The sequence below is a fragment of the Acidobacteriota bacterium genome (genome assembly GCA_003696075.1).
Lineage (GTDB): Bacteria > Acidobacteriota > Polarisedimenticolia > J045 > J045 > J045.
This window is the reverse complement of record RFHH01000058.1, coordinates 1-45382: the sequence shown is the minus strand read 5'-3', so window position 1 is coordinate 45382 and position 45382 is coordinate 1. Positions and strand designations below refer to the sequence as shown.

The 45382-nt window shown below is 72.0% G+C and carries 43 protein-coding genes and 1 other RNA gene; 10 read left to right on the top strand and 34 right to left on the bottom strand.

Translation table 11 applies throughout. From position 1 onward, the window contains the following. The first annotated feature begins 34 nt into the window (after nt 1-34). A complete protein-coding gene (locus D6718_03830; GenBank protein ID RMG47415.1) occupies nt 35-1435 on the top strand; it encodes a hypothetical protein in 1401 nt (466 codons plus the stop codon). A 10-nt stretch (nt 1436-1445) separates the two neighbouring features. Continuing rightward, entirely contained in the window at nt 1446-2294 is an 849-nt protein-coding gene (locus D6718_03825) for an HDOD domain-containing protein (protein RMG47414.1), read from the top strand. On the opposite strand, the gene D6718_03820 is transcribed toward D6718_03825, so the two are convergent. The 4 genes from D6718_03820 to D6718_03805 all read right to left on the bottom strand — a co-directional run bounded on the left by D6718_03820 (nt 2291) and on the right by D6718_03805 (nt 6724). After that, nucleotides 2291-3400: a hypothetical protein gene (locus tag D6718_03820; protein RMG47413.1), complete on the bottom strand. Its 1110-nt coding sequence runs from the start codon at nt 3398-3400 to the stop codon at nt 2291-2293. The two genes, D6718_03825 and D6718_03820, sit on opposite strands and share 4 nt — an antisense overlap. Further along, nucleotides 3397-4833 carry a cytochrome C gene (locus D6718_03815; GenBank protein RMG47412.1) on the bottom strand — a complete coding sequence of 479 codons (1437 nt, stop codon included), beginning with the start codon at nt 4831-4833 and terminating at the stop codon, nt 3397-3399. The genes D6718_03820 and D6718_03815 overlap by 4 nt, the downstream gene beginning before the upstream one ends. Continuing rightward, nucleotides 4830-6020, bottom strand: coding sequence for a patatin-like phospholipase family protein (locus D6718_03810; protein RMG47411.1), 1191 nt, complete (start codon nt 6018-6020; stop codon nt 4830-4832). Before D6718_03810 ends, D6718_03815 begins: the two co-directional genes overlap by 4 nt. A gap of 464 nt (nt 6021-6484) precedes the next feature. After that, nucleotides 6485-6724 carry a hypothetical protein gene (locus D6718_03805; GenBank protein RMG47410.1) on the bottom strand — a complete coding sequence of 80 codons (240 nt, stop codon included), beginning with the start codon at nt 6722-6724 and terminating at the stop codon, nt 6485-6487. Nucleotides 6725-7007: 283 nt separating this feature from the next. Here D6718_03805 and D6718_03800 point away from each other — a divergent pair, with 283 nt between their 5' ends. The 4 genes from D6718_03800 (at nt 7008) to D6718_03785 (ending at nt 13212) form a co-directional block, all read left to right on the top strand. Then, nucleotides 7008-7919 carry an HNH endonuclease gene (locus D6718_03800; protein ID RMG47409.1) on the top strand — a complete coding sequence of 304 codons (912 nt, stop codon included), beginning with the start codon at nt 7008-7010 and terminating at the stop codon, nt 7917-7919. A 198-nt stretch (nt 7920-8117) separates the two neighbouring features. Further along, nucleotides 8118-9341, top strand: a complete 1224-nt coding sequence (locus D6718_03795; GenBank protein ID RMG47408.1) for a DNA polymerase IV — start codon at nt 8118-8120, stop codon at nt 9339-9341. Nucleotides 9342-9983: 642 nt separating this feature from the next. Beyond that, nucleotides 9984-12527, top strand: a complete 2544-nt coding sequence (locus tag D6718_03790; protein ID RMG47418.1) for a hypothetical protein — start codon at nt 9984-9986, stop codon at nt 12525-12527. Between the two features lie 76 nt (nt 12528-12603). Further along, complete coding sequence (locus D6718_03785; GenBank protein RMG47407.1) at nt 12604-13212, top strand: hypothetical protein; 609 nt, start codon at nt 12604-12606, stop codon at nt 13210-13212. A 225-nt stretch (nt 13213-13437) separates the two neighbouring features. Here D6718_03785 and D6718_03780 read toward each other — a convergent pair whose 3' ends face one another. The 5 genes from D6718_03780 to D6718_03760 form a co-directional block, all read right to left on the bottom strand. After that, nucleotides 13438-13692 carry a hypothetical protein gene (locus tag D6718_03780; protein RMG47406.1) on the bottom strand — a complete coding sequence of 85 codons (255 nt, stop codon included), beginning with the start codon at nt 13690-13692 and terminating at the stop codon, nt 13438-13440. A gap of 349 nt (nt 13693-14041) precedes the next feature. Next, a complete protein-coding gene (arsB, locus tag D6718_03775) occupies nt 14042-15130 on the bottom strand; it encodes an arsenical-resistance protein (protein RMG47417.1) in 1089 nt (362 codons plus the stop codon). 6 nt (nt 15131-15136) lie between these two features. After that, nucleotides 15137-15562, bottom strand: a complete 426-nt coding sequence (locus tag D6718_03770; GenBank protein RMG47405.1) for an ArsR family transcriptional regulator — start codon at nt 15560-15562, stop codon at nt 15137-15139. A gap of 214 nt (nt 15563-15776) precedes the next feature. Continuing rightward, entirely contained in the window at nt 15777-16799 is a 1023-nt protein-coding gene (locus D6718_03765; GenBank protein ID RMG47404.1) for a hypothetical protein, read from the bottom strand. Then, nucleotides 16790-19180, bottom strand: a complete 2391-nt coding sequence (locus tag D6718_03760; protein ID RMG47403.1) for a M1 family peptidase — start codon at nt 19178-19180, stop codon at nt 16790-16792. The genes D6718_03765 and D6718_03760 overlap by 10 nt, the downstream gene beginning before the upstream one ends. A 356-nt stretch (nt 19181-19536) precedes the next feature. Here D6718_03760 and D6718_03755 point away from each other — a divergent pair, with 356 nt between their 5' ends. Continuing rightward, complete coding sequence (locus D6718_03755; GenBank protein RMG47402.1) at nt 19537-23202, top strand: hypothetical protein; 3666 nt, start codon at nt 19537-19539, stop codon at nt 23200-23202. A 166-nt stretch (nt 23203-23368) separates the two neighbouring features. Here the strand turns inward: D6718_03755 and D6718_03750 are convergent, their stop codons facing one another. From D6718_03750 to D6718_03740, 3 genes are all read right to left on the bottom strand, one after another. Next, nucleotides 23369-24895, bottom strand: coding sequence for a radical SAM protein (locus D6718_03750; protein RMG47416.1), 1527 nt, complete (start codon nt 24893-24895; stop codon nt 23369-23371). A 146-nt stretch (nt 24896-25041) separates the two neighbouring features. Continuing rightward, nucleotides 25042-25396, bottom strand: a transfer-messenger RNA (tmRNA) gene (gene ssrA / locus D6718_03745). A 104-nt stretch (nt 25397-25500) separates the two neighbouring features. Continuing rightward, nucleotides 25501-25776 (bottom strand): hypothetical protein, encoded by a 276-nt coding sequence (locus D6718_03740; protein ID RMG47401.1) that lies wholly within the window; start codon nt 25774-25776, stop codon nt 25501-25503. Nucleotides 25777-25937: 161 nt separating this feature from the next. Here D6718_03740 and D6718_03735 point away from each other — a divergent pair, with 161 nt between their 5' ends. From D6718_03735 to D6718_03725, 3 genes are read left to right on the top strand one after another with little or no spacing between them, the layout of a single operon-like run. Further along, a complete protein-coding gene (locus tag D6718_03735; protein RMG47400.1) occupies nt 25938-26705 on the top strand; it encodes a motility protein A in 768 nt (255 codons plus the stop codon). A 7-nt stretch (nt 26706-26712) separates the two neighbouring features. Further along, the gene (locus D6718_03730) at nt 26713-27426 is read left to right on the top strand and encodes a flagellar motor protein MotB (GenBank protein RMG47399.1); all 714 of its coding nucleotides are present in this window, start codon (nt 26713-26715) and stop codon (nt 27424-27426) included. Between the two features lie 24 nt (nt 27427-27450). Beyond that, nucleotides 27451-27966, top strand: coding sequence for a hypothetical protein (locus D6718_03725; GenBank protein ID RMG47398.1), 516 nt, complete (start codon nt 27451-27453; stop codon nt 27964-27966). Nucleotides 27967-27997: 31 nt separating this feature from the next. Here the strand turns inward: D6718_03725 and D6718_03720 are convergent, their stop codons facing one another. From D6718_03720 to D6718_03615, 22 genes are all read right to left on the bottom strand, one after another. After that, complete coding sequence (locus D6718_03720) at nt 27998-28834, bottom strand: HDOD domain-containing protein (protein ID RMG47397.1); 837 nt, start codon at nt 28832-28834, stop codon at nt 27998-28000. Next, nucleotides 28831-29085, bottom strand: a complete 255-nt coding sequence (gene csrA / locus D6718_03715) for a carbon storage regulator (GenBank protein RMG47396.1) — start codon at nt 29083-29085, stop codon at nt 28831-28833. Before csrA ends, D6718_03720 begins: the two co-directional genes overlap by 4 nt. Then, nucleotides 28995-29546, bottom strand: coding sequence for a flagellar assembly protein FliW (locus D6718_03710; protein RMG47395.1), 552 nt, complete (start codon nt 29544-29546; stop codon nt 28995-28997). Before D6718_03710 ends, csrA begins: the two co-directional genes overlap by 91 nt. Before the next feature lie 3 nt (nt 29547-29549). Beyond that, a complete protein-coding gene (locus D6718_03705) occupies nt 29550-30431 on the bottom strand; it encodes a hypothetical protein (protein RMG47394.1) in 882 nt (293 codons plus the stop codon). Between the two features lie 4 nt (nt 30432-30435). Beyond that, on the bottom strand, nt 30436-31836 hold the full coding sequence (gene flgK, locus D6718_03700; protein RMG47393.1) for a flagellar hook-associated protein FlgK: 1401 nt from the start codon (nt 31834-31836) through the stop codon (nt 30436-30438). Between the two features lie 3 nt (nt 31837-31839). After that, entirely contained in the window at nt 31840-32301 is a 462-nt protein-coding gene (locus D6718_03695) for a hypothetical protein (protein ID RMG47392.1), read from the bottom strand. Next, nucleotides 32282-32623, bottom strand: coding sequence for a flagellar biosynthesis anti-sigma factor FlgM (gene flgM / locus D6718_03690; protein ID RMG47391.1), 342 nt, complete (start codon nt 32621-32623; stop codon nt 32282-32284). The genes D6718_03695 and flgM overlap by 20 nt, the downstream gene beginning before the upstream one ends. After that, entirely contained in the window at nt 32620-33030 is a 411-nt protein-coding gene (locus D6718_03685) for a hypothetical protein (protein ID RMG47390.1), read from the bottom strand. The genes flgM and D6718_03685 overlap by 4 nt, the downstream gene beginning before the upstream one ends. Then, nucleotides 33030-34160: a flagellar basal body P-ring protein FlgI gene (locus D6718_03680; protein RMG47389.1), complete on the bottom strand. Its 1131-nt coding sequence runs from the start codon at nt 34158-34160 to the stop codon at nt 33030-33032. Before D6718_03680 ends, D6718_03685 begins: the two co-directional genes overlap by 1 nt. Before the next feature lie 18 nt (nt 34161-34178). Further along, entirely contained in the window at nt 34179-34886 is a 708-nt protein-coding gene (locus tag D6718_03675) for a flagellar basal body L-ring protein FlgH (GenBank protein RMG47388.1), read from the bottom strand. Between the two features lie 7 nt (nt 34887-34893). Then, nucleotides 34894-35859 carry a flagella basal body P-ring formation protein FlgA gene (gene flgA, locus D6718_03670; protein ID RMG47387.1) on the bottom strand — a complete coding sequence of 322 codons (966 nt, stop codon included), beginning with the start codon at nt 35857-35859 and terminating at the stop codon, nt 34894-34896. A gap of 13 nt (nt 35860-35872) precedes the next feature. After that, a complete protein-coding gene (gene flgG, locus D6718_03665; protein RMG47386.1) occupies nt 35873-36658 on the bottom strand; it encodes a flagellar basal-body rod protein FlgG in 786 nt (261 codons plus the stop codon). Nucleotides 36659-36703: 45 nt separating this feature from the next. After that, nucleotides 36704-37441, bottom strand: a complete 738-nt coding sequence (locus D6718_03660; protein ID RMG47385.1) for a flagellar hook basal-body protein — start codon at nt 37439-37441, stop codon at nt 36704-36706. Between the two features lie 94 nt (nt 37442-37535). Continuing rightward, nucleotides 37536-37763, bottom strand: coding sequence for a hypothetical protein (locus D6718_03655; protein ID RMG47384.1), 228 nt, complete (start codon nt 37761-37763; stop codon nt 37536-37538). Between the two features lie 6 nt (nt 37764-37769). Further along, nucleotides 37770-38039 carry a hypothetical protein gene (locus D6718_03650; protein RMG47383.1) on the bottom strand — a complete coding sequence of 90 codons (270 nt, stop codon included), beginning with the start codon at nt 38037-38039 and terminating at the stop codon, nt 37770-37772. Further along, nucleotides 38039-38449, bottom strand: a complete 411-nt coding sequence (locus tag D6718_03645; protein ID RMG47382.1) for a FliM/FliN family flagellar motor switch protein — start codon at nt 38447-38449, stop codon at nt 38039-38041. Before D6718_03645 ends, D6718_03650 begins: the two co-directional genes overlap by 1 nt. Before the next feature lie 22 nt (nt 38450-38471). Beyond that, entirely contained in the window at nt 38472-39425 is a 954-nt protein-coding gene (locus D6718_03640) for a hypothetical protein (GenBank protein RMG47381.1), read from the bottom strand. A gap of 37 nt (nt 39426-39462) precedes the next feature. Next, a complete protein-coding gene (locus tag D6718_03635) occupies nt 39463-40224 on the bottom strand; it encodes a FliA/WhiG family RNA polymerase sigma factor (protein RMG47380.1) in 762 nt (253 codons plus the stop codon). Nucleotides 40225-40241: 17 nt separating this feature from the next. Continuing rightward, the gene (locus D6718_03630; protein ID RMG47379.1) at nt 40242-41123 is read right to left on the bottom strand and encodes a MinD/ParA family protein; all 882 of its coding nucleotides are present in this window, start codon (nt 41121-41123) and stop codon (nt 40242-40244) included. Further along, nucleotides 41087-42061, bottom strand: a complete 975-nt coding sequence (locus D6718_03625) for a hypothetical protein (protein ID RMG47378.1) — start codon at nt 42059-42061, stop codon at nt 41087-41089. The genes D6718_03630 and D6718_03625 overlap by 37 nt, the downstream gene beginning before the upstream one ends. 1 nt (nt 42062) lies before the next feature. After that, nucleotides 42063-44120 (bottom strand): flagellar biosynthesis protein FlhA, encoded by a 2058-nt coding sequence (gene flhA / locus D6718_03620; protein RMG47377.1) that lies wholly within the window; start codon nt 44118-44120, stop codon nt 42063-42065. Beyond that, nucleotides 44117-45232: an EscU/YscU/HrcU family type III secretion system export apparatus switch protein gene (locus D6718_03615; GenBank protein ID RMG47376.1), complete on the bottom strand. Its 1116-nt coding sequence runs from the start codon at nt 45230-45232 to the stop codon at nt 44117-44119. The genes flhA and D6718_03615 overlap by 4 nt, the downstream gene beginning before the upstream one ends. Nucleotides 45233-45382: the final 150 nt, after the last annotated feature.

Here is a 45382-nt window from a genome sequence, read left to right as displayed (position 1 = left end):
CTGCGCCGCCCGGACCTTCGGCGGCACGTTCCGAGTGAGGTGCATCCGCAACGGTGCGTCGTCGCGCCGAAGTCTTTGGACCATCGGAGGTTCCGCACTCGGATGCATCGATGCCCGAGGATTGGGGCCGAAGTGTCGGTTTTTCATCGCGTTGCGCGGCGTTTCGCACCATCGAGGGAGCACTTCCCGAACTGTGCGCCCACCCCTCCCTTCGGGCCGGATCCGGATACCGTCCGGCGCCGGTCCGTGGCGGACCATCCCGGGAAACGGCGAACGATCGTCGGGCGCCGGCTCAAGGCAGCGCGCCGGCGGGCCGATACGTGCCACGTCGAGCCCCGCCTCCGGGGCGTGGGGAGGATCCGTGACCGCGGCGGTGGACGAGGCCCAGCTCGGCATCCGGTGGGAAACCGAGGGGGAGGACGGGAGCACCCCCAGGCAGCGCCTGCTGGCCTCCTTCGAGGAGGCGCGGCGGAAGGGGGGAGGCCGGCCCCCGGGTCTTCCGTCCGATCTGAGGGCCGTGAGGCTGGCCGGTGTGGACCTTTCGGGCCTGGACCTGAGCGGGGTGGACCTCACCGGCGCCGACCTGAGCCACGCCGACCTGTCCCGGGCGCGCCTCGTGGGCGCGAAATTGCGCGACGCGGCGCTGGTCGGCGCGAGGCTCGACGAGGCACAACTGCTCAAGGCGGACCTCGAGGGCGCCGACCTGACCGACGCCTCGGCCGAGAGAGCGGGATTCGGCGGGGCGAACCTGAAGGGCGCCACGCTGTTCAACGCCTCCCTCCCCGGAGCCGTCCTCAGCCTCGCCGATCTCCGGCGCGCCGATCTCGGCGCGGCGCGCCTGCGGAACGCCCGGATGCTCGAGTGCGACCTCCGCGAAGCCGACCTGTCGCGGGCCGACCTGCGCGGGGTCGATCTCGAGCGGAGCCGCGTGGACCGCGCGCGCTTCGCGGACGCCGACCTCCGGGGGGCGCGCGTGCGGGGCGTCTCGGGCTACACCAGCGCCGACTGGATCGGCGCGGACATCGTCGACGTCGATTTCTGCGGGGCCTACCTGCTGCGGCGCGCGGTGATCGACCAGAACTACCTCCACGAGTTCCGGCACCAGAGCCGGATGTCGGCCGTGCTGTACTGGGGATGGAAGATCACCTCGGACTGCGGGCGCAGCTTCCTGCGCTGGGCGCTGTGGACCGTCGGGGTGGCGGTCGGCTTCGCCTGGCTCTACCAGTACGTCGCGGTCGACTACGGCGAGCACCCGACGCCGCTCTCGGCGCTGTACTACAGCGTGGTCACGCTGACCACCCTCGGCTACGGGGACGTCGTCCCCGCGTCTCCCGCCGCCCAGGTGCTCGCGATGATCGAGGTGGTGATCGGTTACGTGATGCTCGGCGGACTTCTCAGCATCTTCGCCAACAAGATGGCGCGCCGCGCCGACTGAGGGAGAGACGATGCTCAAGCTGTTCGCGCGGAAGAAGAACGATCCCGATCGGTTGCTCGCCTCGGTGCTCGAGGGCTACGAGCTGCCGAGCTTCCCCGGGATCATCACCAGCCTGCTCGAACAGCTCGCCAAAGAGGACGTCTCGCTCTCGGCCGTCGCCGACCAGCTCGCCGTCGATCCGGGGCTGTCGGTCCGGCTGCTCACCACCGTGAACTCGGCCGCGTTCTCGATCCGGAACGAGATCCGGAGCGTCCATCACGCGGTCCACCTGCTGGGACGAGCGCAGATCGAATCGATGCTGATCTCGATCGCGGTTCACAGCACGCTCCCCTGCGAACCGGCGCCGGGCTTCGTGCCGGCGCGGTTCTGGAGCGCCGCCGCCCGCAGAGCGGCGATCGCGGCGGTCTTCGCCGAGCGGGTCGATCCGGGAGCGGCCTCGGAGAGCTTCACCGCCGCGCTGCTGCAGGATCTCGCCGTCCCGATCCTGGCGCACCACCGCGGGGAGGAGTACGGGGCGCTGCTCGACGAGTGGCACGCGGGAAAGGGAGACCTTTGCGAGCTCGAGCGGCGTGCCTACGGATGGGATCACGCGGAGGTCGGCGCGTCGGTCTGCCGCCGGTGGGGGATGCCCGAGACCTTCACCGACGCGATCGGGGTGCACCATGCCGACGATCCGACCGGCCCGCTGCCCGCGGCGCGGCTCGTCTCCTGCCTTCCGGAAACCGGACCGGAACGGGCAGCGGCCGTCCTCTCCGCGCGCGCGCAGCGATGGTTCGGCCTTCCGCCGGAGAGCTCGAAGGCGATGATCGAAGAAGGGCTCGCACGGGCTCCCGAGGTCGCCCGGATGCTCGCCGTCTAGCCCGCCGCGTTCCTTCGCTCCATCGCCACCGCGCGGAGCATCCACCCGAGCAGCCCGAGGCCTCCGGCGAGCAGGACGGCGAACAGGAAGAAGTTGCCCCACTGGGGCGCCTCCGCCAGCGTGAACCTCGAGGTGGCCGGTTGCAGGTAGGCGAGGCGGACCTGATGTCTCGTCACCGCCATCACGGCCACGGTCAGTGTCATCGCACCCAGGGCGCCGCCGAGCAGGCCCCGCTGGCCCACCGGCTCGGTGACCCGCGCGAGCATCGCGATCGTCCCGAAGGCGAGCATCACCGACGCGGCCAGCGGAACCATGGCCGCCGCGCCGGAGCGCATGAGCCGCGTCAGGGTCCCGGGCGGAAGCAGGACCAGCAGCAAGAACCCGTCGGCGACCTGAGCCGCCGTGCTCCAGAGCGCCCACCGCATCCCGTACCGGGCGATCGCCGCGTTGAGGGGAGGGGCCTCCCCCCGCTCGGCCGCGCGGGCGGCCCACCACGCGGCGAGCAGAGCGGTGAACGCCACCGCCGCGAGCACGAAGTGCAGCACCCGCACGACGAACACGGGGCTCGTCACGACCGACCACGGCCGATCCGCGATACGGGGCCACTCGTCGGGCTGCGAGTGGACGAGGTTGACCGTCACCTGGAGCATCGCGATCCCGAGGAACGACGCCGCGGCGACGACCGCGAACACCCCGCCCCCTTCCCCTCTCGCCGGGAGCCCGCGGTACTTGTAGAGGTAGGTCGCGTAGTAGCCGACGAGGAGCAGCAGCACCAGCGACAGCCAACCGCGCGCGATCAGGATCGTCGCGGGATAGAAGTACTGCTGGAACAACACCTGTACGAACAGGAGGGGGGCCACTCCCGTGGTGATCGCCAGCGAGATGGCGTAGGTGTTCGCCCGGGTGAGGCGCCGGGCGAACTCGTCACGGACACCGTCCGAGCCGCGCCGCGTGAGGTGGGCCACCGCCGCCAGCAAGGAGCCGCCGAGCGCCACGTTCATGAAGATCAGATGGAAGACGAACGTGACGACGAGCAGCAGATGGAACAACCACGCCGGGCCCGGCAGGGGCGTCGGATCCGGTTGCGGGATCAGCTCGAGGTTCATCGTGAAGCTCCCTGAGAGGGCTGCCCGCGCGCGGCGAGCTTCGCGAGGTAATCGACGAGGGCTTCCAGCTCGTCTTCGGTCCCGACGAAGGGAGGCATGAACGGATAGTCGAGCGATGCGGTGTCGGCGCCCTCCGCGTAGGCCTCTCCTTTTTCGTAGAGGCTATAGACGACCCCGTAGATCATGTCCCGGTCGTCGGGAAGCCGGGCGCGGATGCCGAGGTAGCCGTCGATGGTGTGGCACGCGCGGCACTCGGCCATGAAGATGCGCCGGCCGCGGTCCACCGGATCCGGCGCCGCTCCGCGGGCCGCCCAAGGCGCCCGCGCCAGCACGCCCGACTCGTTGACGGCCGCGATGTCGGCGACGCGAAGGCCGTTGGAGAACTGGTAGTCCCTGATCAGGAACGGCTTGCGCGTCCCTTCGCGCAGGCGCTCGTAGCCGCCGAAGAAGCAGACCGCCGCCGCGAACAGGAGAACCGCCGCCGGCAGTCGCGCCCCCTTCGGCCAGGCGAGGTAGAACGCAGCGCTCAGAACGGCCACCGCCGCCAGGGCGGCCAGGAGGAAGGTTCGCGTCGCGGCCAGCGAGGCGAGAAGAGGATCCGCCCCGGCGAAGAGCGACCTCACCGGCTCGGGGAGGGCCCGCTCCCACCAGAGATATCCGGCCAGGGCCAGCGCGCAACCGGCCACGAGCCAGATCCCGAGATAGCGGGCGAGGCGCCACCGGTCCTCCGGCAGCGAGCGCAGAAGCGTGAACGAGACGAACGCCCCCGCCATGATCAGCGTGATCCCGGTCCGCAGGAGCAGTCCCGGCCAGTAGGTCGGGTTGAAGAAACCGTCCCAGAAGGCGCCCGTCTCGAGCCAGCGCCCCGGCGTGAGCATGAACGTGATGATCCCGTTGATGATCACGAGCGACATGTAGGCGGCGACGAAGTAGATCCATCCGATCGCCCGGTGGAGACCGGGCCGGATCGTGTCCCAGGTCGCGTAGTACACGAGCGCCGCGACGATCTCGACGATGAAGAAGACCCACTCGATGGCCCAGCCCCACACGTAGTTGTGGATCAGCGTGGAGATCGCGGCCGGAGCGACCAGGCCGGCGACGACCCAGATCCCGACGCCGGTGATCGCCCCGAAGACGGTCGAGACGAGGATGAGCATGAACGAAGACCGCCGGGCGAGTTCCCGCAGCGCATCGTCGCCCCGCCGCGCCGCCAGCGTTTCGCTGACCGCGATCAGCAGGCCGCCGCCGATGGCGAAGTGCGAGACGGTGACGTGGGCGATCGCCACGAGCCCCATCAGGACGCCCGGGCCGATCGACGGTATCCAGAGGGGGTAGTCCACCGAACACCTCCCCGGAACCGGCTCCGAGCCGGCCCGCCGGACGAAGGGCGCATTGTAGACGACGCGACGGCGCGCGGCCGCGCGCGGGGTCATACGCCTCCGGCGCAGGGGAAGCGCCGCGGGGCGGGCAGGTCGGGCAGAACGAAGCGGCGCACCGCGGCGTCGGCCATCGCATAACCCCAATTGACCAGCCGCGACCGGATCGCCGGGTCGAGCCGTTTCAGGCGCGTCGGCAGGCGCGCGAGCGCGATCGTCCGCGGGAGGGGACAGGGCAGGTGGGGAGACGGCGCATAGTCCCGGGCATCCCCCCGGATGCTCCAATACGCGCCCCGCCGCGTGCCGCGCTCGAAATGGGCCAGCAGCAGCCGCTTCCTCATCGTGCGCACCTGGTGGTCGATCACCTCGACGACGCGGAGCATGTGGCGGGGCCAGTCGCGGGGCGGCGAGGGATCGGGCTCCAGCCGGCTCCCCCCGTCGCTCGCGATCACCGTCCGGAAGCGCTTCCAGGCCGCCTCGAGTCCGAGGTTGTCGTAGACGCCGCCGTCGGTGAGAACCGGATGCGAAACGTAGGGTTCACGGTGCAGGGGCTCTCGACCCCGCCGCGCGAGCCCACCGGTTCCCAGCGCCGGCACCGCCGGAGACAGGAAGGGAGGGAAGGCCGCCGAGGCCGCCACGGCCCCGGACACCGGCAGCCGGGCGCCGGAGGCGGCACCCACCCGGTAGTCGCCCGTCCGCCCCTTCCGAAAAAGGAAGAGGTCCCCCGTGCACAGATTCGTCGCGTTGAACACGAACTCCGGCTCGTCGGGCAGGTCGGACAGCGTGCGGCGGCGGAAGAGATGCCGGTCCAGGGCTCCCGCGAGCCACGCGTTGGCGGGGCCGGGACCGAAAAGTCCGAGGAGGGCGGCCGGCACGTCGAGCGTCCGGGCGGCGAGGGCGAGCAGCGGAGCGACGACGTGCCGCACGAAGCGCTCTCCGGCGCCACGGGGCTCGTTCAGCCGGCACCGGTCCCAGGCGAGGGCGAGCACCGCCGCGGTGATCGATCCCGCGGAGACGCTGGAGACGCGGGACACGCGCGCCAGCAGCCCGGCCTCGGCGAGCCGGAGGAGCCCCCCGGCGTGGAAGAGCATCGCGCGGTAACCGCCTCCGGACAGGCACACGGCGATCCCCTCCCGAGGCGCGCGTGCGGCGTCCTCGATCGAGACGTACTCGACGGGGTGATCGTGCCGGCCGCCGGAGAGCGCCCTCGGCTCCCCTGCCGCCGAACCGCCGGATCGCTGCATGCGGCCCGCCTTCCCCGGCCCGCGGGCGCGGCCGCGGTGCGGGGCTCCAGTCTCGCCGCGGCGGGCTCTGGCCCGCTGCCCGTCACCGAGGCCCCGCGATGGCCGGTTGCGCGGCTGGGAGAGCGTCGCGAACGACCGGCGACGCGCCGCCACGCCCGGCCACCGGGTCGGAAGCGGACCACGGCGATCGCGCACGGCGACGCCAGCCGGGTCGGCGGGCCCTTCGTTCCTGGGGACGGCTCCGGCCGGCGGCGGAGAGCCCGGAGACGGGGCTCGCCGGCCAGTCGGGTGGGAGTGCTCCCCGCCGGTCGGCTCGCAGCGAAAGTGCGCGGCGCGAGAGCGCGGGGCGAGTCGGCGTTACCGCGGGATCCGCCCGGCGGACCCGCTCCGGCGGGGCCGTCCCCGCGAGGGTGCGGCGCAGGGCTGGCCGGAGGCCGCCGGCCCCCGGCCGCCCGGCGCGGAGATCACCACGGTCTGGGTCCGGCCGGCTTGCACCCGGTGGCGCCCCAGCAATGGGCCACGCAGAGATTCGAGTACACGTGCCCGTTCGAGCAGACGACCGGGTCCCACACCATCGGGCAGTAGCAGTTGCTCGGCTTGCTCGGCTTGGCGTAGGTCTGGTTCACGGTGGCCGCCGCCCCCACCACGATCGCGGCCAAGGCGACGACGGCGAACAGCGCACGAATCCAGTTGGAACGCTTCATCGGACCAACCTCCTCTCGTTTCGTTCGTCCCCGTTCCCCCGGAAGCGCTGTTTCTTATACAGACGTCCGCGCCGCCGCATCAAGCCCTCCGCGGTGCACCTCGCCCGGCGCCCGCCGGCTCCGTCCCCGCCGAATCCCGGGGCTTCGCTTCCCGAGACGCGCCGGGCCCGCTCGAGCGGCGGCCAGGGCGGAGGATCTTCTCCGGCCCGGCGGGGTCGAGCGTGCCGCTTCGCCACGCCGGACCGGGGCTCGAGTGAACTGGCGGCGGCGCCGGAACCAAGGAATGACGTCCCGCCTGCAGGACGAACGGATCCGCGCCGCCGCCTTCGAGTGGCTCGCGGCCCAAAGGGAGCGCTACGGGGACGTTCTCCCTTGGGCCGTGCTGCACCAGGGCTTCGAGTTCGGCGGCCGCCGCGTTCCGCTCGTCAGCCGGCAGGGGATCTTCAGGCCGGCCGTCCTCGACCGCATCCCTCTTTCGATCCGCACCTCCCCGGGAGGACCGTACGACGACGCGTTCTTCGACGACGATCGTCTCGCCTACCGCTATCGGGGGACCGACCCGAAGCATCCCGACAACGTGGGCCTGAAGCTCGCGATGCTGGCGCGCGTACCGCTCGCCTACTTCTACGGGATCGAGTGCGGCCGCTATCTCGCCATCTGGCCGGTGTTCGTGGTCGGCGCCGATGACGCCGGCCTCACCTTCACCGTTCAGGCCGACGATCCTGCGGAGCTGGCGCGGCCATCGTTCACCGGCGTCGCCGATGCGGAAGTGGCGGGCCGGCGGGCCTACGTCACGAGGACGGTGCGCCACCGGATCCACCAGCGGAGTTTCCGCGAACGTGTCCTGCGCGCCTATCGCCGGCGCTGCGCCCTGTGCCGGTTGCCCGAGGGGGCCCTGCTCGACGCGGCGCACATCATCCCGGACAGCAGCGAGCGGGGAGAGCCGGTGGTCACCAACGGCATCGCTCTGTGCAAGCTGCACCATGCCGCTTTCGACCGCGATCTCGTCGCCGTGACACCGCGCTACCTCGTCGAGGTCCATCCCAAGGTCCTCGAAGCGCGCGACGGGCCGATGCTCGAGCACGGGCTGAAGCGGCTTCACCGCCAGCCGATCCTCCTCCCACGGCGGCGCGAGGCCTGGCCCGATCCGGATCGGCTCGCCCAGCGCTACGAGCGCTTCCGGCACGCCCGCTGAGGTGACGGGGCACTCCCCGCTCGCGAGGGGGCGGTGCCGAAAGCGGCGGCGCGCGCCGGCCCGCGCGAACCGGCAACGGGAGCGCGCTCGAACGCGCGGGCGGACGGCGGATCGGGACGCCGGCCAAGAGGCGAATCGGAATGGGCGCCGCCGGGCGGACCGACCGGGCCGCGGCCTTGCGAGCGCCGCGGGTCTACCATGGACGGCGGCCGTGGCCGAACGGGGGCGGGCGGCGACGTGCGGATCATCCTCCATCTCGACATGGACGCTTTCTTCGCCGCCATCGAGCAGCGGGAGCGGCCGGAGTTGCGCGGCAAGCCGGTGATCGTCGGCCGGCGGGGCCCGCGGGGCGTCGTCACCACCTGCTCGTACGAGGCGAGACCGTACGGCGTCCGCTCGGCGATGCCGTCGGTCACCGCGGAGCGCCTGTGCCCGGACGCCGTCTGGATCGCTCCGCGCGGCGCGCTCTACCGGGAGGTGTCCCGGCGGGTGTTCGCGATCGTGGAGGAGCGGGTGCCGGTGGTGGAAAGGGTCTCGATCGACGAGGCCTACGGCGATCTGACCGGCGCGGTGGCAGGCTTCGAGGAGGCGGCCGAGCTGGCTCGAGAGCTGAAGGAGCGGATCCGCAGGAGCGAGCGCCTGACCGCGAGCGTCGGGATCGCCCCGTGCCGCTTCCTGGCGAAGATCGCCTCCGACCTCGACAAGCCGGACGGCCTGGTCGTGATCCGGAGCGAGGACGTCCCGCGGGTCCTCCATCCCCTCCCCGTGCGCGCCATCCCGGGCGTGGGGCCGCGGATGGCGGAGCGGCTCGCCCGGCTCGGCCTGCGCACCGTGGGCGACGTCGCGCGCTGCCCCGATCGGAGGCTGCGCCGCGCTCTCGGCGCCCGGACCGCGGAGTTCCTCCGGCGCCGCGCCCGCGGCGAGGACGACACCCCCGTCGAGCCGGTCCACGAGCGCAAGCAGGTGAGCGAGGAGAGGACCTACGTGCACGACCTGCACGACCGGGAGGCGATCGAGCGCGAACTGCTGGCGCGGGCGCTGGGCGTCGCGGGCGAGCTGAGGCGCCGCGGACTCGTCGCTCGGACCGTGACGCTGAAGGTCCGGGACGACCGCTACCGCACGGTGACGCGCTCGCGAACGCTCGCCGAGCCGACCGACCTCGCCTCCACCCTGTTCCGGGTGGCCCTCGAGCTGTTCCGCGAGCGCGTGGAGCTCGGGGGGCGGGGGATCCGTCTCCTCGGCCTCGGCGCGAGCCAGCTCGCGGCCCGCCACGATCTCCCTCCCGCGCTCTTCCCGGACGAGCGCGAGGAAAAGGAGCGCGTGCTCGGCCGCATCGCCGACTCGCTCCGCGAGAGGTTCGGAAAGGAAGCGCTCCGCCCCGCCCGTCTCCTGCCCGGCGCTCGGCCCGAAGACGGGCGCTGATCCCGGCCGGGCGCCCGGCGATCGGGGTGGCCCCTTCGTCCCGGCCGCCGTAGGCTTCCCCCAGCCCGGGCGTCACGGCCCGGATCCGCGGAGCCGAGCGGAGAGCCCGGGGGAAGGGGGTTCCCGATGCGCGCCGCCGCGTCCTTCTTCGTTCTCCTGCTCGCGATCTCCCCGGCTTTCGCCGCCGAACGATCGGACTGTCCCGCCGGCCCCGACCCGGCGTCGCTCGCGCGCCTGTGGGAGGGTCTGTCCGAAGACACCCCGGTCCGGCTCCGCCTGCTCGATCTGGTCCGGCGGCTCGACGACGAGGGTTACAACGACCCGCGCTCGCCGGTCCATCTCGACCGGCCGTTGCCGGCCGAGCCGGAGATGGCCGTGCTCGACGCGGCGATCCGGCTCGCCGCCGGCGGGATCCGCACCGAGATCGAGCCCGGCGCCGGTGCGCGCCTCGCGCGGCGGTTCGACGACCTGCTCGCGGCGAGCTTCGCGCCGGCGATCGGGCCGTCCCCCGCCCTGACGGTGACGCTCGAAGACGGGACGGCCGACGCCGGGGACACCGCCGGACGGCGAATCGCGCTGGAGATCGCCAACCGCCGCAGCGAACCGCTCCGCGACCTCCACGTGCACGTCGTCGCCTCGACGATGACGGGACCGATCGACCGGATCGCGCGCGGCGGTCCGGGGACGATCACGCACGTCCTCTCGATCGTCCCGGGGGCGGCCGCCGACCTCCACGTCGGCGATCTCGCGCCGGGGCAGTCCCGCGGCGTCTCGTTCGAGCTTGCGCCCGGGTCGGTCCCTTCACGCGGATCGACCCATCTGTACTACCTGCTGACCTGGCGTGACGAGGGTGGAACGCTCCGGGCCGAGGTGCCATGGCCGGACCAGGTCCGCGCGGAGAGCCGGACACTTCCCTGCCCCGAGCCGAGGGACGGCGCGATGATCACGCTCGACCAGCAGACCTGCTTTTGGAACGACTGCCAGGTCGTCACCGGCGGCACGATCGTCTTCCTGGTGGAGGAGCTGCTCGCCGGCGAGGATCTCGACGGCGACGGAGAGATCGACGATTCGCTGGTGGCGCTGCGAAAGATCGGCGGCGAGGAGACGCGGCTGCTCGGCACGGCACGGAGCTGGGACGTCGAGGGAGACGTCGTCCTCTGGACGCTGCGAGAGACCGACGCTTCCAGGGACCTGACCGGCGACGGCGACCTCGATGACGCCCTCGTCTTCTGGCACCGCATCTCGACCGGCGAGACGCGATCGGTTCCCGGCGATCCCGAGGCCATCTACTCGGCCCGCGCCGGCGACCCCTGGATCGCCTTCCCGATTCCGGAGTCGATGACGGGCGAGGACGCCAACGGTGACGGCGATCTCGACGACGGCGTGCTCCGCGTGGTGGACGCCCGGGACGGCACCGTCTACGACACCGGAGCGATCGTCCGGCGCGGCGACTGGACCAGCCCGACGCGGCACGCCGTTTTCTTCCTCACCGACGAAGAAGTGCTGGGCGAGGATCTGGACGGCGACGGGAACGTCGGCGGTGCGGTGCTGCGGTGGTGGGTACCGCCGGACGTGCCGGGCGGGACAGGAAAGATCTTCAACAGCGGGCTTCCGTCGACCCGCTGGATCAACAGCGATCCCGAGACCGACCTGGCCGTCTTCCTCCAGGAGCACGGCTGGTACGACTACGACACCGGCTTCGTGTGGCTCGGACCCGGCGAAACCCGGAAAGGGACGAGACCCGGCTGGTCCGGCTACGCGGTGGACGGCACGCGCTTTTCCTGGAAGGACCGGAGCACCGGCCGCCTGTACGTCGAGGACGTCGCGACCGGCGAGCGCACGGAGATCCCGGAAATGGACGGGATCATCGACATCGAGGGGGATGCGGTGATCGGGCGCGGCAAGGACCGCCACCCGGAGCTGCTCATGCACTTCGACCTCCGAACGGGCGAGCTGCACGAGATCGGCTGGACGCACTTCAACTTGTTCGGCCGCGACGCGGCGGTGAACGGCGACTTCGTTTCGTGGCACAACGACGCCGACACCGGCTGCTATCCCTACTGGACCTCGTGGATGGAGCTGTACCGCATCTCGGAGCGCACCACCTACCGGACCGGCGGGTTCGGCTACAAGTACACTATCGGCTCCCCGGGAACGACCGCCGTCGCCTTCGTCCAGCCGGAGAGCTGGGCGTACCGCGACCTCGACGGCGACGGCACCCTCAGTGGCTATCTCCTCAGCTACTACGTGCCCCCTTGCCGCGACTTCGAGGACCTGGAAGCGCACATCCGGCTCGCCGCCTCGCGCGATCCATCGGTCAACGCGGCGTTGCTCGAGCGTCTCGTTTCCTGGCGCACCCTTTGGGAAAGCGGCGCCGCCCGCCCGGCCGGAGAGGCGGCCTGCGTCCTGTACAAATCGTTGACGATCCCCGAGGAAACCGGGCTCGAGCCGCTGGCGCGGAAGCTGGTCCGCGGCTGCGTGCTCAGCACCGCCCTTGCGCTCGGCATGATCCCTTCCGAGGACGCGTGCGGCGTGGCCGACAACTGCCCAGGCGTGCCGAACCCGATGCAGATCGACGAGGACGACGACGGCGCGGGCAACGTGTGCGACGTCTGCCCCAACATCCCCGACCCGCTGCAAGCCGACACCGACGGGGACGGCCGCGGCGACGCCTGCGACCTCTGCCCAACCGTCGCCAACGCGTCCGAACGGGACGGCGACTGGGACGGAATCCCGGATGCGTGCGACAACTGCCCCGAGCAGAGAAACCGGGACCAGGCGGACGGCGACGGCGACGGAGCGGGGGATGCTTGCGACGTCTGCCCGGGCGTCTTCGACCCGCTCCAGGCCGACGCCGACGGCGACCGCCGGGGAGACCCCTGCGACAACTGTCCCGATCTCTACAACCCGGACCAGCGGGACGCGAACGGCGACGGCGAGGGGGACGCCTGCGACACCGACAGCGATACCGATTCCGACGGAGTCGTCGACGCGGACGACAACTGCGTCGCCACACCGAACCCGGACCAGGCGGATGCCGAAGGAGACGGCCTCGGGGACGCCTGCGATCCCGACGACGACAACGACTGGGTGCCGGACGAGGAAGACAACTGCCCCTACGACTGGAACTACGATCAGGCGGACTCGGACGGCGACGGGATCGGGGACGCCTGCGACGAGGATTGATCGCCGGGTGCGGAGCCGGCCCTCCGGCACCGGCCGCCCCTCGCTCGCGCACGGTCCTCCCGCGGGAGGAGATCCCATGCGACGAACGACGACCGCCGCGCTCGCCGCCCTTTTGCTGCTGTCGTGCGGGACCGAGGGAAACCGCGAGGCGCAGGCGCTGATCGACCGCTACGTGGCGCTCCACCGGGCTCACGACCTCGAGGGTTTGCTGGCGATGCACAGCGAGGACTCGGTGTTCGTCCTACCCGGCAAGAAGCCGATCCGGGGGCGCCGGGCGCTCGCGGACCTGTTCGAGTGGGATTTCGTCATGGAGACGGAGCTGGAGATGCACGGCATCGAGCGCGAGGGTGACACGATCCGCGTGGCATCGATCACGGAGCGCAACGCGTTCTTCAGAGCGCTCGGTCTCGACGGGGCCGTCTACCGGCCCGGTACGCGCTTCGTTTTGCGCGGCGGGCTCATCGCCGCGACCTATCCGGCGCCGCTCACCGCCGCGACGCTCGAAGCAGGGATGCCGGCGTACCGCGAGTTCCTCGCCTGGCTCGACGAGACCCATCCCGGACTGCGGCCCGAACTGTTCCCCGAAACGGTGGTCCGCCACGACGCGCGGCGCGCGCGGGTGCTGCGCGAACTGCTCGACGAGTGGCCCGGGCGCCGCGCCCTCAGGACCGTCGAGCCGCGCTGACGGCGGCGCCGGGCCCGGGGGCCGGGACCGCGGCCATCCCCCCCGCCGCGCGCCCGCGCGCGGAGGATCGGTCCACCGCTCCGGGCCTTTCGTGGCACCCTGTGACGGGCACCCATCCCCTCCCGGTGCGGCCCGGTTCGGCACGATCCTGCCCGTATCCGTTCGGAGGGCCGATGGCATCCGGCACGGGGCCGCGGTCGGGGAGCCGGGTGCGGGCGGCCGCTCTTACGAGCGACACCGGCACGGGTCGCCGCCGGAACCGCAGCAGGATGGGGGTGGGCTTCCGGAGTTGACGGCCACCGAGCTGAACACCCTGTCCAGCCGCTCCGAACCGCACTCGCGGCAACGCACCTGCAGGCCCCGGCTGTACTCGTCCACCGTCGCGCGCACCTCGCTCGGGGCGCCGCAATCCTGGCAGACGTACTCGTAGACCGGCATCGTCTCCTCCCGTCCTTTCGCGTCGGTCGCGGGGCCGGCCACCGCCGGCGCCGGGTCTTCCGAAAACGATACCGCTGGACGCTGTGCGAAGCGCAATTCCCGGAGGCGCTCCGGCCGCCCGGGCCGGCCGCTGTCGATCCGGTTTCCTCGTTCCTGGACGGGTTCCGCCCGAATTCGCACCGCCCAGTGTGAACCCCACGAGCGTCGCGTCGATGGCCTCGGGGAACCGGAACCGACGGGCCCACGGGCCGGCCGTCTCGCCCGCGCGCCGGGTCGGTCGCCCGCGGGTCAGCCCCGGGCGGGCCGGGGCGAGTCCCGACCCCGGGGAACGGAGCTCCCCGCCCGGCGAGCCGATGCCGCGCCTTCGCGGGGGCTTGGCGGACAGCCCCGGTCAAGCCTGCGCCGCTTCCGCGCGCTCAGCCGTTCCTCGCTCGTACCAGCCCCGCGTGGCGACGCAAAACCGGCAGACGGAGAGCATCACCGGCACTTCCACCAGCACGCCGACGACCGTGGCCAGCGCCGCGCCCGACTCCGGGCCGTACAGGGCGATGGCGGTGGCGACGGCGAGCTCGAAGAAGTTCGACGCCCCGATGAGAGCGCCCGGAGCGGCCACCGGGTAGGGCACCCGGAACGCCCGCATCAGCCCGTAGGCGAGCGTGGAGTTGAAGTAGACCTGAACCAGGATCGGGATCGCGACGAGGATCACGTGGAACCAACGCGTCGTGATGTTCTCCGCCTGGAACGCGAAGATGAAGACGAGCGTGGCGAGGAGGGCCGCCACCGTCACCGGCTGGAAGAAGGCCAGGAACCGTTTCGTGAACCACTCGATTCCCTTGCGCCGGATCAGCACCGCCCGCGAGATCGAGCCCGCCGCCAGCGGAATGACCACGAAGATCAGCACCGAATAGAGGAGCACCCGGAAGGGCACGTGGAGCCCCGACGCTCCCGACACGAGGAACTTCACGATCGGCGCGAAGGCCACCAGCATCACCAGGTCGTTGACCGACACCTGGACGAGCGTGTAGGCCGGATCGCCGTCCGACAGATAGGACCAGACGAACACCATCGCGGTGCAGGGTGCGGCCGCGAGAATGATCACCCCCGCCGTGTACTGGCTCGCCAGGTCGTGGCCGATCCAGGGCAAAAAGAGGTGGCGGAAGAAGATCCAGGCGAAGAACGCCATGGAGAACGGCTTCACCAGCCAGTTGACGAAGAGCGTGACGAACAGGCCGCGCGGCCGGCGCCCGACGTCGCGGATCGACGCGAAGTCGATCTTGAGCATCATCGGGTAGATCATCAGCCAGATCAGCACCGCGATCGGGATGTTGATGTGGCTGCCCTCGGCGAACTCCAGACCCCGGAGGGAGGCAGTCAGGCCGGGCAGAGCCCTTCCGATCAGCACGCCGACGGCCATGCAGAGCGCGACCCACAGGCTCAGGTAGCGCTCGAAGAAGTTCATCCGCTTCGCTGGACGGTTCATCGCCACTCACACCTCGTGCCGCGGGCCGGCCGGGCCCGGGGCGGTATCGGAGGGGGTCAGGCGTGCGAGGTCGAGGCCGACTCGGCACAGCTCCTCGGGCCCGATGGCACGCAGGCGCCGGCACAGGTCGGCGTCGCGCTCGAGTTGCGGATCGCCCGCGACGAGCGGCCGGACGCACCGCAGCACCGCGCGCACCGTCTCGCCGGTCGCGAGGCGGTACAGCACCCAGCGCCCCTTCTTGCGTTCTTCGAGCAGCCCGGCGCGCCGCAGGGCGTGGAGGTGGGCGGAGACGGTGGAAGGCGCCTGGCCGAGGACCGCCACGAGCTGGCAGACGCACAGCTCGCCCTCGGCGAGCATGAGCAGGCACCGGAGCCGGGTGGGATGCCCGAGGCTCTTGAAGATCTCGACTGCGGCGGGGAGGGGCTCGCTCATTTCGTCATCTCGCGAAATGTCGTAGCACAACCCTAGGGACGGCGCCACGGGGCCACCCCGAAGTCACGCGGGTGCCGCTTCCCCGAGGTGATCCCAAGGGTCTGGAGAATCGGGACTTCGCCGCCGCCCCAGCCGCCGGCCGCGAAGGCGCCCGAGCCCCCTCCCCCATCCGGCCGGAGCGCACCCGGCGTCCGGAGGAGCGGACCTCGGAAGGTCAGGGTTCCGGACCGTTTCCCTCCGCGGGCTCGGGCGCGGCGACCGCGGCGACGACGCTCCGAGTCGGCGGCGGAACGGGGCGGCGCGCGAGCCGCCTGAACAGGTACCAGGGACGATCGGGCCGCGCGCGGAGCGGTGCCAGGCGGGGATTCCCGTAGGCCACCAGCGCGCTGCGCAGCAGCCAGTGCCAGGCCCCCGCTTGAAGCAGGAGCACCGCCAGCGCTCCCGCGCTCCAGGCCGCGAGCCCCGACACCGAGCGCGGCGCCGACTGGCGCCAGGCGAGCAGGTATGCGCCGGCGCCCGCCTGGACGAGGACCGTGACCGCCACGAAGAGGACCGGTGCCGAGAACGGAATGCGGACCCAGATCCGCGGGACGAGCAGCATCACCGACCGCACCCGGGCCCGCCCGTCCGCCACCATCACCACCCGGCACCAGAAGGCGAACGCTCCCACGAGTGCCAGCCACAGCAGTCCGGCCAGCCAGCGCAGGCGGGGAAGCAGCACGGCGCGTGCCGCGGAGTCCCACGCCCCTCGCTCGGCGGCGACATCGAGCCGGTGGAAGCCCAGCCGGATCGCCGCGAGCCCCGCGGCCGCGAGCGCCACCGCGAGCAGCGTGATCCGCGCCATGGCCCAAAGGCGGGGAGTTCCCGCTTCGACGACGAACCGCACCACGCCGCGGGGCCGACCGCCGCGGCGCACGCGGTCGAGCCACGCGATCGCGCCGGGCACCAGAAGCCAATGGCCGGCGAGCGCGAGCAAGGCGGCCGCGCCCGCGGCCGCCCCGAGCCCGGGTCCGGCGGCGATCGCCAGGCGCGCGAGGTGGCCCGCCGGCAGCGGCCCTGCGGGCTCGGTGAAGAAAGGGCGCCGGGCGGCGGCGGCGAGCGGTGGCGCGGCGAGAAGCACCGCGGCCGACCCCGAGACGACCAGCAAGGCCCACCGCAACAGGATGAGGCGGACCGAGCCGTTCACCAGGGCGAGGCCGGCGAGGGGAGCGAGGCGCCGCTGCGCGTTCAGAACCACAGCGACACCCCCGAGGCGACCCAGGCGGCGAGAGCACCGGCCCACCCGGCCCAGTCGGCGAGCCAGCGGGAGTCCGGCCTGGCGCGCCTACCGTTCGTTTCGGGCGACGGATCGAGGAGCACCGCGTCCCCGGGATCGATGATCACCTCCTCGAGCCTCGCGCGCCTGATCGCGCGGTACCCGCGCCACGGGGAGCGGCCGTCCCACCGGTCGACCACCACGGCCCCGTCGGCGAAGCGGAGCCTCACCGTCACCGGCAGGTGGTCCCATCCCGGTCCTTCGAGCACGGCCTCGCTTTCGAACAGCTTCGGTTCCACGCCGTCCCCGCCGGGCTCCGGGAGCTCCACCGGCTCGAAACCGATCCAGCGCACCGTCCCGTCGCGGTGCGAGTCCTCGCGAAACCAGCCGGGATCGGTGATCTCGAGCCAGATCTTCCCGTCCGAATCGCGCGCCAGCGGAAGGTCGAGCAGATCGGCATGCTCGTGGCGCGAGGAGCGGTCGACCGTGATGCGCCCCTCCGGCGCCGGCCACGAGCCGAGGGGCACTTCCACCCGGTGGCTTTCGAGCCGGGTGACCGCCAACTCCGGCAGGCGGGCCCGCCCGAACGCCTCCCGCAGAAACCCCTGCGCCTCTTCCCCGGCGGCCCGGCGCGCGGCGGCCAGGAAATCCTCGACGGATGGATGCCGAAAGGCGTTGGCCCGGAAATATTCGCGGAAGATCCGATCGGCCGTGTCGCGGCCGAACATCCGCTCCATCGTCGCGAGCGTCACGGCGGTGCGGGCGTAGAACTGCACGGCGTGGGTCCGCCCGGCGAACAGGGCGGAGGGGCGTTTCCTGAGGGGCTCGCGGATCGATCCGCCCACGTAGGCGAGGCCGAGGCGGGCGAGGTCGAAAGCCCCGAGCGGCCGGCCGAAGAACGACCCCAACGAGCGGCCGGCGCCGTAGAGCGACTCCGCCACCCTGGCCGTCCAATAGGTGGTGAATCCCTCGTCGAGAAACGCCTCTTCCTGCTCGTTGGAGGCGACCAGCCCGTAGAAGTATTGATGGATCAGCTCGTGGGCGAGCGTGTGTTCGGCGATCCGCGTCGCGCGGAGCGGCCATGCCTCCAGCTCCCTCCCCACGGTGGAGGCCACCACGAACGTCGGGTACTCCATGCCCGCCGTGCGCTCCGCCACCAGGCGCGGCAGCACGATCGTGAGGGTCCGGTAGGGGTACGGTCCGACGCGCCGGCCGAGCAGGTCGAGCGTCGCCTCCGCCACGGTCCGCCACCGTGGGAGCTGATCGGCGAACTCGTGCGGTAGCACGTAGTGGAGCTCGACCGGGCCGCCCGGCCCCGGCGGATCGTGCTCGGAGACGATCTCCTCGAAATCTCGCGCGACGACGAAGGCGAAATCGTGCACCGCGCGCTGGCGGAATCGATGGCGCAGGGTGCCCCGATCCGTGGCGATCGGATCGCCTTCGCGCCGTCCGGTCGCGGCCACCAGCCAGCCGGCGGGCGCCTCGATGGTCACGTCGTAATCGGCGAAGTCCGCGTAGAACTCGGTCGCCGCGTGAAACTGGCGCGCCGCCCAGCGGGCCCGCTCGGCCCCCCGGGTTCCCTTCGGCTCGAGGACGGCCACCTTGGGAAACCATTGCCCCACCAGGCAGTACCGGTCGACGCATCCGGTCCGCGCGAAGGGCCTCGGCAACCTCCCCGAAAAGGAGATGCGCAGCGTCAGCAGGCCGTCCGGGGGAACCGGACGCGGCAACCGGAGCTCGACGAGCGACCGGTCGAGAGGGTTGCCGTCGTCCGGCTGGACCGGACGCCACGGCACCTCCTCGCCGGCCGGCTCCGTCCGGACCGCGTCGAGATCGATCCAACCCCACGGATCGTCGAAGACCTCGTGGAACCGTTCGAGATCGAACCGGCGGAAACCGCTCCGGCGCGCCTCCTGAAGCCAGGTGCTCCCCTCGTTGGCGAAGGCGTTGAGATACAGGTGAAGCGGAACGCGGGAGACGGCGACGCCGGCCGGATTCCGCCAGGTCAGCCTCTCCTCGCCCCGGAACGCCCGGCTCGCCGGATCCACCTGCACCTCGATGGCGTAGGAGACGAAGACCGGCGGAAGCGCGGCCGCCGCCGCGCCCTCCCCGAGGCCGGCGACGAGGGCGACGATCAGCGCGGTGCCGCACGGACGGCGCATCGTCCGATCATCGAACATCGCGGGGGGTGCCGTCGAGGGGGGCGGAGGTCCCGACCGACTCGTCCTCGACGGTCCCCGAGCCCGGACGGACCGTTCCGGGAGCCTCCGGCGGCGCAGCCGCATCGCCGGGCGGGCGATCCGGAGGGAACCGCGAGCGCGGCGCTCGGGACCGGACGCGGGCTCCCCTTCGGCGCTCTCCACCCGGCGGGGTCGCCCACCGTCCGCCCCGGTCCGGCACGGGAAGCGAAACCGCCGGCGTTGGCGCGTGCCGGCCCCGTCGGGCCCCGGCGGCGGGCTCGCCGGGCCGGGGCGGGCCGCGCACGCAGACGCTCCGGCGGCGTCTCACGCCCGGCGCCGCCCGTTCCTGCGGCGGGCGCGGGCCGCCGCCGGGGAACGCGGCGCCCGTTCGAGTCCGCGGGCGCCCCGAACCGGGAACGCCGCGCGGCGCCGCCGGCCGTCGCGGTGTACCGTTCACGGCTCCGCCATGCGCGGGGGGGCGGTTCGCCGTACTGGTTCCGTCCGGACGAATTCCCGATCGATCGGAGGGAGGAGCCCCGATGCGCCGCTTCGTCGCCGTCCCGCTGTTGGCCGCGCTCACCTCGGCCGGGCTCGGATCCGCGCCATCGTCGTTCGCCGCCGGGGAGGCATCCCCGGTGGGTCCGCGGATCGAGGACCGGCGAGTCGGTGAAGAGGAGTTGATCCTGCGCCGGCTCGAGTGGTTCTACGGGCCGCGGCGGGCCGGCACTTCTTCGGCTGCGGAGATGGCGCTCCGGCGGCGGCTGGCGGTCGAGCAGACCCGCAAGGCCCTCCAACGGCAGCGCGAGCGCCGCGCCAAGGGCCTGCTCGCCGCGACGAACTTCTGGTACCCGACCGGGCCCTCCCCTTCCCACTTCGGAGGGTGGGCTTTCGGCGACGTCACCGGGCGCGTGCCGGCGATCGCCGTCGACTGGCCCTCGGGGACCGTCTGGGTCGGCAGCGCCTCCGGCGGGCTGTGGCGCTCGACCAACGACGGCCTGAGCTGGGAGCAGATGTTCGACAGCGCCGGGACGCAGACGATCGGCGCGGTCGCCGTCGATCCCAACGACCCGAACACGATCTGGGTGGGGACCGGCGAGAACGTGCAGGGCTGCGAGGGCTACTTCGGGATCGGCCTGCTCCGCAGCACCGACGGCGGAGCGACATGGGAGCCGCGCAACGGGACCGGAGGCCAGACGCTGGAGGACATCTCCTCGTTCGCCAGCATCGTCGTGGATCCGCGCGATTCGAACCACATCGTGACGGGCGGCCGGCATCGCGGCTGCTCCTCCGGGAACTCGTACTACAGCGGCGTCTACACGACGAACGACGCCGGGCTCACCTGGACCAAGCGCCTGTCCGGCGTCAGCGTCTACGAGATCCAGCAGGACCCGCAGGTGCGGGACATCTGGTGGAGCGCGACGAACCAGGGCATCTGGAAGTCGACCGACAACGCGGTGACGTGGACCAAGCAGACCGCCTCGGGACTGCCATCGACCGACACCGGGCGCACCGAGCTGGCGATCGCGCCCTCCGACGGCAACGTCGTCTACGCCCTGTTCGCCAGCGGTCCGAGCGGGGGCGCCGAGTTCTGGCGCACGACCGACGGCGGCGCCAGCTGGACGCAGATGTCGACCGGTTCCGACGCCTGCGACGGGCAGTGCTGGTACAACATGACGATCGCCGTCGACCCGCAGGACCCGAACACCGTCTACCGCGGCACGGTGCACATCTTCAAGTCGACCGACGGCGGGGCGACCTGGACCGATCTGTCGAACCCGTGGGGCTCGTCGCAGAAGGTGCATCAGGACACGCACATGCTCCTGATGGACCCGAACAACCCGGGGACCTTCTGGGTCGGCTGCGACGGGGGTGTGTGGAAGTCGACCGACGGCGGCAACACCTTCCTCAACCGGAACGGCAACATGAACCTGACCCAGTTCTACGCGGTCGGCATGCACCCCACCGACACCGGCATCATCTGCGGCGGCGCCCAGGACAACAGCTCGCTCGCCCGCACGACGAGCGACGTGTGGGACCTCCAGGCGGTGACCGGCGACGGCTTCGTCTGCCACATCGACCCGCAGAACCCGAACTACGCCTACATCGCGTCCTACCCCTCGGGAGGCTACCCGCACGTGAGCCGCTCGGAGACCGGCGTGCTCGGATCGTTCCACGGCATCACCGGTGCGAGCAACGGAATCATCGGCGGAGACCGGATCAACTGGGTGACGCCGTACGTGCTCGATCCCACCTCGCCGAACATCCTGTACCTGGGGACGCACCGCGTCTACAAATCGTACGACCACGGAGACAACTGGACGCCGGTGTCGGATGACCTGACACACGGCTCGGGCAGCCTCGTGTCGCTCGATGTCAACCGCAACTTCCCGCAGGTCGTCGTCGCATCGTCGACCAACGCCACGGTCTTCCGCAGCACCGACGGCGGCGCGACCTGGGAAGATCTCAGCGCGGGATTGCCCGCGCGCTCGATCAACGATGTCGCCTCCGACCCGGTCGACCCGGACCGCATTCTTGCCGCCGTCAGCGGCTTCGGCACCGCGCATCTGTGGGAGTGGCGCGCGGGCGCCGGCTGGACCGCGGTCGGCGCCGGCCTTCCCGACGTGCCGGCCAACACGGTGCTGATGCTGACCGATCAGAAGGTCTACGTCGGCACCGATACCGGCGTGTTCCGCAGCCTGGACGGCGGGGCGACGTTCGAGCCGTTCATGGACGGCCTGCCCCAGGGCCTCGTCATCGACGACCTGAAGTACAACCAGTCGCTCGACACGATCACCGCCGGCACCTACGGCCGCGGCGCGTGGCAGGTCCAGGTGGATCCGCTCGAGCCGATCGTGATGTACGACTCGATCGAGCTGCCGCTCACCGAGATCGACGGCGACGGCGACGGCTCGGTCGAACCGGGAGAAACCTGGGAGGTCCGCCCGCGGCTCCGGAACGTCGGGAGCCAGACCGCCCTGGGGGTGAAGGCCCGCCTGTCGACATCGACGCCCGGGGCGGCGATCGAGGGTGCCGACGTGCAGCCCTACGGGGACATCCCCGGCGGCGGCGTCGGCGCGGCGGCGAACCGCTACCGCTTCGTCGTCGACCCCGATTTTCCGTGCGGCGAAGCGATCGTCTTCGACATCGTGGATATCACCTCGACCAACGCTCCGGGGCGGTACAAGGACCAGCCCGGAGCGTTCACGGTGACGGTTCTCGATCACCGCGAGCCGCCGATCCGCACGACCCACCTCGACGACACGCTCGATCCTTCGCCCGCAGCGAGCTGGAGCCACGAGGCGGTCGATCCCGGCCTGTTCCTGTGCAACCTCCCGTATCTCGACGAGTGGCACCTCGACTCCAAGGACGCGGAGCACGGGCAGAGCTGGCTCGCGGGCAGCGGCCCGGGCGGAGCCTACGGCAAGGCGAACTACGCCTGGCTCTACCTCCAGGGTCGCGATTCGACCGGCGGACCGGGTATCGACCTCCCCGCCGACGCCCGGGCGGCGACGCTGACGCTCGTTCACCGGTATCAGACCGACTTCGGCAACGACGGCGGTCAGGTGGTGATCGACGGCGCTGCTGACGGACAGGACGTCTACGAACCGCTGATCCCGGACGGCGGTTACGACGCGACGATCGCGAGCGGCAGGTGCAACGGTCTCGAGGACAAGGAGGCGTTCACCGGAGACTCGGGCGGATGGGTGACGACGACCTTCGACCTTTCCGCCTACATCGGCCGCCGGATCTGGCTCGCCTTCGTCTTCGGCTCGGACAGCTCCGCCGACAGTCTCGAAGGCTGGTGGATCGACGAGGTCAAGGTCGAGTCGGAAAAGGACGGCCCGCCGGTGTGCGGCGTCACCGGTTGGCCGGGCGAGGTACCGCCGACGGCGCGGTTCGAGCGGCTGGCGAGCGGCGACGTCCAGGCGTCGTGGGACCCTTCGTGCAACGATGCCGCCGTCCCCGGCCAGACCTACGCCATCGAGGGCGGCGACCTCGACGCGCTCGCCGCCGGCGGTACGTTCAGCCACGCGGCGATCGGAGGCCGCTGCGACCGCCTCTCCCCCGACACCTTCACGCCGGCCGCGGGTAACCGCTACTGGCTGATCGTCGCCTCGACGGGCGTCCGCGAGGGCGCCCCCGGCTTCGGCCGGCCGCACACCGACGCGACCTGCGGGCCCCCGCGGGAGGCCGCCTGCCCGTAGGGGGCTCCCGCCCGCGGCCGGGCGCCTCTCCACGCGCGCGGGTTCGCCCCGGCGGCGCCCCCCGGGCGCGAGCAGGACGCGCGCTCCGAGGGGCAGGCCCGGACCCGGCCCGCCGCCGCTTCCCGCTCGACCGGAGCCGGGGAGGGCGGTGCTCCGCCCGCGCTCCCTAGGCGGTGAGGTCGTCGGCGCCGCGCGACGGTTGCGCGAGCTCCGGATACCTGTCGGAGCGGGACATCAGATGCGCGTAGCGGCCCAGCTTGCGCTCGTAGAGGGCGTGGTAGTAGGCGGGAAGTTCGGTCGTGCGGCCCTCGTGGAAAGCGAGGAATGCGGGATCGTCGCGCAGGAGGCGGAGGATCCGCCGGTACTCCCTCATGTAGGTGCGCATCCCGAGCGTTCTCAGCAGGAAGTAGGCGCGAAGCGCGGCGGGAACGCGCAAGGCGAGCCGGCGGGCGAGCATCGCCGGCGACGTCATCTCCTCGAAGATCTCGATGAGCTTTTCGTAGAACTCGATCGGATGATAGTGCGCCAGCGTCGTCACCAGGTGAGGGTTGTAGTAGAAGGAGAGGGGCATCGTCCTCAGGATCCGGCCCTGGGCGAGGTAGCTCTCGTACAGCGGCGTTCCGCCGAAGGGCATCGGGATGTTGACCGTCGGCCATACGAAGGGGGTGCGCCGCATGAACTCCTTCGTCAGCTCCACCGGCTCGTCACCGGCGTCGAGGTCGGTTCCGAACAGGAAATTGGCCTGGAGTCCCGGCACGTGTTCGAACAGGCGCTCGAAGTGCCCGACGACGCCGTTCAGCTTCTCCCTCCCGGTGCGGCGCCCCACGCCCGCCTTGCCCGAGTCGTCGCCCCAGGACTCCACCCCAGGGGCCACGTAGACGCAGCCCGTGTCCCGCAGCCGGCGTATCCGGTCGCCTCTGAGCAGCGACAGGGAGCACTCCATCACGTACGGATTGCGCGGGCCGGCCGGCAGCGATTCGATGACCGCCAAGGTCCGATCGAATTGGACACCGAAGTTGGCGTCGTGGAAGGCGACGATGGTGCCGGGGAACCGCTCTGCGAGAAAAGCGAGATCTTCCCTCAGGCGCTCGGGCGGGAGCAGCCGGTACGGGTTGTCCCAGTCGACGCAGAACTCGCACGAGTAGGGGCAGCCCAGGCTGGTCAGCAGGCCGATCAGCGTGAATCGCCGCGACCGGCCGCGGTAGAAGTAGGACCTCTCGATCTCCGGCAGTCGCTCGGCGACCGGAGGGATCTCCTGCAGCTTCCGTCCGCTCGTGACGAGCGAGCCGGGCGGAACGTGGCCGCTCACGATCTGCTCCACCAGGAGCCGGTCGCAGTCCCTGACGACGATGTCGAAAAACCGCAGGGCATCGAGCGGGAACGAGCGCGCGTGCGGGCCGCCCAGGACGGTGAGGGCTCCGCGGCGTTTGTAGAGCTTCGCGAGGGCATAGGCGAGCGCGCTCGCCTGCGTGTAGGCGGACACGAAGAGGATGTCCGGACTCTCCGGCATCAGCGACGCCGGATCCTTCTGGCCCCAGAAGGTCGCGTAGTGCACCTCGTGGCCCAGCCGCCGGCACCAGACGGAGACCGCTTGCGGCATGACGCTCGCGTACTGCTTGCGCATCACCGCCCCGTACGCGAAGGCCAGGGGTGAGCGCGCGCGCTCCTCGGCCAGGAGGTCGAGGACCCCGATCACCAGTCTCCGTGCCGCCATGCCGCACCCCCGGGCGGCAGAACCCCACGCCGCTCGCCGCTCCCCGGCCCGACCCGGGGTGGACGCTTGCCGGACATGTACGGGGATCGCCTCCGGGCGGCAACGAATCGTCCCGGAGGGCGAGGTGGTGGAGGCGGCGGGAATCGAACCCGCGTCCGAGGAGGGTCGGCGACAGGCTTCTACACGCTTAGCCGCTTCTTCCAGATCTCGCTCCCCGGGAACCGAAGGGCAGGTGCCCGGGTCGCCAGCCCGTCGATCTCGCCGCGCACCGCCGGGCCAGCGATGCGACGGCCAGCCCGTGAGCTATGACACCCGGGACCGCCCCCACGGGCAGGGGCGGGCGGGCGCGCCGCCTCGATCAGGCAGCGAGAGCGAAGTCGTTGTTGGCGCTTGTTCAAGCGGCCCGGTGATTAACGAGGTTCCGGGCAGCCTCGGCGTGCCACCTGTGCTTTCCGCTCCCCGTCGAGTCCTTTCGCCCCCTTTTCGATGCCGCCGCGCCGCGCCGTCATGGGACGTCCGGGGCGCCGGCGGCTTGGACCGATCCATTCTCCGGCTCCGCCCGCGCGGGGGCAACCCGGCACCGCTCAGCGGCGCACGAAGCGCAGGAAGAGGCGGTAGTTCCCCTCCGCGAGGTCGTCGGGGAGCCGGTGCGCTTCGGGGACCAGCACCACCAGGACCCGGGCGCCGGGCGGGTCGGTCTCCTGGGCGGCGCGCCGCCGCTCCGGACCATCGCCCGGGCCCCTCCGGCGGCGGCGGGGCTCACGGACGTGGAGGATGCGCGCCTCGATCTGCCCTTCCGTCCGGCCTCGCCGCTCGGCGGCGCTTCCAGGGGGCGGGATCCGTCCGATGACGAAGTCCATGGGTCCCTCCTGCTCCCCTGATCGGCCGCCCGGCACGAATCTTGAATCCGGGACCCCTCCGGGGGCGCTCTCCACCCGGGACGGGGCCCGCTCAAGTTCGCCGATCGGCGGCCGAGACGGTCTGGGGACGGCCCCGCGGCGGGCCCGAGGACCGAGCCGGAATGGACCTTTCCACCATCATCGGGTTGGTGCTGGGGACAGTTCTCGTCCTCGCGTCCATCTTCGTCGGCGAGAATCCGGTCATCTTCCTCAACCTGCCGTCGGCCCTCGTGGTCGTGGGGGGCACGCTCGGCGCGACCTTCATCAAGAATCCGCTCAACCGCGTCTTCGGCACCGTCAGCGTGGTGAAGAACGCCTTCTTCGGCAAGATGACCCCGATCGGCGAACTCATCGCCACGATCGTGGAGCTGTCGCGGAAGGCGCGGCGAGAGAGCCTTCTCTCCCTGGAGAAGGTCAAGATCGACGATCCCTTCCTCGCCAAAGCGATCCGCCTCGCGGTGGACGGCATGGAACCCGCCGCGATCCGGACCGTCCTCGAGACCGAGATCAACTTCCTCGCCCAGCGGCACAAGATCGGCCAGGACCTCCTGGAGGGGATGGCGACCTCGGCACCCGCGTTCGGGATGATCGGGACGCTGATCGGGCTCGTGCAGATGCTCTCCTCGATGGAGGATCCGAGCACCATCGGTCCGTCGATGGCCGTCGCGATCCTGACGACACTGTACGGAGCGATCATCGCGAACCTGTTCGCAGCCCCGCTGGCGGAGAAGCTCAAGAACCGCAGCCGGGACGAGGTCAACTGCCGGCTCCTGGTCCTGCAGGGAGTGCTGTCGATCGTGGAGGGGGACCATCCCGCCTCGGTCGAACAGAAGCTGTCGGCCTACCTCGAGCCCAAGCAGCGCAAGGCGCTCGAGAAGAAGGCCGCCTGATACGGCCATGCAACCGCCCGCAGACGAACCGAAGAAGGGCGCTCCCGAGTGGGTCGTCACCTTCGGCGACATGATGTCGCTCCTCCTGTGCTTCTTCGTGCTGCTGCTGAGCTTCAGCACGATGGAGACGGAGCGCTTCAAGGTGATCGCCGGATACCTCAGGGAGGCGTTCGGCGTCCAGACGATGCGCCACTACACGGAGATCCCCTCCGGCGACACCGTGATCGCCGTCGAGTTCAATCCGCCCACGTACACCGCCGAGGCGATCTTCGAGGAGGTGGTCCAGAAGCTCCGCACGTTCGGCTACGAGGGTCTCGTCGAGGCCGAGAGGACCGACGAGGGCGTCCGTGTGCGGGTGGACGGCGAGCTCCTCTTCCCGCCGGCGAGCACCGCGATCGACGAGGAGTCGATGGAGTTCCTCTCCGCGGTCGCCGCGACGATCAAGGAGTCGGGGGCGAAGGTGATCGTCGAGGGCCACACGGACAACCTGCCGATCCGCTCGGAGCGCTTTCCGAGCAACTGGGAGCTGTCGGCGGGGCGAGCGGCGGCCGTGGTCCGCTTCTTCGAGTCCCAAGGGGTCCCGCCGGCCAGGATGCAGGCCGTGGGTTACGGGCCGACGCGGCCCGTCGCCGACAACGCCACACCCGAGGGCCGCCGCAAGAACCGCCGCGTGGAGATCGTGATCCAGACGTCGCAGTCGGACGGCAAGGGCCGGCGATGAGCGCCCGCGCCGGGGAGACGAGCCATGGCTGACGAAGAGAAGGAAACCAAGCAGGAGCAGCCGAAGAAGAAGTCGGGCAAGGGGCTGATGATCGTCGTGATGGTGGTGTTGGCCGTCGTCTCGGCCGGCGCCGGGGTCGGGGTCTCGCTCCTGCTCGGGGGCGGGCGCCAGGCGCAGGCCGCGCCGTCCGCCGAGGCGGCGTCCGCGCCGGCCGAGCCGCCGCCGGCCCAGGAGGTGATCATCCCCTTCGACACCTTCGTGGTGAACCTCGCGGACCCCGGCGGCAACCGCTTCGTCAAGGCCACCATCCGCGCCGTCGTCAGCGACCCGACGTGCGAGGAGCGCTACAACCAGGATCCGCTGCTCAAGGCGCGCGTGCGCGATCGAGTGCTCTCCGTCCTCTCCTCGAAGCGGTTCGAGGACGTCAGCACCTCCATCGGGAAGGAGGCGCTGAGGCGGGAGATCGCGCGGGAGCTCAATCAGCTCCTGCCGAACTCGCCGGTGCGCGAGATCCTGTTCGTCGAGTTCATCGTCCAGTAGGCGGGCGGGCCGGCGCGCCGGCCGGGGAGGATCACAGCCGCATCAGCTCGGCGCGCACCCGGCGGACCTCCTCCCGGATTGCCGGGAGGGCCGCCTCGAGGGCCTCGCGGTCGAGCCCCAGCGCCTCCGCCGCCCGCCACGGATCCCCCTCGCTGCGCTGGTCCACCAGGCTGTCTCCGAGAACGACCATCGCCAAGAGGGAACCGTGGTCCTGGCCGAGCGCCTCGGGGTCGTGGTGCCGGCCGGCCGCCAGCACCAGACGCTTCGGCAGGCGCCACTGGGCCAGCAGAGCCGCGCCGACCTCCTGGTGATCGGTCCCGAACGTGTCGCGCTCGCGCACGCAGTCCGGAAGAACCTCGTTGCTGATCATCGGCGCGTACGCCACCGGCTCCAGCGCCAGCATCGCGAGCCGCCCGCAGTCGTGCAGCAGTCCCGCGACGAACGCCTCCTCCCCCCACGTCATCCGGAACCGCTCGCAGGTGAGCCGCGCGCCGAGGGCGGTGGCCACGGCGTGGTCCCAGAGGATGTCGCGCGCCTCGGCGGCGAGCGCCGGGATCGCGTTCTTGAGACCCGCCGCCACGGTAGCGAGGGCCAGGGAACGCAGCCGCAGAAAACCGATGAGCATGATGGCGTGCGAGATCGTCGTGATCTGCTGGGGCCAGTTGAACATCGCCGAATTCACCAGCCTCAGCAGGGAGGCCACCAGCGCGGGATCGGTTTCGATGACCTTCTGGAGATCCGCAGGCGTGGTTTCCGGTGCGTCGAGCATGCGGAGGAGGCGCGCCACCGCCTGAGGCATCGGCGGGAGTTGATCCAGCCTCTCGGTGAACGCCGCCGCCCCCTCGAGGACGGAAGAGTTGCCGCTCATCGCTCCTCCTCCCGCTCGCGGCCGAGAGAGCGGAACACGCCGGCCAGCTCCTCCACGGACCTCGCGCCCGCGTGGGAAGCCTGCCGGTTGGCCTCCGCGACGGCCCGGTGAAGCTCGTCCCGAACCACGGGAACCGTCGGCGGCGCCTCGATGCCGATCCTCACCTGCTGGCCGTGGATTCCGATGACCTTGACCTTGATGCGCTCCCCGATGAGGATCGACTGCCCTTGTTTCCGGCTGAGGACGAGCATGTTCGGGACCTCCCTGTCCCGCCGGCTTCGGCGCCGGCACCGGCGATCGGGTGATGGAGCGGCCACGAGGGATCCGTCAGAATCACCTGAGCGCCGAGCATTTTCTCCGGGTTGATGAGAAGCGGGGCCCGCAGGTTGGCGGTGGCCCGGCCCCCCTCGCGCAGCGTCACGACGACGAGATCGATGCGGGGCGCCCCCGGCGCGAGACCGATCCGCTCCAGGTCGCCCGCCGAAACGTTCGGCGCGTAGTCCGGTCGGATCACCCGGGGATCGACGACGAGGAGGGCCAGGGGCGGCCTGTCGACCGACCGGAGCCAGAGGAACGGGAGCGCTTCGGGGTGTTCCACGAGCTGCCACGCGTGGGCGCCCTCGAGGCCGGGGAGAGCGTCGGGGAATCGGATCACCGACTCCGCCCCGTCACCCGCGACCCGCCCGCCGTCCGCCCTGGCCCGTGCCTTCATGGCTCACCCGATGTAGTCGAAGAGGGTCGGGGCCGACGCGATCCGCGCACCGGCCTCCAGGGAGGCCTGATACTGGGTCTCCAGTCGCTGGACCTCGGACAGCACCTCGGCGAGGTCCGCGTCCGCCAGCTCCGAGCGCCGGCGTTGCAGATCGAGGATGCGGTCGCCGATCCGAACGTCGGCGTCCTCGAGCCGCGAGCGCCGGGCCCCGAGTTCGGCGAGCCTCTCCCCGTTGTCGGCGATCGCCTCCCGGAGCGGCTCCACGAGGGCGTGGACGTCGTCCGCCGTGCCCGATTCGAGCGCCTGCTGCAACCGCTCGAGCAGATCGATCGGCCCCCCGACCCCGCTCTCCCCGAAGACCTCCGGAGCGGTGAGATTGATGGCGAGCCGCCGATCGTCGAGGGGGATCTCGATGGACGACGCATTCCCCTGGTAGGCGCCGGCCGCGTCATACGGCGGCGTGTCGGTCCGCGTGCCGGAGAAGATGTACCGGCCTCCGAGCCGGCTCTCCGCCAGGCTCGCCAAGCGGTCGCGCAGAGCGGCGACCTGCCGGGCGAGGGCGCGCCGCCCTTCGTCGCCCGCCGTGTCCGACGCCCCCTGGACGGCGTACTGGAGCGCTGCGTTGAGCACGTCCCCCACCTCGCCGACCGCCCGCTCGGTCGCCTCCAGCCAGGGACGCGCCGCTCCGATCGTCCGCCGCCGCGTGGCGAGCTTCCCGATCTCCTCGGTGAGCCGGAGGATCTCCCTGGCGGCCTGCGGGTCGTCGGAGCCGACGCTCACCCGGCGGCCGCTCGCCATCTGCGCGAGCGCCCGCTCGAGGTTGCGGCGCGTCCGCTCGAGGCCGTCGAGAAACGTCCGGTGGCTGAAGGACTCGCTCACCCGCATCGGCTCACCTCAGGATCTGCAGCGCGACCTCGGTCACGTCGTTGACGACTTTCATGAAGCGCGCGGCCGCCTGGAACGACTGCTCCCAGCGGGCGAGATTGGCCGCTTCCTCGTCGAGACTCACGCCGGAGACCTCCTGCCTCCGGCTCTCGAACGAGGAGACGATCGAGGCGCTCGCCTGCCGGGAGAGGTCCGCCGTGGCCGCGTCCCGGCCGATCTCCCCGACGAGCGCCGAGGCGGCCTCGAGCAGCGTCTGTCCGCCGAGTCCCGCCGGCGTGCTCTCGCGCAGGCCGGCCAGCGCCAGCGCGTTCTCGTTGTTGCCCGGCTCGCCGGCCGCCGACGCGGCAGCCACGCGGCGCGGATCGTCCGCCACCGACGTGTTGACCTCGATCGCCGCCGCCGGCCTCGCTCCCGGAGGGTCGGGGAGGAAGAGCGCCAGGCCCGGCTGGCCGTCGAGATCGAAACCGGCCCGGTGTGCGGCGTTGAACTCCTCGATGACGGCCGTCGCGAAGGCGTCGAGCCGGTCGCGGTAGGCGACGAGCGTCTCGTCGCGCGCGGCGAGGAGGCCCCCGAGCTTCCCCAGGCGCAGGACGCCGGTCAGGTCGACTCGCTCGCCGCCCCGGGAAACGTACACGCGCTGCATCCCCTCCCCGTCGGGAGAGAGCCGGAGCGGCATGTCGGTCGTACCCGTGACCAGCGCGTCACCGGTGGCCTGGAGGAAGACGTTGGCGCGGCCGCGCTCGTCGTAGACGACCTGAACGCCGGCGAGGTGCGACAGCTCGTCGAGCAGCCGGTCGCGCTCGTCGCGCAGGTCGCTCGCCTCCGGGCCGCCCGCTTCGATCACCGGCTGCTGCGCGTTGATCTGGGCGAGCCGGCGCGTGATCTCGTTGATGCGGTCCACCGCATCGGCCACCCGCGAATCGGCCGCGCGTCTCGCCTCGGCGAGTCGCGCGTCGAAGCGGCGGATCGCGGCGGCGAGGTTCTCCGCGGCCGCGATCGCGTCGCGCCGCAGGGCGGGGTCGTCCGGCTGGACGGCCAGCGCCTCGAACGCGTCGAACAGGTCCCCCAGGGGGCCTGTCAGGGCCGATCCGTCCACGGCGGTGAGAGCGGGCTCGAGGGCGGTGAGCACCTCGGTGCGCGCCGCGTCGCCGCCGAGCCGGCTCATCTCGCGCCTGGTGGCGAAGTCGAGGAACGGGTCGCGGTCGCGGCGGACCGCCGCCACACCGACGCCGAGGCCCGGGACGTTGTACGCCGCCGCCGAGGGCTCGAGCGGTGCAAGCTCCACCCTCCGGCGCGAAAAGCCCGGCGTGTTCGCATTGGCCACGTTGTAGCCCGCGGTGTCCATCCCCCGGCGGAACGCCCTCAGGGCGGTGACGCCGAGCCACAGGTGGGAGAACGCGCTCACCGCTCAGCCCTCCTTCGACAGCGCCAGGCCCGCGCCCCGCAGCCCGGCCGCGCGTCCGTCGGGAAGGTAGCTCGCCCCGAACAGGGCCGAGACGGCCGCCTGCCGGACGGCCACCGTGTCGCCCAGGCGTGCGAACACGGCGCCCGAGAGCGCCGCCTGCTCCAGAAGGCGCCGGAGCGCCGCCACCGCCCGCTCCCGTGCGGCGGCCGCCTCCTCGTCGGCCGGCACCCCCTGCGGTCCGGATTCCTCCTCGAGCCGACGCCGCTCCGCGTCGAGCAGGGTGAAACGGGTGCCGAGGGTGTGCGCCTGCGCGGCGAGCTGCTCGAGCAGATCGCGGTCGGCGGCGAGCAGGGCTTCCCGTTGCTCGCGGGCGAGCGCCGCCAGCCGGTCGAACAGCTCCGCCTCCGCGTTCAGGATCGAAGCGAGGCCCGCCGAAACGGCGGCCTCAGGCGTCGCCGCGGCCATCGTCGGCGGGAACGGCGAGACGGTCCGCCTCCCGGAGCAGTTCGTCGGCGATCCGCGTGCCGTCGATCCGGTACCGGCCGGAGGCGATCTCGTCCCGGAGGCGGTCCACCAGCTCCTGCCTGATGTCGGGTGTCTCCATGAGCGCCGCGCGGAGGCGCTGGAGCTCGCGGGCCCGCTCGGAGAGCTGCACGCTGTCGGCCCCGCCGCTTTCCGCCGGGCCCTCGCTCGATCCGGGCCCGGCCCGCCCGGCGGTGCGCCCGCCCTCGAGCCGGTCCAGGAGGTCCCGCAGCCGGTGGAGCGGGTCGGATCCGGGGATCTTCATCGTTCGTTCTCCGGGGCCGCGCGCTCCGATCCCGCCGCGGCCCAGTCGGTTCCGTAGATCTCTTCGGCCGGAAGGGGTGCGACTTGACCCCTTCTGCTGGAAATATGTGAACCGGTCCGGACAATGTCACGTTCCTGCGGGGGGCCGAGGAGCTCTTCGGCCACGCGCGGAGCGAGCCCCAGCGGCTCCGCCTCCGCCAGGGCCTCGGTGAGAAGGATCTCGAAGGTCGTCTGCCGCGCCCCGGCCCCGGCGGAGCGGCCGAAAAGCCCCTCCTCCAACTGCGCCCGCTCCATGGCGGCCAGCATCTGGCGGAGGAGCACCGCCTCCAGCCCGCGCGCCGCCCGCCGGACCGCCTCCCTGTCCTCCCGGGGACCCGACGCCGGGACGATCGCCGCCGGCCCGCCCATCAGATCACCACCAGCTCGGCGTGGAGCGCTCCCGCGGCGCGGATCGCCTCGAAGATGGCGATCATGTCTCGCGGGGTCACGCCGATCTTCTTGAGCGCCTCGACCAGCTCCTCGACCCGCGTCCCCTCGCCGAGGCTCAGGGTCCGTCCCTGCTCCTCTTCGGTCACCACCTCGCCCTCGGGAACCACGACCGTCTCTCCCTTCGGGGAGAGCGGAGCCGGCTGGCTGACCGCGTAACGGTCGACCACGCTGATCGTCAGGTTTCCGTGCGTCACGGAGACGCGGGAGAGCCGCACATCGCCGCCGAGGACCACCGTTCCGGTCCGCTCGTTGAGGACCACCCGCGCCGGCGCCTCCGGATGGACGGGGACGCCGAGCGCCCGGGCCAGGAACTGGACCGGCCGGTCGGCGTAGCCGGCGGGAACGGAGAGCCGCACGGTGCCGGCGTCCACCGCGTGCGCCAGCGGCGCGCCGAATTCCCGCTGCAACGCCTCTTCGATCCGCTGTGCGGTGCGGAAGTCGGGCTGGCGGAGCTGGAGGTCGAAGCTGTCTCGGCCCTCGAGCGGAGCCCCGGCGGCCCGTTCCACCAGGGCGCCGCCGGGAATCGTGCCGGTGGTCGTGTGATTCTTGGTGACCGAGGCGCCGGCCCCCTGGGCGGCGAACCCGCCGCCGAGGCTGACCGGGCCCTGGGCGAGGGCGTAGATCCGGCCGTCGGGGCCGCGCAGCGGCGTCCTCAGCAGCGTTCCCCCGGTGAGCGACTTCGCGTCGCCGATCGACGCGACGTTGACGTCGATGCGCGTTCCCGGCCGGGCGAAGGCAGGCAGCTCTGCCGTCACCATCACGGCGGCCGCATTCCTCACCCGGATGGCGGAGGGGGGCACGACCACGCCCATCCGCTTGAGGGCGTTGGCGAGGCTCTGGATGGTGAACTTGGCCTGGGTGCCGTCGCCCGTACCGGCCAGCCCGACGACGAGGCCGTAGCCGACGAGCTGATTGTCGCGGACGCCACGGATGTCCACGACGTCCCGCAGAGCGACGCCGCCATCGTCGGCCGGCGTTTCCGCCGGGACCGCCCCCGCCGACAGCGCTGCCGCCAGAAGAGCGGCGGCCACCAACCGATCGCGACGCATCCCACGATCCTCCACGGCTCAGAACGGCCAGATCTTCGCCATCAACCGGTGGAACCATCCCTGCCGGGCCACGTCGGCCACGTCCCCGCTCCCGCCGTAGCGGATCGTCAGATCGGCGATCTGCGACGAAAGGATGGAGTTGTCGGGGCCGATGTCCTCGGGACGCACGATTCCGGCGAGCGTCAGCGTCTCCGTCTCGTGGTTCACCGTGATCTGCTTGGACCCGGCGACCACCATCCTCCCGTCCGAACCGACCGCCACCACGCGCACGGCGATCCTCGCCGAGAGGTGCCCCTGGCGGGTCGTCTCCCCCTGCCCCTCGAAGCTCTTGGTCGTCGAGGCATCGAGCGCGACCGCCGGATCGAAATCGGGTCCGAGTCCTCCCTTGGCCTTGTTCTCCCAGCCGAAGATCACCGGGGCCTCGAGCTTGAGGGAAGAGGACTTGTCGAGCTTGTTGTCGGCGGTCGTCGATCCGAGCGACGATTCGGTCACCGTCACGAACAGGACGTCGCCCGGATGCCGTGCGCGGAAATCGGCCACCAGATCGGCCGCGCCGCTCTCGTTGAACAGCGATCCCTCGGAGAGGTACTCGGGGGGCGGTGCGATGTTGAGCGGCGGCAGCCGGCCGTAGTCGACTCCCGGCTGGGGACCGGGCGTCGTCGCGCATCCCGCCGCGAGCATCCCCAGGACGAAGAGTGCCACCTGGAAGCGCGCCTTGTCTGCCATCACCGTCTCACTCCACGGCCGGCGCGGCGTCGGAGCCGATCACCTCGACCCGCCCCGGCGCCACCACTCGCGCCTTGACGACCCCTCGGCCGCCGGGTCCGGCGACCGGTACCACGGCGCCGACGCCTCCCCCGGCCCGGGCCACCGTTTCGAGGGTGAGAGTGACGCCGCCGCTGCGGTACACGGCGACGACGCTCTGACCCGCTTCGACCGCCTGCGCGCCGCCCAGCACGCCGGCGGGGACCGGCTCGCCGGCGCGCAGCCCGCGGCGGGCGATCCGTCCCACCGCCTCGGCCGGGGAGGCGAGCCATGGCCCGCCCGGACGCAGCGGCCGCGTCTCCACGGCCACGTCCCTCGCCGTCAGCACGGCGCCGCGCGGCACGTCCCGCCTCGCGACGACCTGAGGGCCTTCCGCGGCGATCCGGGCCAGGACGCCCGTCCGCACCGGCTTCCCGCGGGCGGGCCGCACCTCGACCGGAAGGCGGAGCTTCCCCGTCACCGGGGCACGACGCGGCCGGAGAAGTTCGACCTCGTAGTCGCCGGGCGGCACGAGAAGCGTGCGCGGCACGGCGACCTCCTCCACTCGCACGGTGAGGCCGGGAAAGAACTCGGGAAGAGCCCTCTCGATGGCGCGGCGCACGCGCTCGGTGTCGACCGGCTGGCCGAGGCCGGTCACCTGGACGACTCGCGCCCCGTCGAAGCGCACGCGCCCGGAGGGCACGCCGGACCGCTCCAGCGCCGAGCGCACCGCGAGCCGGGAGAGGCCGCGGCGGCGCCCCGCCGCCGGCGCCGGGCCGAGCGCGACGGCCGCCGCCCGCTCCGCCAGCGGACCGGAGAGATCGGCGACGTCGCTCAGCCGCAGGGAGGACTCCGCCGGCGCGCTGACCGCCGGGCGAAGCCTCACGACCAGCGCCGCGGTTTCGGGCGCGGCGCCGGAGGCGGCGGCGAGGAGCGCGAGTGCGGCGAGCGTCACCTCGGGCCTCCCGTCACCGGACGAGCTGAGCCAGCGAACGGAGCATCTCGTCCGACGCCCGCACCGATCGCGAGTTCAGCTCATAGGCACGCTGGGCCGAGATCATGTCGACGAGTTCGGTCACGATGCTCACGTTGGAGGTTTCGAGGAATCCCTGTCCGATCTCACCGAGCCCGTCCTGGCCGGGCGTCCCGATGATCTCGTCACCGCTGGCCACGGTGGCGACGAACATGTTCCCTCCGATGGCCTGCAGGCCGGCCGGATTGATGAAGCTCGCCAACTCGATGTTGCCGATCTGGCTCACCGTCTCGTCCGACAGGCGGACGGAGACGGTGCCGTCGCGCCCGACCGTCAGACCCTTCGCGTCCTGGGGAATCGTCAGCGGCGGATCGAGCGCGTAGCCGAGGGCGTTGACCAGGTTGCCGTTCTCGTCGGTCGTGAACGCCCCGTCACGGGTGTACACCGCGGTACCGTCGGGCCGGGTCAGCCGGAAGAAGCCGTCCCCCTCGATGACCAGGTCGAACGGATTGTCGGTCGGCCGGAAATCCCCCTGGAGGAACAGGCGCTTGACCGCGGCCGTGCGGGCGCCGAGTCCGATCTGGATACCGGCCGGCAGATTCGTCGAGGCGCTCGAGGCGGTGCCGGGCGCATTGATCGTCTGGTAGAGAAGATCCTGGAACTCGGCGCGCGTCTTCTTGAACGCGGTGGTGTTGACGTTCGCCAGGTTGTGGGCGATGACGTCCATGTTGGTCTGCTGGACCGCCATCCCCGTCGCCGCCGTCCACAGTGACCGTTCCATCGCTTCGACCTCCGGTCATCGGGGCCGCTCGGCCCCGGGTCATCCTCAACGCGGGTTACCGATCTCGAGCGCGCGGCGCGCCAGCTCGTTCGCCGTCAGGTGAACCATGCGCTGCTGCATTTCGAACATGCGCTGGGCCTCGATCATGCGGACCAGCTCCTCGGTCGCATTGACACCGGATTCCTCCAGATGCCCCTGGAGGAGATGCGTCTCGCCGGCCGCGAGAACCGGCGGGGTGCCGGCGGGCCGCCAGAGCGAACCGCCCTCGCGCTCGAGCTCCCGCCCCTCCGCGTCGGCCAGGCCGATGCGCGCGATCACGTTATCGCCCGCCCGCACGGTGCCGTCGGTGGCGATCTCCACGCGCCCCGCCGGCAGGCGGATCGGGCGGCCGCGGTCGTCGAGCACCGGATCGCCCGCCGCGGTCACCAGGCGCCCTTCCGCATCCCGCTGGAACGAACCGTCGCGCGTCAAGCGGAGACCGCGCGGGGTCGCGACGCGGAACCAGCCCTTTCCCTGGATCGCGAGATCGAGCGGCGCCCCGGTCGGCCGGATCGGGCCCGGGAGATCGGGCCGGTAGCTTCCGGCGAGCGCCACGCCGCGCGGAACCGGCCCTGCCGGGCCCGCGGCGCGCGGCGCGGATCCCGGCGGCAGGTAGCTGGAGAAGACCGGTCTGTCCGGCCGGTAGCCGCGCGTGCGGACGTTCGCGAGGTTGTTGGTGACCAGCTCGAGGGCCCGCTCGCCGGCGATCAACCCCGATGCGGCCGTGTAGAGCTGCGGGAACATCCTCTTCTCCTCCCCTTCCGCGATTAGCAAGCTCCGTTCCGCGCGGAGGCCCGCCCCGCGCGCGCTTCGCAGGCCTCGCGGGGGACGATCCTTCCTACCCACCCGGCAGATCTTTCCCGGCCGCGCGCACGCGGAGCACCACCTCCGGGCAGAGGCGCACGACCTCGACGACGAGGGCCTGTCCGGCGCGGACCGGCCGCAACGCTCTCGCCGTCACCGTCCCGCCGCCGAGTTGCAGCCGGACTCGTCCGTCCGGCAGCAGCCGCAACGCCCGGGCCCGGTACAGGCCGCCCACCCTGAGGGCCGGGAGCGCGCCGGTCACCGGCGGTCACCCCTCCGCTCCCTGCGCGAAGCGTGCCAACCGCTCCTTGAGGCCCGCTTCGGCGACGAGTTCCTCTCCCCGCTCCGCCTGGGCGACGAGGCCGGCCAGGTGCGGCGGCGGACCGGTCTCGCGCGAACGCGGCTTGGCCCCCGCGCGCGGGGTGGCCGCGGGGACGCCCCGGGGCTCCCGCCGGAGGAGCAGAACGACCAGAGCGAGAACGGCGAGGTTGAACAGGACCTGCAGTCCGAGAATCAGGAGCAACGGAAGGCTTGGCATCACTCGTCTCCTCCCAGCAGCGACGCGACGCGGAAAGCGAAGCGGCCGTCGACGACCACCAGATCGCCCTTCGCGTACGGCCGGCCCTGCACGACGAGAGTCACGGCGTCGTCGTCCTCCTGGCCGATCGGCAGGGCGTCGCCGACGCGCAGCTCGAGGACCTTCCCCAGCGGCCAGGTGAGGCTCCCGAACCGGATTTCGACCGGTAGCTCGAGTTTCTCGAGAATCGCGGCGCCGCCGGCGGAGTCCGCCCCGGCGGGCGCGGACTCGGCATCCGGAGCGGCGGCGTCTTCCCGGGGCGGCTGCGGCGGAGCGGCACCGGCCGTCCCGGGGCCTTCGTCCCGGGGCGGCTCGGCCGTCGCGGCGCCGGCACCGGAACCCTTGTCCTGCTTCGTCTCGCTCACGTCGATCTCCTTCCAGGCGCTCCGCGGATCAGCCGTCGTCCGATCCGGCGGCCGGAGCGCGAACGAATTCCCTGATCTCGAACCACCGTTGGCGGCCGTCGCTGCGCATTTGCCCGCGGGCCAGAAGCTCGCCGTTCAGGCGCACGGCCAGCGGATCCTCCTCGCGCACGTCCAGCTGGACGATCTGACCGGGCCGTAGCCTCTTCACGTCGCCCATGCGGAGCGTCGCCCCGTGCACCACCGGCGCGACCCGGACCGGAACGCCGTCCAGCGCCCGCTCGAGTTCGGGCGGCGTCGGGCCGCCTCGCTCGTCGGGTTCCTCGGCGAGGAGGCGGTTGGCGAGGACGGGCGTCATCAGAAGGCGGCACACCGCATCCCCGATCGGCGTGGCGAGCCGGAACATCGCGGTGGCGAGGGTGCCGCCGCGCGCCGCGAGCTTGCCGAACACGGGAGCCGTCTCGAGCGGGCCCGGCCGGACCGGGGCGAGCACGGTGTGCTGGTCGAGGTGGCGGGCGACGCGCGCCATCGCTTCGCCGAGGAGCCTCGTCTCGACGATCGACAGCGAGGGAACCTGCCGGTCGGCCACGGCTCCGCTCCCTCCGAGCAGGCGGTCCACGACGGCGAGGCCCAGCTCCGTCTGGAACGAGAGCCCGCCGACGGCCTCGCCGTGCTCGTCGAGCAGCAGGCCCACCGGCTCGGTGGCGGAGAGCGTCGCCAGGACGGTCGCCGCCGGCTGCTGGACCAGCCCGGTGAAGGTGCCCCGAACCGGGCGGTCGGCGGCCATCAGCGAGGTCACGACGTCACCGAGGTGCCGGGCGAGCCGGTCGCAGGAGGCCAGCACCATCGCCAGCCTCTCCCCGGCGAGGATCATCGGGGCGCGCAGGTCGTACGGCACCTCGCGCCCGGGCGTTTCCTTCCCCTCGCCCGCGTCGAAGGATGCGAGCAGGGCGTCGACCTCCTCCTGGGTCAGCAGGCGGCTCACGGCCGGCTCCTCCGGCGCCCACGCGGCGAGGCGTTTCTCATCTCACCTCCTCCGGAACCTTCACGCGTTCGGCGATCCGCGCCCTGAGACGCGCGACGGCGCGGGTGTGAATCTGGCAGACGCGGGACTCGGTCACGTCCAGGATCTGGCCGATCTCTTTGAGGGTCATCCCACGCTCGTAGTAGAGGCTCAGCACCATGCGCTCGCGCTCGGGCAAGCGCTTGATCTCCTCGGCGACCAGCTCGCGGCGCTCTTTCGCCTCGACGTGATCCAGCGGGTCGGCGCCCGGGTCGACCGGGCCGGGGCCCTCCTCCTCCGTGTCGGGGAGGGCGCCGAGTCGGACCCCTCTGGCCTGCATGTAGAGCGCCTGCAACTCGTCGAGGGAGATCTGCAGCTCCTCGGCGATCTCTTCGTCCGTGGCTTCCCGGTGATTCCTCGCCTCGACGGCCTGGATGGCCGACTCGAGCTTGCGGGCCGCCCGGCGCAGCGAGCGCGGCGCCCAGTCGCGGCAGCGCACGCCATCGAGGATGGCGCCGCGGATCCGGGACTCGGCGTACGTCTTGAACTGGACGTTGTGCTTCGGGTCGAAGCGGTCGACTGCCTCGATCAACCCCAGCAGTCCGTCGCCGGCGAGGTCGTCGTAGTCGACCTGGCCGGCGAGCCGCGACCCGATCCGGTGGGCGAGGTACTTCACCAGGCCCACGTGGGCGAGCAGAAGGCGCTCGCGCGCCGGGGAACCGGGAATCCGGGCTTCCGCGGTCCACTCGACGTCGGGGTCGACGAGCGGGGTGTCACGCATCGTTTTCTCCTTGCCCTTCAATGCACCAGCTCCGCCGGAACCGCGTTTCCGGTTTCTTCTCCGGTGACCCCCCGCATGTAGGCGCCGGCAAGCGCCGCGATCCGAAGCGCCAGCCGTTCGAAACAGCGTGCCGCCGGCGAAAGCGGACTGACGGCGACGACGGCGCGTTGGCGGCGCGACGCCTCGCGGACCGCCTCGTCCCGGACGACGTGGCCCTGCAGCGCCACCCCCCGGCCCAGAAAGCGCAAGGCCGCGCGGTCGAGCTGCCGGTGAACCCGCTCCGCCTCCGCCGCGTCGGCAACCCCGTTCACCAGCAAGCCCACCTCGAGATCGGGCCTCTGGCGGCGGAAGACCTTGAGGACCGCGTACGCGTCCACGAGCGCCGTCGGCTCGGGCCAGGTGACGAGCAGGACGCGATCGCTGAGCTGCGCGAGGCGCGACACGTCGTCACCGATGCCCGCCGGTGTGTCGATGAGAAGCACGTCGCACTCGGCGCGCAGGGCGTCGATCGCTCCTGCGAGCCGAACCAATTCGTCGAGCGTCAGGCGCGTCAGCTCCGGCATGCCGGATCCGGCCGGCACCACCCCGACCCCGCCCGGCCCGCGGTGGACGATCTCCTCGATCGGAACCCCTTCGCGGAAGAAGTGCTCGAGCGTGCGGTGGGGCGTCATGCCGAGCAGCACGTCGACGTTGGCGAGGCCGAGGTCTCCGTCGAGGACGACCACCGACAGACCGGTCCGGGCGAGGGCGAGGGCGAGGTTCCCGGCGACGGTCGTCTTCCCGACGCCGCCCTTGCCGGACGCGATCGCCAGAGCCAGCGCCCGCCGGGCTCGCCGGATCGATCGCGGGTAGCGGCGTCCGTTCACGGTGTCGCCTCCGCGGCGTCCGCCAGGGCCCACGCCGCGATCAGCGCCGGATCACCGGCCTCGAGGTCGTCCGGAATCTCCGGCCCGCGCGCCACATGGCGCACCGGAAGCCCGCAGCGGGCGATGGCCGTGACCACCTGGCCGGGCGATGCGGTCTCGTCGGCCCGGGTCACCGCGAGACATCCGGGGCGGAGCGCTTCGAACCGGCGGACCGTGTCGCTCAGCGTCTCCGCGTCCCGGTCGGCTGCGAGAATCAGCTCCACCTCGCTGCGGCGCGCGCTCTCGAGCAACCTCGCGAGGGCGGCGATGCCCTCCGCGTCGCCGCGCGCCACTCCGGGCGTGTCGACGACCACGAGACCGCTCGGCCCCGCGGCGCGCCTCGCCTCGTCGATCCCGCCGGCGTCGCGGACGAGCCGGAACGGAGCGCCCAGGGCGCGGGCGAAGGCCTGCATCTGCTCCGCCCCGCCGAGCCTCCGCGTATCGGCCGAAGCGAGCACGACGGGGCGGCCCGCTCGGTACAGGGCCCGCGCCGCGATCTTGGCGGCGGTGGTCGTCTTCCCCTCCCCTGGCGGGCCCACGAGCGCGACGAGCGAGCCGACGGGAGCCTCCGGCGCCTGCGAGAGGATCAGCGCGAGGAGATCGCGTGCGTAGGCGCGGGCGGTCCGCCGGTCGGCGAGCTGTTCCGCGGAGAGATTGGCCTGAGCCGCGGCGGCGATCCGCTCGCTCAGCACGAGGCTGAAACCCCGCGCGGTCAGCATGTCGCGCAGCGCGACCGCGTCACGGCCGAGCGTCTCCCGCTCCCCGGGAGGCGGAAGGTGCGGTCGCGCGCCCGGCCGCTGTGCCGCCGCCACCACCTCCACGGCGGTCCCGGAGCGCCGGGTCTCGAGCACGAGCGCGTCGGCCCCCAAGGCCTCACGCGCCTCGGCGAGCGCCTCGGCGGCCGTCCGCCCCCTGAACGTCTTCACGACCATCTCAGCTCACCGTCGCCACCGCGCGGAGCGTCACCTCCGGCGGAACCTCCAGCGTGGAGAGAACGGGTGTGTGGGGTAGCTGCGGCCGGATCAGGGCGGCGAGGAACGGGCGGAGCTGAGGTCCGACCACGATGGCGGCGTTGCCGCCGGCGCCGGCGACCGCCGTCAGGATCCGGCCGACGATGTCGCGGGCCCGGCGCGGATCGAGGGGCTGCGGCGGCGTGTTGTCCTGGCCGGGCACGAGCCCCTGCGTCAGCTCCTCCTCGAGCTCCGGGGAGAGCGCGACCGCCTTCAAGACTCCGTCGCCGTCGAGCAGCGGCTCGGTGATCGAGCGAGCCAGCGCGCGCCGGCAGGCTTCCACCAGCGCCTGGGTGTCGCGGGTGCCGGCGGCCGCATCGGCCAGCGTTTCGACGATGAGCGGGAGGTCGCGGATCGAAACGCCCTCGCGGAGCAGCCCCTGCAGCACCCGGTGGACCTCCCCCACCGTCATCCGCTCGGGGACCAGCTCGGCCACGGCCTTCGGGTGGGTCTTCTGCAGGTGGTCGAGGAGGCGGGCGACGTCCTCCCGTCCCAGCAACTCCGCAGCGTTGCGGTTGATCACCTCCATCAGGTGCGTGGAGAGCACCGCCGGCGGATCGACGACCGTGTAGCCGGCGGCGCGCGCCTCGTCGGCCCGGTCCGCGGTGATCCAGACCGCCGGCAGGCCGAAAGCCGGATCCCGCGTCGGCTCCCCCTCGATGCGCCGCGTGACACCGGCCTCCAGCGCCAGCAAGCGCCCCTTCGGGATCGTGCCCTCCGCCACCTTCACGCCCCGCAGGAGGATGACGTAGCGGTCGGGCGGGAGCCGGAGGTTGTCCCGCACGCGGACCGGAGGCAGGACGAAGCCCCGCTCGGAGGCGATCTGACGCCTCAGACCCTTGATCTTGTCCAGAATCCCGCCCGGCCTGTCGGCTCCCACCGCGGCGATCAGGTCGTATCCGATCTCGATGCACATCGGATCGACGCCGAGCAACGGCTCCACGTCGTCCTCGACGTCCGGCGGCTGGGTCTCCGCGGCGGGCGGAGCCTCCTCCCTGGCCCGCCGCGACGCCTCGGCGGCCCGGGACGCGCCGAAGACCGCCGCCGACAGCAGCAGGAAGGCGACCTTGGGCAGGCCGGGAACCAGTGCGAGCGCCAGGAGCGTGCCGGAAGCGATCCGCAGCGGCTGGGGATTGAGGAGAATCTGGCCGATCACCTCCTCGCCGAGGTTCCGCTCCTGTGCCGCGCGCGTGGTGATGATTCCGCCGGCCACCGCCACCAGCAGGGCGGGCACGGCGGTCACCAGGCCATCGCCGATCGTCAGAACGGAGTAGGTCCGCACCGCCTCGGCGGCGGTCATCCCGTGCTGCAGCACCCCGATCAGCAGCCCGGCGCCGATGTTCACCAGGGTGATCAGGAGCGATGCGATCGCATCACGCTGGGTGAAACGGACCGCACCGTCCATCGACCCGAAGAACTCCGCCTCTCGCTGGATCATCGCCCGGCGCTCGATCGCCTCGCGCTCGGTGATCAGGCCGGCGTTCAGGTCGGCGTCGATGGCCATCTGCTTTCCCGGCATCGCGTCGAGGGTGAAACGCGCGATCACCTCGGAGATGCGGGTGGACCCGTGGGCGATGACGACGAACTGGATCACGAGGATGACGATGAAGATGACCGCACCGACGACGAAGGAACCACCGACGACGAAGTTGCCGAAGGCCTGGATGACGACACCGGCGGCCGAGGTGCCGGAGTCGCCCCGCGTCAGGATGAGGCGGGTCGAGGCGACGTTCAGCGCCAGCCGGAAGAGAGTCATCAGGAGAAGCAGCGAGGGAAACGCGGAGAACTGCGTCGGCCCCGGAACGTACATGGCGACCAGCAGGACGACGATGCTGGTCGAGAGGTTGAGCGTGATCAGGACGTCGAGCAGCGCCGAGGGCAGCGGCACCACGATGAGGGCGAGGGTGAGAATCATCGCGAGCGGCAGGGAGGCGTGTGCCCGGGCCGCCACCGGTGCCGGCTGGGCGAGCGCCGTGCTCATCGGGTGGCCTCCTCACGCTGCGGATCGACCTCGGGGTGCGTCCGGTACGGCCCGCGGCGCCGGCCCATCACGTAGGCGAGCACCTCGGCCACCGCGCGGTAGAGCGCCTCCGGAATGGGCAGCCCGACCTCGCACAGGCGGTCCAGCGCCCGCGCCAGCGGCGGATCCTCGACGATCGGCACCCCGTGCTTTCTCGCCTCCTCCTTGATCCGCTGGGCGATGTAGCCTCTTCCTTTGGCGACGACGACCGGCGCGTTCATGACCGCCTGCCGGTATCGAAGGGCGACGGCGACGTGGACCGGGTTGGTGACGACGACGTCTGCGGTCCGGACGCCCGCGATCATGCGACGCCGGGCCGCGTCCCGCTGGCGGGCGCGGAGGCGGCTCCGGACCAGCGGATCGCCCTCGTTTTCCTTCGCCTCGTCCCGGATCTCCTGTTTCGTCATGTAGAGGTTCCGGTACCAGCGGTACCGGGTGAAGGCGTAGTCCAAGGCCGCCAGCGCCGCGCCGAGAATCAGGGCGCGGAAGAGGACGCGAAGCGACATGGCCGCCGCCGCCTGCAGGATCTGCAGCGGCGTTCCCGCGGCCAGCTCCACCACCCGCGGCCACTCCGGCACGATCACGAGGGCGGCCACCGCGGCGTAGAGAGCGACGCGCAGCAACGCCTTTCCGGCCGCGACGAGCTTCTCCACGGTCACGAAGCGCTTGAGGCCCTCCACGGGGTTCACCCGGTTCAGCTCGAACGGGATCGGCTGCTTGCGCGGGTGAAAGCCCGACTGCGCGATCTGGCCAACCACCGAGAGCACCAGCAGGGGGAGGAGCAGCGGCGCCATCAGGAGAAGGGCGTCGCGACCCGAGGAAGCGGCGCGCTCGAGAAGGCGTTCCGGCGAGATCGGTCCCGCGGCCCCCGCCAGGGACAACCGCAGCTCGCGCGCCAGCCCCGACAGCATCGCCCCCGCGCCCGCCCAGGCCCAGAGAAGGAACGCCGCGAGACTCACAGCCTGGCCGACATCCGGGCTGCGCGGGACGTTCCCCTGCTCGTACGCCTTGCGGAGCCGGCGCGGGGTCGGCTTCTCGGTACGGCTGCTCCGGTCCTGCTGCTTGGCGGCCATCCCGCCTCCTCAGGGCGCCAGCAGCCGCAGGAGTGCGGCCCCGTCGTGCCGGGCGGCGGCGATCGCGTTGTCGAGCACCGGGAGCAGCGCGTGGATCGAGAAGGCCGCGGCGAGGAGGCCCGCCGCCAGCCGGATCGGCGCGCCGACGAT

Bases quoted from the DNA above. Each gene is read 5' to 3' on its own strand.
- D6718_03755 (RMG47402.1), top strand. From the start codon at position 19,537: ATGCGCCGCTTCGTCGCCGTCCCGCTGTTGGCCGCGCTCACCTCGGCC.
- D6718_03720 (RMG47397.1), bottom strand. From the start codon at position 28,834: ATGAGCGGCAACTCTTCCGTCCTCGAGGGGGCGGCGGCGTTCACCGAG.
- D6718_03820 (RMG47413.1), bottom strand. From the start codon at position 3,400: ATGAACCTCGAGCTGATCCCGCAACCGGATCCGACGCCCCTGCCGGGC.
- D6718_03725 (RMG47398.1), top strand. From the start codon at position 27,451: ATGGCTGACGAAGAGAAGGAAACCAAGCAGGAGCAGCCGAAGAAGAAG.
- D6718_03815 (RMG47412.1), bottom strand. From the start codon at position 4,833: ATGACCCCGCGCGCGGCCGCGCGCCGTCGCGTCGTCTACAATGCGCCC.
- D6718_03805 (RMG47410.1), bottom strand. From the start codon at position 6,724: ATGAAGCGTTCCAACTGGATTCGTGCGCTGTTCGCCGTCGTCGCCTTG.
- D6718_03730 (RMG47399.1), top strand. From the start codon at position 26,713: ATGCAACCGCCCGCAGACGAACCGAAGAAGGGCGCTCCCGAGTGGGTC.
- flgG (RMG47386.1), bottom strand. From the start codon at position 36,658: ATGGAACGGTCACTGTGGACGGCGGCGACGGGGATGGCGGTCCAGCAG.
- D6718_03810 (RMG47411.1), bottom strand. From the start codon at position 6,020: ATGCAGCGATCCGGCGGTTCGGCGGCAGGGGAGCCGAGGGCGCTCTCC.
- D6718_03735 (RMG47400.1), top strand. From the start codon at position 25,938: ATGGACCTTTCCACCATCATCGGGTTGGTGCTGGGGACAGTTCTCGTC.
- D6718_03635 (RMG47380.1), bottom strand. From the start codon at position 40,224: ATGCGTGACACCCCGCTCGTCGACCCCGACGTCGAGTGGACCGCGGAA.
- D6718_03710 (RMG47395.1), bottom strand. From the start codon at position 29,546: ATGAAGGCACGGGCCAGGGCGGACGGCGGGCGGGTCGCGGGTGACGGG.
- D6718_03790 (RMG47418.1), top strand. From the start codon at position 9,984: ATGACGGGACCGATCGACCGGATCGCGCGCGGCGGTCCGGGGACGATC.
- D6718_03785 (RMG47407.1), top strand. From the start codon at position 12,604: ATGCGACGAACGACGACCGCCGCGCTCGCCGCCCTTTTGCTGCTGTCG.
- D6718_03675 (RMG47388.1), bottom strand. From the start codon at position 34,886: ATGGCAGACAAGGCGCGCTTCCAGGTGGCACTCTTCGTCCTGGGGATG.
- D6718_03685 (RMG47390.1), bottom strand. From the start codon at position 33,030: ATGGGCGGGCCGGCGGCGATCGTCCCGGCGTCGGGTCCCCGGGAGGAC.
- D6718_03615 (RMG47376.1), bottom strand. From the start codon at position 45,232: ATGGCCGCCAAGCAGCAGGACCGGAGCAGCCGTACCGAGAAGCCGACC.
- D6718_03705 (RMG47394.1), bottom strand. From the start codon at position 30,431: ATGCGGGTGAGCGAGTCCTTCAGCCACCGGACGTTTCTCGACGGCCTC.
- arsB (RMG47417.1), bottom strand. From the start codon at position 15,130: ATGAACCGTCCAGCGAAGCGGATGAACTTCTTCGAGCGCTACCTGAGC.
- flhA (RMG47377.1), bottom strand. From the start codon at position 44,120: ATGAGCACGGCGCTCGCCCAGCCGGCACCGGTGGCGGCCCGGGCACAC.
- D6718_03825 (RMG47414.1), top strand. From the start codon at position 1,446: ATGCTCAAGCTGTTCGCGCGGAAGAAGAACGATCCCGATCGGTTGCTC.
- csrA (RMG47396.1), bottom strand. From the start codon at position 29,085: ATGCTCGTCCTCAGCCGGAAACAAGGGCAGTCGATCCTCATCGGGGAG.
- D6718_03740 (RMG47401.1), bottom strand. From the start codon at position 25,776: ATGGACTTCGTCATCGGACGGATCCCGCCCCCTGGAAGCGCCGCCGAG.
- D6718_03650 (RMG47383.1), bottom strand. From the start codon at position 38,039: ATGCCAAGCCTTCCGTTGCTCCTGATTCTCGGACTGCAGGTCCTGTTC.
- flgM (RMG47391.1), bottom strand. From the start codon at position 32,623: ATGAAGATCCCCGGATCCGACCCGCTCCACCGGCTGCGGGACCTCCTG.
- D6718_03625 (RMG47378.1), bottom strand. From the start codon at position 42,061: ATGGTCGTGAAGACGTTCAGGGGGCGGACGGCCGCCGAGGCGCTCGCC.
- D6718_03795 (RMG47408.1), top strand. From the start codon at position 8,118: ATGGACGGCGGCCGTGGCCGAACGGGGGCGGGCGGCGACGTGCGGATC.
- D6718_03660 (RMG47385.1), bottom strand. From the start codon at position 37,441: ATGTTCCCGCAGCTCTACACGGCCGCATCGGGGTTGATCGCCGGCGAG.
- D6718_03695 (RMG47392.1), bottom strand. From the start codon at position 32,301: ATGGCCGCGGCGACGCCTGAGGCCGCCGTTTCGGCGGGCCTCGCTTCG.
- D6718_03680 (RMG47389.1), bottom strand. From the start codon at position 34,160: ATGCGTCGCGATCGGTTGGTGGCCGCCGCTCTTCTGGCGGCAGCGCTG.
- D6718_03800 (RMG47409.1), top strand. From the start codon at position 7,008: ATGACGTCCCGCCTGCAGGACGAACGGATCCGCGCCGCCGCCTTCGAG.
- D6718_03770 (RMG47405.1), bottom strand. From the start codon at position 15,562: ATGAGCGAGCCCCTCCCCGCCGCAGTCGAGATCTTCAAGAGCCTCGGG.